This window comes from Streptomyces sp. NPDC028419, assembly GCF_055565515.1.
The window spans coordinates 280,369-334,690 of record NZ_JBVHUE010000004.1 but is presented as its reverse complement, the minus strand read 5'-3'; the positions used below and the strand labels follow the sequence as shown (position 1 = coordinate 334,690).

The window sequence follows — 54,322 nt, the reverse complement described above, 5'->3', positions numbered from 1 at the left end:
CGGGTCGACCGCGAAGGCCGGCGGGGCGTGCCCGGGGCCGGCGGCGGTGCCGGGAACGGCGACGGGGCCGGGCAGTCGCGGGCCGGGGACGGCCTGCTGTTCGGCCGTGGCCTGCGCGCCCGGTGCGGCGGGCGCCCGGTGCGCCTCCAGGGCCGCCGGTCCCGCCTCGGGGTCCGTGACCGCGACCGGGACGCTGACCGGGGGCAGCAGCGCGGGCTCGATGCCCGCGGCCGCCAGGCCCTCGGGGACGGTCTGGGACAGCGGGACGCCTATGCGGGCCAGGCGCAGCGGCATGAGGGCCTCGACGGGCGCCTTGCGGCGCCAGGCGCGCCCGTAGCGGGCCTGGAGGCGGGCCTGGTAGATGAGCCGGTCCTGTTCCATGCCGACCGCCTGCTCGTAGGAGCGCAGCTCCCACAGCTTCATCCGGCGCCACAGCTTGAAGGTGGGGATCGGCGAGAGCAGCCAGCGGGTGATCCGCACGCCCTCCATGTGCCGGTCCGCGGTGATGTCGGCGATCCGCCCCACCGCGTGCCGGGCCGCCTCGACGGTCACCACGAAGAGGATCGGGATGACGGCGTGCATGCCGACGCCCAGCGGGTCCGGCCAGGCTGCCGCGCCGTTGAAGGCGATCGTGGCGGCGGTCAGCAGCCACGCGGTCTGGCGCAGCAGCGGGAAGGGGATGCGGATCCACGTCAGCAGCAGGTCGAGCGCGAGCAGCACGCAGATGCCCATGTCGATGCCGATCGGGAACACCAGCGAGAAGCTGCCGAACCCCTTCTGCAGCGCCAGCGCGCGCACCGCTGCGTAGGAACCGGCGAAGCCGATCCCCGCGATGACGACGGCGCCGGCGACGACGACGCCGATGAGTATGCGGTGCGTACGAGTCAGCTGCATCGCGGCCACCCGCGATCCCCTCCCACTATCGAGCTACGGCAGGCACAGCGTACGGGTGACGCGATGTCCCCTGCTCCGCACCCCCGTTCGCCCCTTCGGCCAGGTCAGGAGGCGGCGGCCGAAGCGGACGCCGAGGAGGACGGGGAGGCCGACTCGGAGGGCGCGTCCGAGGACGCCGGCTTCTCGCCGGCGGCGGAGACCGAGTTCACGGCTTCGCGGATCGCGGCGATCGCGCTCTCCAGCAGCTTCGCCTGGTCGGGAGCGGCGGCGCCCTCGTAGGCGGCGCCGTTGTAGTCGAGGGAGACGACGACGTTCTGCGTGCGCACGATGACCGTGGTGTTGAAGAAGTCGGCGCCGTCCTTCTTCGTGGCGTAGGTGACCGAGGTGCCCTGGTCGCCGACGCCGCCCACCGGGTCGTTCTTCACGTTCTGGGCGCCTTCGACGGCCTTCGCCGTCTGGAGCTGCTTGTTGTACTGCTCCTCGGCGCGCTTGTTGCCGCTGCCCAGGGACTCGTGCGAGTCGTAGCGGACCAGGGAGACCGCGAGCCAGCGGTAGTCCGAGCCCTTGAGGCCGTTCTCGTCCAGGCCGTTCCAGGAGCAGCTGGCGCGGCTGGTCAGGTCGTTCGACTTGGTGGCGTTGCCGTTCTTGTCCTTGGCCTTCGGGACGAGCGCCTCGATGGTCTTGCCCTGGATCGTCTTGCACGGGTCGGGCAGCGTGGCGTACGCGGCCTTCTCGGGGGCGGACGACGGCTTCGTGCTCGGCGACTTGGACGAAGCGGACGAGTCGGACTTCTTGCCCGTGTCTGCGCTCTTGCCCGAGTCGGACGAGCAGCCGGAGACGGCGAGGATCACCGGGACGGCTGCGCAGGCGATGACGCGGGTGAGGCGCGAGGCTGATCGGTGCATGATTCCTTCGTACGTTTGTGTGTCTATGGGCGCGGGGAACCGGGCAACGGTAGCCCGATCGGGGTCCGCCCTGCTGTGCTCACGGTCACGCCGGGGGCCGGCGAGCGCGTCCCGGAGGTCTCCGGGAGCCCTCCGCGGGCCCTGCGGTCAGCCGCCGATCGGCGGCTGACCAGGCACGCAGCCGTTCGCCGGGTGGCGGGTCAGTCGTTGAAGCGCTCCACCAGCGCCTCGGCCAACTGATGTGCTTCGTCCTGCGTTTCCGCGCTGGAGGGGACCCCGCCGGGCAGCGCGGGCTGCACGCTGTACTCGACGGTGACGATGACGTTCGCGGTGCGGAAGACGATGCGCACGGTCCGCGACTGGGCCGCGGACCCCGCCGCGCTGAGCCGGTCCTCGACGAAGGCGGCGTCCCCGAGCCCCTCCAGGACGCGGGAGCCCAGCTCGGGGGGAGTGGGCGTGGCGGAGGGGGCGGGCGTACCGGCGGGCGTACCGGCGGCAGGCGAACCGGCGGGGGCGCCCGCGGGCGGGGCCGACGGTGCGGTGGAGGGGGCGGTGGAGGGGGCGGTGGACCCCGCCGCCGCGGCGCCGGGGTCCGGGCCGGGGGCGGGTGTCGTGCCCGGGGCGGGGCTCGTGGTCGCGCCGGGGGTCGGGTTGGTCGACGGTACGGGGGCCGGCAGGTGGGCGTCGGTCAGGCGGCGGTCGTACACCTGCTTCGCCTTGTCGTCGTCGCTGCTGGCGGCGCGGTCGTAGGAGACCACCCGCTCGAAGCCGACGGACAGCAGCCGGGTCTCCTCGGGGGTCTGCGCCTTCCAGCGGCAGCCGACGCGCCGGTCGCCGTCGTAGGAGGTGTCCGCGCTCCCGGCGTAGAGCTGGTCGCGCTGCTCCGAGGTGAGCGTGGCGGCGGCCGGGAGCATGGCCTTGAGCCGCTTCACGTCGACCGCCTTGCAGGGCGAGGGCAGGCTGCGGTACTTCCCGGGCGGTGCGGCGGCGGGCGTGGCGCCGCCCGCTTTGGAGTCGCTGGTGGCCCCGGCCCCGGTGCCGCCGGAGCAGCCGGCCATCAGCGCGGTGAGCATCAGGATGCCCGGAAGGACTTGCCGTACCGCTTTGCGCTGCACGTCGTCTGACTCCGTTCGACAGGCTTTCGACAGGCTCTGGGTGGGCCCTCGGTCAGGAAATTGCGTTGCCGCTGCTGGGCCGCGCGTGGACACAATGTCTATCGCACACGCTGGTGCTGACGCCGGTCCCATGTCGTCTTTGGGCCCTGTTGCGAGGCTTTTTGCGTATTGAGACTTTTCAGTGGTTAACGGGGTGTTGAGGACGTTATGTCGTATGTAGAGGTGCCCGGGGCGAAGGTCCCGATCCGGATGTGGACCGATCCGTCCACGGTCGAGGACAGCGCGATGCGACAGCTGCACAACGTCGCGACCCTGCCCTGGATCAAGGGCCTGGCCGTCATGCCGGACGTCCACTACGGCAAGGGCGCCACCGTCGGTTCGGTGATCGCCATGAAGGACGCGGTCTGCCCGGCGGCGGTGGGCGTGGACATCGGCTGCGGCATGTCGGCGGTCCGCACCTCGCTGACGGCCAACGACCTGCCCGGTGACCTGTCACGGCTGCGGTCGAAGATCGAGCAGGCGATCCCGGTCGGGGCGGGCCTGCACAAGGAGGCGGTGGATCCGGCGCGGCTGTACGGCTTCGCGGCCGACGGCTTCGACGACCTCTGGTCGCGCTTCGACTACATCGCGGACGAGGTCAAGTTCCGGCGCGAGCGCGCCGCGAAGCAGCTCGGCACGCTCGGCGGCGGCAACCACTTCATCGAGTTCTGCCTCGACGAGACGGGCGCGGTCTGGCTGATGCTGCACTCCGGTTCCCGGAACATCGGCAACGAGCTGGCCGAACACCACATGGGCGTGGCCCGCGGGCTCGCGCACAACCAGGACCTGGTGGACCGCGACCTCGCGGTGTTCCTGGCGGCGACCCCGCAGATGCAGGACTACCGCAACGACCTCTTCTGGGCGCAGGAGTACGCGAAGTACAACCGCGCCGTGATGATGAGCCTGTTCAAGGAGGTCGTCCGCAAGGAGTTCCGCAAGGCGAAGGTCTCCTTCGACCACGAGATCAGCTGTCACCACAACTACGTGTCCGAAGAGCGCTACGACGGCATGGACCTGCTGGTCACGCGCAAGGGCGCGATCCGCGCGGGCAGCGGCGACTTCGGGATCATCCCCGGTTCGATGGGCACCGGCTCGTACATCGTGAAGGGCCTCGGCAACGAGAAGTCCTTCAACTCGGCCTCGCACGGCGCGGGCCGGAAGATGAGCCGGACCGCGGCGAAGAAGAAGTTCTCGGCGCGCGACCTGGCGGACCAGACCAAGGGCGTGGAGTGCCGCAAGGACTCCGGGGTCGTGGACGAGATCCCGGGCGCCTACAAGTCGATCGAGCAGGTCATCGACCAGCAGACCGACCTCGTCGCGGTCGTGGCCAAGCTCAAGCAGGTCATCTGCGTCAAGGGCTGATCGTCGGCCGTTCGTCATGCTCGGGGGAGTGGAGGGGCCCGGACCGTTTCAAACGGTCCGGGTCCCTCCGTATGTGGGGGTCGATCGTGGCCAACTGTTGTCTGCCGCACGGGGGTTGACGGTCGGAGTTGGTCTAGACCAAGGTGTGCGCCATGTGGAGATCTCGCGTGGTTCTCGGTGTGTTCGCTTCGCTGTCGCTCACCTTCGGGGTGGCCGGATCCGCCGTGGCGGGGGCGGGGTCAGGGGATCCGGTCGCGGCCGGGGCCGCCGCGTCGACCGGTGCCGTGGGCGTGGGGCTGCCGCCCGTCGTCTCGCACGTACCGACCACCGACAAGGTCGTCTTCATCACCATCGACGACGGCTGGAACCACGACCCCGCCGCCGCGCGGACGCTGATCGACAAGCGGGTGCCGGTGTCCCTGTTCCTGTTGCCGGGGGCCACGTCCTACGACACCGGCTACTTCACGGACCTCATCGAGCAGGGCCGGGCCACGGTGGAGAACCACACCGTCAACCACCCGGACCTGACCACGCTCGACGCGGCCGGGAAGGACGCGGAGGTGTGCGGGGCGCGGGAGCGGCTGCGGGGGACCTTCGGGCGGGCACCGCAGCTGCTGCGACCGCCGTACGGAGCCGTCAACGACGACGTGCGGCTCGCGGCGAAGGCGTGCGGGGCGAAGGCGCTGATCACCTGGACCCACGACTTCACCACCTGGAGCCAGACCCCGCCGACCCCGCGGCTGCAGGCGGGGGACATCGTGCTGCTGCACTTCACGCCCACGCTGGAGGCCGACCTGGAGCGGGCGCTGGGCGCGGCGAAGGCCGCGGGCCTGAAGCCCGCGGCCCTCCTGCCCCAGCTCAAGGCCGCCGGGCTGGCGTAGCCGGGGGCCGGGAGCCGGGGTCGGGGTCGCGCGGAGCGCTGGTTACAGGTCGCGGTGGACCTTCGTGTTCGAGGCCTGGGCGCGCGGGCGGACCACCAGCAGGTCGATGTTGACGTGGCTGGGGCGGGTCACGGCCCAGGTGATGGTGTCGGCCACGTCGTCGGCGGTCAGCGGCTCGGCGACGCCCGCGTACACCTTGGCCGCCTTGTCCGCGTCACCGCGGAAGCGGGTCGTGGCGAACTCCTCCGTCTTGACCATGCCCGGCGCGATCTCGATCACGCGGACCGGCTGGCCGACGATCTCCAGGCGGAGGGTCTCGGCCAGGACGCGGGCGCCGTTCTTCGCGGCGACGTAGCCCGCGCCGCCCTCGTACGTCGAGTGCCCGGCGGTCGAGGACAGGACCACGACGGTGCCGTCGCCGGAGGCGGTCAGGGCCGGGAGCAGGGCCTGGGTGACATGGAGCGTGCCGATGACGTTGACCTCGTACATCGTGCGCCAGTCGGCCGGGTCGCCGGTGGCGACCGGCTCGGCGCCGATGGCCCCGCCCGCGTTGTTGACCAGCACGTCGACGGAGGGGAACTGCTCCAGGAACGCGGCGAAGGCGTCGACGGCGGCGCGGTCGGTCACGTCCAGGGCGTGGGCGGTGGCGAGCTGCCCGGCCGCGGTGATCTCGGCGGCGAGCTGCTCGATGCGGTCCTTGCGGCGGGCGGTCAGCACGACGTGGTAGCCCGCGCCGGCGAGCTGCCGTGCGGTGGCCGCGCCGATTCCGCTGCTCGCCCCGGTGACGACTGCGATGCGGGGGGTCATGGGAGCGCTCCTCGTTCGGGTGATCGATACCCGGCCAGCATAGGCATGCGGACGGGACCCCGGGGGTGCTCAGCGGCCGCGCGGGGCGTACATGATCAGGGCCATCCCGGCCAGGCAGACCAGGGCTCCGGCGAGGTCCCAGCGGTCGGGGCGGTAGCCGTCGGCGACCCTGCCCCAGGCGAGGGATCCGGCCACGAAGACCCCGCCGTACGCGGCCAGTACCCGGGCGAAGTCGCCCTCGGGCTGGAGCGTGGCGACGAAGCCGTAGAGGCCGAGGGCGATGACCCCGGCGCCGATCCAGACCCAGCCCTTGTGGTCGCGCACGCCCTGCCAGACGAGCCAGGCGCCACCGATCTCCAGGACGGCGGCGAGGGCGAACAGGGACGCGGAGCGGACGATCAGCATGGGGGCAACCTTGGCACGCGACCGGCGTGGGGCGGTGCGTGCGGGCTGTGGTGTGTGGGGGTTGTGGTGCGTGTGGGTTGTGGTGCGGGCGGGCTGTGTCGCGTACTCGGGGGCCTCGCAGATGGCGGTGGGCGCGCCCTCGTTCGTGTGATGGTCCGACCGGTGGGGGGTGGGGGTCGTTAGCCTCCGCGCGTGGAGGTGGTGACGGTGGCGGTGTGCCGTGGCGTCGTACGAATCGTGGTGGCCCTCGGGCTGGTCCTGGCCGGGGCCGCGGCCCAGACGGGAGCCGCGCGGGCCGGGGTGGCACCGGCCCGGGTGGCACCGACTGCCGGGGTGGGGGCCGAGCGGGTCGGCGCGGTGCGGGTGCCCGAGGCCGACGTGTCCTACCGCGGGCGGGTGAAGCTGTCCGCCGGGCGGCTCGCGGTCTGGGTGGTCCCGGAGAACGAGGGTCCCGCCCCGCTCGCGAACACCACCCTGCGGCTGCGGTTGTCCGCGGACCTCGCCGACGGCCAGGAGCTGGCGGAGGGCTGCGCCCGGGCCGGGCAGCGCGAGGTGATGTGCGAGACGGGGGCCCTGCCCGCGCACGGGCAGGGCCGCCACATCGGGCTGCGGCTGTGGTTGAAGGAGCGGCCGTCGGAAGTGGTGGTGCGCGTGGACACCTGGTGGAACGGCGGCGCGAACGACCGCAACCACGCCAACGACGAGCACACGGTGCTCGCCCTCGACACCGGTGACTCCTACTCCTTCTGAGGCCGCTACTCCTTCATGGACCGCTACTCCTTCTGGGATCGCTACTCCTTCAGGGGTCGCAGGATCCAGCGCGCGACGGCCCGGTCGACCTCGGCGGGAGTGGGCGCGGGGGCGGACCAGGCGACGTAACCGTCGGGGCGCACGAGCACGCAGGCGGTGCGTCCGGCGGTGCGCCAGGAGGCGTGGGTGAGCCCCGGCTCCGCCGCGGGTCGGGGAGTTCCGGGCGGGGTGATCAGGACGAAGGTGTCGGCGCGCAGCAGCTCGTACAGCCTGCCCTCGCGCAGGACCGCGTCGGGCGCGCGACGGCCCGCCGGGCGGGCGCCGCCGGGCGGCGGCGGGTAGGAGATGCCGATCCCGGAGACCATGCGCACCGCGCGGTCGCGCGCGGGCCGGATCCGTCCCAGCAGTGCGGCGCCGACGTCGCGGGCCGTGCGGCGCACCGGGGTGGTGGCCATCGTGATCCGGGTCAGGGCGCCGCTGCCGCGCAGTACGAGGCGGCCGACGGGGTGCCGCTCGCCCTCGTAGCTGTCGAGCAGGGCCTCGGGGTCGGGGGCGCGTCCGAGGAGGACGGCCGTGAGCTTCCAGGAGAGGTTGGCGGCGTCCTGGAGGCCGGTGTTCATGCCCTGGCCGCCGGCGGGGGAGTGGACGTGGGCGGCGTCGCCGGCGAGGAAGACGCGACCCACGCGGTAGTGCGGGACCTGGCGTTCGTCGGCGTGGAAGCGGGAGATCCAGCGGGGGTCGTGCATGCCGTGGTCGGTGCCGAGGGCGGCGCGCGTGATGGTGCGCAGCTCGTCGAAGTCGACGGGGTCGCCGTCCTGGGCCCGGCCGTCGCGGTGCCAGGCGATGGCCCGGTACCAGCCGTCGCCGAAGGGGACGAGGAAGGCGAAGGCCCGGCCGCTGCTGTTGACGGCGAGCTGGTCCGGGGGTTCCTCGGTCAGGCGTACGTCGGCCAGCACCATCGAGCTGACCACGGCGTGGCCGGGGAAGGGCAGGCCGAGTTCGCGGCGGACGGTGGAACGGACGCCGTCGGCGCCGACGACGTGGCGGGCGTGCAGGGTGAGCGGGGTGCCTGGGGTGCCCGGGGTGTTCGTGGGGGTGAGGAGGTCGAGGGTGACGGTGTCCTGACCCTCGGCCTGATGCAGTGCGATCAGCTCATGGTCGTACCGGATGTCCACACCTGTGGACAACGCGCGACGCTCCAGCAGGTGTTCGGTCTCAAATTGAGGGGTGATGAGGACGAACGGGAAGCGGGTGGGGAGCGTGTCCAAGGAAAGGGTGAGTCCGCCGAAGAGGCGGAGCTGCCGGATCGGGCGGCCGGTGGCGACGAGATCGTCGGCGAGTCCGCGCGCGTCGAGGAGTTCGAGGGTGCGGGCGTGGACGGCGAAGGCGCGCGTGAGGTTGGCGGCGGTCTGCGGGCGCCGCTCGATCAGAGTGACGGTCAGTCCGGCGGCGGCGAGATCTCCGGCGATCAGTAGACCGGTCGGACCGGCGCCGATCACCGCGACGTCCACGACGTCCACGACGTCCGGGGCGGCCATGACGTCCGGGGCGGCCACGATGTGCGCGGCGTGCACGACGTCCACGACGTGCGCGGCCTCCAAGGCGTCCGCTACGGGCGCGGATTCGGGTGCGGGATCGGGTGCCGGATCGGGCGTTGGGGCTGGGGCGGGGGATGTCATGGTGGAAGATCCTGCCCACCCCCGCCGGGCCCTACGCGGTGACGCCGCCGCCGAATTCGGCCAACGCCTCGCTGACGATCAGCTCCAGGCGGGCGTGGTGCGCGCCCCGCCAGTACACGCGCTCGCAGTCGGCGCATTGGGCGAAGACGTCGTAGGAGCGCTGCGTGCCGCCTTCCAGCAGGTCGCCGACGCTGTCCTTGTCGGCCGCGCGCAGCGTGCCGTTGCAGGCGGTGCAGCGGGTCCAGGGGGTCAGCTCCGGCGCGAACCGGCCGAGGATGTCGCGCAATTGCTCGTCGGGGTTGTCGCTGTAGACGTAGGCACCCGCCCAGATCTCGCGGCGCCGCAGCAGGCCGCGGTCACGGGAGAGCAGGACGCGCCGCTCGGCGGCGGAGCGGGTGGCGAGGGCGGGGTCGCCGATGTCCTCGTTCTCGTAGGCCGTGTCGATGCCGAGCAGGCGCATCCGGCGGGCGAGCGTGCCGAGGTGGACGTCGAGGAGGAAGCGCAGCGGGGCGCCGGGGACCTCCTGCGGGCGGGGCGGGCCGGAGACCTCGACGGCCTCGCCGCCTCGGGGCACGTAGGAGACGGGCGCCTCGCGGCCGTCGACGAGCAGGCGGCCGACCTCGGTGAGCGGGACGCCGACGGATTCGACGACGTGGCCCAGGCTGGAGGTTCCGTCGACCGTGGTGGGTACGCGCTCGCCGCGCCGGTTGGGCGCGGTGAAGACGCGCAGCTCGGGGGCGAGGGTGAGGGTGATGTCCGGTCCGTTCACGGGGCCCAGCATGCCAGTTCGGGGCGGGGCGGCGAAGGTCAATTACGCGTGGGCGGCGGCCTCCTGGTCGTAGACCTCGCGGTGGGCGCTGACCTGGTCGAAGTGCTGCTCGGCCCAGTGCTTCACAGAGGTGAGGAGGCCGCCGAGGCTGTGGCCGAGGGGGGTGAGGCGGTAGTCGACGCGGACGGGCACGGAGGCGGTGACGGTGCGGCTGACGAGGCCGTCGCGTTCGAGGGCGCGCAGGGTCTGGGTGAGCATCTTCTGGCTGACCCCGGGGATCCGGCGGCCGAGGTCGCTGTAGCGCATGACCTCCGCCTCGTTGAGGGCGCTCAGGACGAGGCCGACCCACTTGTCGCTGATGCGGTCCAGGAGCTGGCTGGTCGGGCACTCCTTGAGGAAGGCGTCGTAGGCGTGGCGGGCCTCCTGGCGGCGGGTCTCGGCAGTGCGGGTGGCCATGGCGGGCTCACTTTCGGGTCGGGTACGCACCTTGGAGTGCGTACTTACGAAACGAAAGTACCTCTCCCTAAGTTAGTGCGCATCGGAACGAACGAAATCGAGCGCAAGGGACGAGACCCATGAGCCAGAACCAGCACCAGACGCAGGACCAGAAGCTGATCAACGCCGCGGTCGTCACCGCCTTCGGCGGCCCGGAGCAGGTCGTGACCGCGCAGGTGCCGCTGCCGGTTCCGGGGGCCGGGCAGGTGCGGGTCCGGGTGCGGGCCGCGGGGCTCAATCCGGTGGACGCCCTGGTCCGCCTCGGGGTCTTCGGGGGCGAGGGGGAGCGGCTCGGCTTCGGATGGGACGTGGCCGGTGAGGTCGACGCGGTCGGCGCCGGGGTGACCGACTGGAGCGCCGGTCAGCGGGTCGTCGGACTGCACTACGGCGCGGTCAAGGAGCTCGGGACGCATGCGGAGTACGTCGTCCTCGACGAGGGCGCCCTCGCCGCCGCCCCCGAGTCCGTGGACGCGACGGCCGCCGCGGTGCTGCCGCTCAGCGGGCTCACGGCGGCCCGGGCACTGGGCCAGTTGGGGCTGGCGGGAGGGGAGTCGGTGCTGGTCACCGGGGCGGCCGGGGTGGTCGGCGGGCTGGCGGTCCAGCTCGCGGTGCACGCCGGGCTGAAGGTGACCGCGCTGGCGGCCCCGGCGGACGAGGAGCTGGTCCGGTCGCTGGGCGCCACCGACTTCGTGGCCCGGGGCACGGCCGGGGCGGATGCGGGGGTGCGGGTGGACGGGGTGTTGGACGCCGCGGTGCTGGGGGAGGCGGCGCTGGACTTCGTCCGTGACGGCGGCGTCTACGTCGGGCTGCGGCCGGGCGGGGCTCCCGCTCCGGTGCGTGGGATCCGGGTCCTGGAGCAGGAGGTCGCGGCGGACGGGGCGCACCTGGCGCGGCTGGTGTCCTTGGTGGACGAGGGCGCGCTGACCCTGCGGGTGGGCGGGACCTACGCCCTGGCCGACGCGGCCGGGGCGCACGCCCGCCTCGCGGAGGGCGGCGCCCGGGGCCGGCTGGTCCTGACCGTGGCCTGAGCCCGCCCCGCCGGTCCGCCGGTCGTGCCGGGCGGGCGGGCGAGCGGGCCGCGCAGGTCGGGCGGGCGGTGCGGGTCGGGTCAGACGGGCACGGTGTAGCGCCAGTCGTGGCTCGGGTGGAACACGCCGGGCGGGTATTCGAAGTTGACGTCACCGAGCGACTCGAAGCCCGCCCGACGGCACACGGAGTTGGACGCGGCGTGGTCCGTGCTGGGGAAGGCGTGCACGAGACGGCGGGAGCCGTGTTCGGCGACGTACGCGAGCAGTTCGCCGATCGCCGCCACCGCGAGGCCGCGGCCCTGGTACTCGGGGAAGATCGCCCAGCCGCTCTCGTACACCTCTTCGTCGCGCCACTCGCGGGGCCAGAAGCCCACGGAACCGACGGTCTCGCCCGTCTCCGCCAGGCTGACCCGGAACATCCGTCCGGCAGCGGGTTCCCGGTCGCTCAGGGCGACGTACCGGCGCTGGCGGTCGGCCAGCTTCTCCTCGGACTCGGGTCCCCCCAAGTACTTGGTCATCTCGGGCTCATTGGCCCTCAGCAGTAACCCGAGGTCCTCATGGGACCAGGGGGTCAGACGCAGCGATATTTCCATGTTGAGGAGGGTACGAGGAACTCCTCCCCGCTGTCCGGGACTCGGCCCCATGTCGTGGCCGGAACCGGAAGGAAGGGGACCGACCCCCGTCCGCCCGGGGCGGAAAGGGCCGTCAGGGCCAGACCAGGCAGTACGGCTGGTGGCCGGCCTCGTGCAGGCGGTGGGAGAAGTCCTGCCACTCGTGCAGCAGCTGGTAGACGTTGAAGGCGTCGCGCGGGCCGCCGCGGTCGGGGACCGTGGACCAGATGAAGGCGGCCGCGCCGACGGACTCCTCGCCGATGCCGCGCAGCGGGTCGACCACCGTCATCGGGAGCTTGACCACCGCGTAGTCGGGGTGCAGGACCACGAGCTCCAGCGGCGGGACCTTGTGCAGGGGTATGCCTTCGATGCCGGTGAGGACCATCGCGGCCACCGTCTCCGGTTTGATCTTGCTGAACAGGCCGCCCATGCCGAGCTCGTCGCCGCCGAGCTCTTCCGGTCGCATCGAGATCGGGACGCGCGCCGCCGTGGCCCCGTCGGGGGCGCCGAAGTACTTGTAGGTCACTCCCATGCCCCGACCCCCCGGGACCGCGCTCGCGGGTACCGGTACGCCGTCCACCGCGTCCGCGCCCCGTCGGCGGTGCTTGCCGCGGCGCCGGGCCTCTCGGGATGCGTCGCGGGCCTCGCGCGCACGCTCGGGCCCGAGGCCGTCCGTACCCTCGCCCGGTCCGCCACCGCGTTGCATATCTCCACCCGACTGGTCTTGCCTGCCCCGGCCCCGTGACCCCCGCCACGCGGCCTGATCATCATGGCAGTGACCTCCCCCGCGGCGGCGCGGTGAAACGCCCGTCCGCAAGTCTGTCGCGGCCTCTGAGACCATGGCTGGTGTGAGCTACCCGTATCCGTATGAAGCCCCAGTCTCGCAGAACCTGTTTGACCGCGCGTCCCTCGTGACCCCCGGCGGCGTGAACTCTCCGGTGCGTGCATTCCGCGCCGTGGGGGGAACGCCCCGGTTCATGGTGTCCGGTACCGGTCCGTACCTCACCGATGCCGATGGCCGCGAGTACGTCGACCTGGTCTGCTCGTGGGGGCCGATGATCCTCGGCCATTCCCACCCCGCCGTGATCGAGGCCGTGCAGGCCGCGGTCGCCCGCGGCACGTCCTTCGGCACCCCCGGCGAGGGCGAGGTCGCGCTCGCCGAGGAGATCGTCGCGCGGATCGCGCCCGTCGAGCAGGTGCGCCTGGTGTCCTCCGGTACGGAGGCCACCATGTCCGCGATCCGGCTGGCCCGCGGTTTCACCGGCCGGGCCAAGGTCGTGAAGTTCGCGGGCTGCTACCACGGCCACGTGGACGCGCTGCTCGCCGCCGCCGGATCGGGCCTCGCGACCTTCGCGCTGCCCGACACCCCCGGTGTGACGGGTGCGCAGGCCGGCGACACGATCGTCCTCCCCTACAACGACCTCGAAGCGGTCCGTGCCGCCTTCGCCGCGCACCCCGGTGAGATCGCCTGTGTGATCACCGAGGCCGCGCCCGGCAACATGGGCGTGGTGACCCCGGGCGAGGGGTTCAACCAGGGCCTGGCCGACCTGTGCCGCGCGAACGGCGCGCTGTACATCTCCGACGAGGTCATGACGGGCTTCCGCACCTCCCGCGCCGGCTGGTTCGGCGTGGACGGGGTCGCGCCCGACCTGATGACCTTCGGCAAGGTCATGGGCGGCGGCTTCCCGGCCGCGGCCTTCGGCGGCCGCGCCGACGTGATGGGGCACCTGGCCCCCGTCGGCCCCGTCTACCAGGCGGGCACCCTCTCCGGGAACCCGATCGCCACCGCCGCTGGCCTCGCGCAGCTGCGGCTGCTCGACGACGCGGCGTACGCGAAGGTCGACGCCGTATCGGCCGAGATCCAGGGCCTGGTGACGGACGCGCTCCGCAAGGAGGGCGTGGCGCACCGGCTGCAGACCGCGTCCAACATGTTCTCCGTCTTCTTCACCGAGGACGAGGTCAGGAACTACGACGACGCCAAGAAGCAGGAGAGCTTCCGCTTCACCGGCTTCTTCCACTCGATGCTGGCCCAGGGCGTCTACCTGCCGCCCTCGTCCTTCGAGTCCTGGTTCGTCTCCACCGCCCACGACGAGCGGGCGATCGAGCGCATCGCGGCCGCGCTGCCCGCCGCCGCCCGCGCCGCCGCCGAGGCCACCCCGGAGGCCACCGCATGAGCAGCAGCGACATCACCGTCGTCCACCTGATGCGCCACGGAGAGGTGCACAACCCGGACGGGGTCCTCTACGGCCGCCGACCCGGCTACCACCTCTCCGAGCTGGGCCGGAAGATGGCCGAGCGGGTCGCCGAGCACCTGGAGAACCGCGACATCACCCACGTCGTGTCCTCCCCGCTGGAGCGCGCGCAGGAGACGGCGGCCCCGATCGCCAAGGCGCACAGCCTGGACCTGGCGACCGACGGGCGGCTGATCGAGGCGGGCAACGTCTTCGAGGGCAAGACCTTCGGCGTCGGCGACGGCGCCCTGCGCAAGCCCGCCAACTGGAAGCACCTGACGAACCCGTTCCAGCCGTCCTGGGGCGAGCCGTACATCGAGCAGGTGGTCCGGATGATGGGCGCGCTGGACGCGGCGCGCGACGCGGCCCGCGGGCACGAGGCGGTGTGCGTGAGCCACCAGCTGCCGATCTGGATCGTGCGCAGCTTCGCCGAGAAGCGCAGGCTGTGGCACGACCCGCGGCGCCGGCAGTGCACGTTGGCCTCGCTGACGTCGTTCACGTACCAGGGCGACAAGATCGTTTCGGTGGGCTACAGCGAGCCGGCCCGGGACCTGGTCCCGGCGCACCTGCTCGCGGGCGCGAAGCCGGTGAAGGGCAAGTCGAAGGCCTTCGGCGCCTGAGGCCGTGACCTCGCCTGAGGCCGTGACGTCGCCTGAGCCATGACGTCGCCTGAGTCGTGACGTCAGGTGGGAGTCGTGACGTCAGGTCGGAGTCCCCGCTTCCGATCGTCAAGATTCGACATGTCCAGACCTAATTTCATACAAGTCGCCACGCCGCTGCCGATCTGACACTCAGCCTGCGTTGGAATGTCCGTTTATACGACATTCCGTCAGCGAGGTGAGCGACATGCGTGAGGTCAGCCGGAGGGGCGTGCTCGGACTCGGACTCGGCGCCGTGGCCGCGATGGGGATCGCGGGTTGCGGCGGCGGGTCCGGCTCCGGGGGCGCGCGCATGGGCGCGGGTTCCGGCCAGGCCGGCCCCGCCCCGAGCGGCGGGGCCGCCCGTCCGGTCAGGCCCATCGGGGACGGTTCCACCGCGGACACGGGCCCCCAGCCCCACCAGCCCGCGAAGCCCGTCCCCCTCCAGCCCGGGGAGACCCCGCCGCAGTTCGTCGTCTTCAGCTGGGACGGCGCGGGCGAGATCGGCAACGGTCTCTTCCCGCGCTTCCTCAAGCTCGCCAAGGACCACCACGCGGGCATGACCTTCTTCCTCTCCGGGCTCTACCTGCTCCCCGAGTCGAAGCGCGAGCTCTACCGCCCGCCCAACAACCCGGTGGGCGCCTCCGACATCGGGTTCCTGAAGGACGAGAACGTCCGCAACACCCTGAAGTGCGTGCGCGAGGCCTGGCTCGACGGCCACGAGATCGGCACCCACTTCAACGGGCACTTCTGCGGCGGATCCGGCTCGGTCGCCCACTGGAGCGCGCAGGACTGGCACAGCGAGATCGAGCAGGCCGTGTCCTTCGTCACCAACTGGCGCACCAACACCGGCTTCACCGACCTCGAACCGCTGCCCTTCGACTACGCCAAGGAGCTGGTCGGGGCCCGTACGCCGTGCCTGCTCGGCCAGGACCAGCTGCTGCCCACCGCCGAGAAGCTCGGCTGGCGCTACGACGCCAGCTCGCCCGGCGGCCTCCAGCAGTGGCCGGAGAAGAAGGGGAACGTGTGGGACCTGCCGCTGCAGTCGATGCCCTTCCCCGGCCACTCCTTCGAGGTGCTCTCGATGGACTACAACATCCTCGCCAACCAGTCGCAGAACACCACCCGGGGCGTTCCCTCCAACTACCCGGGCTGGCGCAGCCAGGCCACGGCCGCCTACCAGGGCGGCTTCCGGCGGGCGTACGAGACGAACCGCGCGCCGCTCTTCATCGGCAACCACTTCGAGGACTGGAACGGCGGCATCTACATGGACGCCGTCGAGGAAGCGCTCAAGTCGATGGCGGACAAAAGCGACGTACGGCTCGTATCGTTCCGGCAGTTCGCCGACTGGCTCGACGTCCAGGACCCCAAGGTGCTGGCCAAACTGCGGACCCTGGCCCCCGGTCAGCCGCCGACCGGCGGCTGGAAGACCTTCCTGACCGCGGCCTGACCGCGGCCTGACCCCGGCCGATCGCCCCCGGCCGGGGGGCGCGCAAGATCCACAATTCGCCCATGCGAAACTTTTCACATGAGCCTTAGCCGCGCCCCCCGACGCCGCCGCTCGACCAGCGGCCGCGCCGTCCTGCTGACCGCGGTGGCCGTCGCAGGCGCCCTCACCCTCACCTCCTGCGGAGATTCGGCCGGTGGCGCCAAGTCCTCCGGCTCCGCGGGCGGCAACTACGTGACGGGCCCGGGCGGCATCTCCACCGTCGCCAAGGGCCAGCGCGACGACGCCCCCAAGCTCGACGGCGACACCGTCGACGGCAAGACGCTCGACACGACCGCCCTCAAGGGGAAGGTCGTCGTCCTGAACGTCTGGGGCTCCTGGTGCCCGCCGTGCCGCGCCGAGGCCCCCTACTTCGCCAAGGTCTCCAAGGAGATGGCCGACGCGGGCAAGGACGTCGCCTTCGTCGGGATCAACACCCGCGACAACAGCAAGCAGAACGCGGTCTCCTTCGAGGAGAACTTCGGGATCACCTACCCGAGCCTCTACGACCCCGACGGCAAGCTGATGCTCCGTTTCCCCAAGGGCACGCTCAACGCGCAGTCGATCCCCTCCACGATCGTCCTCGACAAGGAGGGCAAGATCGCCGCCCGCACCCTGGTCGCGGTCAATGAGGAGCAGCTGCGCAAGATGATCGACCCGCTCCTCGCGGAGAAGTGACCGGCGTGAACGAGACCGTTCTCGGCGGAGCCCTGCTGCTCGCCCTGCCCATCGCCGTGCTCGCCGGACTCGTCTCCTTCTTCTCCCCGTGCGTGCTGCCGCTCGTCCCCGGCTACCTCTCCTACGTGACCGGCGTCACCGGCGCCGACATGGCCGAGGCCCGGCGCGGGCGGATGCTGGCCGGGGCGAGCCTGTTCGTCCTCGGCTTCACCGCCGTCTTCGTCTCCACCGGCGCGCTCTTCGGGTTCTTCGGCGACGTCCTCCAGGACAACCGGGCGCTGATCTCCCGGGTGCTCGGCGGCGTGGTCATCCTCATGGGGCTCTTCTTCATGGGACTGATCCCGGGCCTGACGATGCGGGAGTTCCGCTTCCACAAGAAGCCCACCGGGGGCCTGATCGGCGCGCCCGTCCTCGGAGTCCTCTTCGGCATCGGATGGACCCCCTGCATGGGCCCGACGCTCGCCGCCGTGAACACGCTCTCCCTGAACGAGGCGAGCGCCGGCCGCGGAGCGCTGCTGACCACGGCGTACTGTCTGGGCCTCGGCCTGCCCTTCATCCTCGCCGCGATCGCCTTCCGCAAGGCGCTCGGCGCCTTCGGCTGGGTGAAGAAGCACTACGCGTGGGTGATGCGGATCGGGGGCGGCATGCTGGTCCTGACCGGTCTGCTGCTCGTCACAGGTTGGTGGGACACGATCGTCAGCGACATGCAGAGCTGGACACAGGGCTTCACGGTGGGGATCTGAGGACTAAGAGCACATGAGTACGAGCGACAAGGCGCCCATCGCGGCGTCGGACCCCGAACACGACGCGGCCGCCACCGCGGCCGACACGCCCGCCGCCCCGGACGCCACCGAAGCGGCCGCGGCCGCCACCGACGCCGCCGCCGCGGCCCAGCTGTCCACCGCCCCGCTGGAGGACCCGCCGGCCGGTGGTCCGGCCGTCGGCATCGGCGTGCTCGGCTGGGCCCGCTGGTTCTGGCGCCAGCTCACCTCGATGCGGGTGGCGCTGATCCTGCTCTTCCTGCTGTCCCTCGGCTCGATCCCCGGCTCGCTGATCCCGCAGAACCGGGTCGACCCGATGAAGGTGTCGATCTGGAAGGGCAAGCACGAGTTCTGGGTGCCGGTCGCCGAGAAGCTCCAGCTCTTCGACGTCTACAGCTCGGTGTGGTTCTCCGCGATCTACATCCTGCTGTTCGTGTCGCTGATCGGCTGCATCGTCCCGCGCACCTGGCAGTTCGTCGGCCAGCTCCGCGGCCGCCCGCCGGGCGCCCCGCGGCGCCTGGACCGGCTCCCCGCCTACACCACCTGGCGCACCGAAACGGCCCCGGACGAGGTCCTCTCGTACGCGAAGGAGGTGCTCGGCGGGCGCCGCTTCCGTACCGACGCCGACCCGGCCGGGAACGCGGTCGCCGCCGAGAAGGGCTATCTGCGCGAGGCCGGGAACCTGATGTTCCACATCGCGCTGATCGTGATGCTGGTGGCCTTCGCCACCGGCCAGCTCCTCAAGTCCGAGGGCGGCAAGCTCGTCCTGCGCGGCAAGGGCTTCTCGAACACGCTCACCCAGTACGACGACTTCAAGTCCGGCAGCCTCTTCAGCTCGGACGACCTGCCGCCCTTCAGCTTCACCCTGGACAAGTTCGACGCGGAGTACGAGAAGAGCGGCCCGCAGAAGGGCACCCCGCGCGAGTTCAAGGCGTACGTCACCTACAGCAAGGGCGCGCACGGCACCCCGACGAAGACCGAGATCGAGGTCAACAAGCCGCTCGACGTCGAGGGCTCCAAGGTCTACCTGCTGGGCCACGGCTACGCGCCGATCCTCTCGGTGACCGACCCCTCCGGCAAGGTGATCTTCAAGGACGCCGTGCCGATGCTGCCGCAGGACGCGAACCTGACCTCCGCCGGAGCCGTCAAGGTCACCGACGGCTACCAGGACAAGAACGGCAAGAAGGAGCAGCTGGGCTTCAACGCCCGCTTCGTGCCGACCTTCGCGGGCAAGGGCCAGGGCACGATGCTCTCGCAGTTCCCCGCCGCGGACTTCCCGGTCCTGGCGCTCAACGCCTGGCACGGCAGCCTGGGCGTGGACTCGGGCCTGCCGCAGAACGTCTACCAGCTCGACACCGCCAAGATGCAGCAGTTCAAGAAGGAGAACGGCGACCCGTTCTCCCAGCTGATGCTCCCCGGCGAGACGATGACGCTCCCCGACGGCGCGGGCACCGTGAAGTTCGAGGGCATCGAGCGCTGGGCCACCTTCCAGATCTCCCAGGAGCCCGGCACCGGCTACGCCCTGGCCGGCGCGGTGGCGGCCATCCTGGGCCTGGCCGCGTCCCTCTTCATCCAGCGCCGCCGGATCTGGGTCCGCGCGGTGACGGGCCAGGACGGCGTGACCGTCGTCGAGATGGCGGGCCTCGGCCGCAGCGAGTCCGCCAAGCTCCCCGAGGAACTCGCCGACCTGGCCGTCCGGCTGAACGAGCGGGCGCCGACCGCGCCCGAGGCCGTCCCCGGCAACAACCCTGTCGAAGCAACCGTTGAAGGAGGACGCGGATGACCCTGCTCGCAGCCGCCGCGACCAACACGAGCCTGGCCCACGCCAGCAACGTGCTGATCTATTCGTCGATGGCGGTCTACATGCTCGCCTTCTTCGCCCACATCGCCGAGTGGACCTTCGGCAGCCGCAGCAAGGTGGCCCGCACGGCCAACGCGCTGACGGCCGGCGCGGGCGCCGCGAAGGCCCCCGCCGTCCAGGTCCGCACGAAGGCGGGGGGCACCGCGGTCCTCGACAAGCCGCAGGTCGTCACCCGCTCCGCCACCGGCACGCGCGACGTCCCGGACGGCCCCGGCGCGGCCGGCGGCACGGTCAAGGGCGACCTGTACGGCCGGATCGCGATCTCGCTGACCGCCCTCGGCTTCCTGCTCGCGGCCGGCGGCGTGGTCAGCCGCGCCCTGTCGGTGCAGCGGGCGCCCTGGGGCAACATGTACGAGTTCTCGATCACCTTCGCCACGGTGGCCGCGGGCGCGTACCTGCTGCTGCTGGCCCTGGGCAAGAACGTCCGCTGGATCGGCCTGATCCTGGTCACCACGGTCCTGCTGGACCTGGGCGTGGCCACGACCTGGCTCTACACCGACAGCGCGGCGCTGGTCCCGGCCCTGCACTCGTACTGGCTGTGGATCCACGTCTCCACCGCGATCATCTGCGGCGCGGTCTTCTACATCGGTGCGGCGGGCACGGTCCTCTACCTCTTCCGCGACGGCTACGAGGCCAACCTCGCCGAGGGTCGCAGGCCCGGCGCGTTCCGCACCTCGGTGATGGAGCGGCTGCCCTCGGCGTCCTCGCTCGACAAGTTCTCGTACCGGATCAACGCGGCCGTCTTCCCGCTGTGGACCTTCACGATCATCGCGGGCGCGATCTGGGCGAACGACGCCTGGGGCCGGTACTGGGGCTGGGACCCCAAGGAGGTCTGGTCCTTCATCACCTGGGTCGCCTACGCCTGCTACCTGCACGCGCGCGCCACGGCCGGCTGGAAGGGCCGCAAGGCCGCCTACCTGGCGCTCTTCGCCTTCGCGTGCTGGATCTGGAACTACTACGGCGTGAACATCCTGCTCAACGGCAAGCACTCCTACGGCGGGGTGTAGTCGAGCGGCACGCCGAACGGCGAAGGGCCCGGACCCCCTCGGGGGGTCCGGGCCCTTCGCCGTTCACCGCGTCGGCTACCCCTTGTCGGGGTCGTTGCGGTCCTTCCCGTCCTGCTTGCCCTGGCCGTCCTGTCGCTCCTGCTCCTCGCGCAGCGACTTCAAGAACTCCGGGTTGTCGTCCGGCGCGACCCACTGGGTCCGGCGCGCCCGGCCGCCGCCGAAGCCGCCGCCGACCGCGGCGCGCTTCTTCCCGGCGAACAGCCACACGACGGGGCCGACGATCGAGAACAGCAGGATGATGATCACCCAGACCACCTTCGGGAGGTGCTTGACCTCTTCCTCGGGCGTGTTCAGGCAGTCGATGAAGGCGTAGATGGTCAGCGCGATGATCAGCAGGAACGGCAGATAGCGCAGCACGGTGAGAGCCAGACCCCCAAGATGGTGGCGGGGCCGCGTCGGGCCCCGGTGACTCCCCCAGGGTAGTCCGTGGCCGATACTGGGTCGCATGGCTTACGACGATCTCCGCTCGCTGCTCCGGGCTCTGGAGCGGGAGGGCGACCTCAAGCGCATCAAGGCCGAAGTGGACCCGTACCTGGAGGTCGGGGAGATCGTCGACAGAGTGAACAAGGCGGGCGGGCCCGCGCTGCTCTTCGAGAACGTCAAGGGCTCGGCGATGCCGCTGGCCATGAACGTCTTCGGCACCGACCGCCGCCTGCTCAAGGCGCTGGGCCTGAAGTCCTACGCCGAGATCAGCGAGAAGATCGGCGGCCTGCTCAAGCCCGAGCTGCCGCAGGGCTTCATCGGGGTCCGCGAGGCCTTCGGCAAGCTCGGCTCGATGGTGCACGTACCGCCGAGGAAGGTGAAGGGCGACTCCGCGCCCGTCCAGGAGGTCGTCCTCACCGGGGACGACGTGGACCTGGACCGGCTGCCGGCCCTCTTCACCTGGCCCAAGGACGGCGGCTCCTTCTTCAACCTGGGCCTGACCCACACCAAGCACCCCGAGACCGGCGTGCGCAACCTCGGGCTCTACCGCCTCCAGCGCCACGACAAGCGCACCATCGGCATGCACTGGCAGATCCACAAGGACAGCCGCAACCACTACGCCGTCGCGGCCAAACGGGGCGAGCGGCTGCCGGTCGCGATCGCCTTCGGCTGCCCGCCGGCCGTGACGTACGCGTCCACCGCGCCGCTGCCGGGCGACATCGACGAGTACCTCTTCGCCGGGTTCGTCGCGGGCAAGCGGATCGAGATGGTGGACTGCAAGACCGTCCCGCTCCAGGTCCCGGCCCATGCCGAGGTCGTCATCGAGGGCTGGCTGGAGCCGGGGGAGACGCTCCCCGAGGGCCCCTTCGGCGACCACACCGGTTTCTACACCCCGCAGGAACCCTTCCCGGCCCTGAAGATCGACTGCGTGACGATGCGCAAGCGTCCGCTGATCCAGTCGATCGTCGTCGGCCGCCCGCCGACCGAGGACGGGCCGCTGGGCCGCGCCACCGAGCGGTTCTTCCTGCCCCTGCTCAAGATCATCGTGCCGGACATCGTGGACTACCACCTGCCGGAATCGGGCGGCTTCCACAACTGCGCGATCGTCTCGATCGACAAGAAGTACCCCAAGCACGCGCAGAAGGTCATGCACGCCATCTGGGGCGCGCACATGATGTCGCTGACCAAGCTGATCATCGTGGTGGACTCCGACTGCGACGTGCACGACCTGCACGAGGTCTCCTGGCGGGCGCTGGGCAACACGGACTACGCCCGCGACCTCACCGTCGTCGAAGGCCCCGTGGACCACCTGGACCACGCCTCCTACCAGCAGTTCTGGGGCGGCAAGGCGGGCATCGACGCCACGAAGAAACTGCCCGAAGAGGGCTACACCCGCGACGGCGGCTGGCCGGACATGGTCGAGTCCGACCCCGCGACCGCGGCCCTGGTCGACCGTCGTTGGAAGGAATACGGACTGTGAGCCCCATCGGAGTGAGCGGCCCGGAGCTGTTCATCGGCACCGACGCCGCCTACGTGGCCCTCGTCCGGCCGCAGATCGACCCGACGCTGGCGGAGGTCAAGCTCGCGGCCGCGGAGGCCGGGGTGACGCCCGAGGAGTTCGCGGGCCCCGGCAACATCTGGGCGCTGATGCTCGACGTGGACGGCGAGGGCGACGGCTTCGAGCTGCCCGGCGCGCGCGACGTGGAGGCGGACGACTTCGCGGAGCAGCTCCAGCGGTCCCTGGCGGCGGCCGAGGCCTTCACCGTGGAGGCGGGCGGCTTCCTGTCCCTCGACGCGCGCCCGGCCGGCGGTGAGGGCTGGCGGCTGACCGTCCGGGTCACCCCGCCCGAGGGACACGACCAGGGTCCCCGGACCCTGGAGCTCGGCCCGCTCCCCACCGCGGAGCTCCTGGCCGACCTCGAAGACTTCCGGAGCAGCCTCGCATGATGACGACCGCCGACGGAGTGGTCGGCCCCGGCCCCGCGCCGCAGCCCACCGGCAAGGTGAAGGCGTTCCTGCGGCTGGTGATGATCGAGCACTCGGTCTTCGCGCTGCCCTTCGCCTACATCGCGGCCCTCACCGCGATGTTCCAGCTGGACCGCGAGGTCCACTGGATCAAGCTGCTGCTGGTCACCGTCGCCATGGTGGGCCTGCGCACCTTCGCGATGGCCGCCAACCGGATCATCGACCGCGAGATCGACGCCCGTAACCCGCGCACCGCGGGCCGCGAGCTGGTGACCGGCGCGGTCTCGGTGCGCTCCGCCTGGACCGGTGCGGGCATCGCGCTCGCGGTGTTCCTCGGGGCGGCGGCGCTGCTGAACCCGCTGTGCCTGGCGCTCGCGCCCATCGCGGTGATCCCGATGGTGGTGTACCCGTACGGCAAGCGCTTCACGAACTTCCCGCACGCGATCCTGGGCCTGGCGCAGGCGATGGGTCCGGTCGGGGCCTGGCTGGCGATCACCGGCGAGTGGTCCTGGGACGCGGTCGTCCTCGGGCTCGCGGTCGGCGTGTGGATCGGCGGCTTCGACCTGATCTTCGGTTGCCAGGACGTGATGGCCGACCGTGCGGAGGGCGTCAAGTCCGTCCCCGCCCGCTTCGGTGTTCCGGCGGCGCTATGGGGGGCGAGAGTCTGTCATGTCGTGACCACCGGACTGCTGGTCTGGTACGCGCTCGCCACCGATGCGGGGGCCTTCTTCTGGACCGGGATGATCGTCGTGGTGGCCGCCTTCGGCTACGAGCACTCGATCGTGACGCCCAAGGACCTGTCCCGGCTGAACCGGGCCTTCTTCACCGTCAACGGCTTCATCGGCATCGCGCTCTTCGTCTGCGCGCTGGGGGACCTGATGGTGCGGGGGCTGACGCTGTAAGTCCCGGATAGGCTCGGACGCATGAGTGAGGGCAAGCGCACCCCCTGGGTGGTCGGGGTTTCGGGGGCGTCCGGGACGCCGTACGCGGCGTCCGTGCTGCGGGGGTTGCTCGCGGCGGGGGAGAGCGTGGACCTGGTGGTCAGCCGGTCCGCGCGGCTCACGCTGCTCGACGAGACGGGGATCGCCTTCCGGGACGCGCACTGGCGCGCGGACCTGGAGCAGTGGCTGGAGCGGGGGGCCGACGGGAAACCGGGCACCTTCGCGGGCTTCGACCTGGACGCGGTGCGCTACTGGAACGCCGGGGACCTGGCGGCCGGGCCGTCGTCCGGCTCGTACCCGGTCAAGGGGATGCTGATCGTGCCCGCGTCCACGGCGTGCGTGGCGGGGGTGGCGCTGGGGCTGTCGAAGGACCTGCTCCAGCGGGTGGCGAGCGTCACGCTCAAGGAGCGGCGCCGGCTGGTGGTCGTGGTGCGCGAGACGCCGCTGAGCGGTCAGACGCTCAAGGCGCTGGTGACGCTGGACGAGGCGGGCGCAGTGGTGCTGCCCGCCTCTCCGGCGTTCTACGCGGGTGCGACGCACATCCAGGATCTGGCTGACTTCGTCGCGGGGCGGGTGCTGGACGCGGCAGAGGTGCCGCACCGGCTGTACCGCCGTTGGGACGGGGAGCTGGGCGCGGCCCGTGCTCCCGGTGCTGGTGAGGACTAGCCGGGGTGAACCGGTACTAGCGCTTCTTGGCGCCGAACGACTTGCGGGTCTTGTCGACACGCACGGCGGCGGCGGGCTGGTGGGCACGGGATCGGTTGGCCAGCTCCTGGAGCTGTCGCATGTGTGCGTAGGCCATCTCGATCGTGTACACGGTGAACCACTCCTGAAGATCGTCAGATCATCGTTGATCTGTTGAAAGATTCACAGGGCGTCGACCCTGTGTGCCTTAGATTCTATACGTAAACTTGCGGGATCGCCGAATAATGGAAGGCTCCAGGTATATGGACACCGTGGACAGGCAGCTCATCCAGGCCCTCAGGGAGAACGGCCGTGCTTCCTACGCGGAGCTGGGTCGACTCGTGGGCCTCTCCGGCCCCAGCGTCACCGACCGGATCAACCGGCTGGAGACGGCCGGTGTGATCACCGGCTACCGCGCGACCGTGGACGCGGCCTCGCTCGGCCTCGGCGTCACCGCGCTGATCGGCATCTCCCTCTCCGACGCCGCGGACCACGAGGACGTGGCCCGGCGACTGCGCGACCTCGCGGAGATCGAGGACTGCTGGTTCATCGCGGGCGACGACTCCTTCATGCTCAAGGTGCGCGCGAGCGACGTGGACGGCCTGGAGAAGATCATCCGGCGGCTGTCCGGCACCAAGGGCGTCTCCCGGACCCGCACCACCATCGTGCTCTCCACCAAGTGGGAGAACCGGGTCGGGGATCTGCCGGAAGAGCACTGAGAGTACGGTGGGGCGGGGTTCCGCAGGACAGGTACGCACGTACGCAGGACAGACACAGGAGGCGACCGGCACATGGACGCTGGGCTCAAGCGCGAGCTGGAGGAGAAGGTCCGCTCCGGCGAGCGGCTGACGCGTGAGGACGGCATCGCCCTCTACGAGTCGGACGATCTGGCCTGGCTCGGTGGCCTCGCCCACGAGGTGCGCACCCGCAAGAACGGTGACGTCGTCCACTTCAACGTCAACCGTCACCTCAACATGACCAACGTGTGCACCGCCTCCTGCGCGTACTGCTCGTTCCAGCGCAAGCCGGGCGAGAAGGACGCGTACACGATGCGCATCGAGGAAGCCGTTCGCCTGGCCAAGACCATGGAGAACGAGAACCTCACCGAGCTGCACATCGTCAACGGCCTGCACCCCAATCTGCCGTGGCGCTACTACCCGCGCTCGCTGAGCGAGCTGAAGAAGGCGCTGCCGAACGTCTCGCTGAAGGCGTTCACGGCGACGGAGATCCACCACTTCGAGACGATCTCTGGTCTCTCGGCGTCCGAGATCCTGGACGAGCTGATCGAGGCCGGCCTGGAGTCGCTCACCGGCGGCGGCGCGGAGATCTTCGACTGGGAGGTCCGTCAGCACATCGTCGACCACCGCACCCACTGGGAGGACTGGTCGCGCATCCACCGCCTCGCGCACGAGAAGGGTCTCAAGACCCCGTGCACGATGCTGTACGGGCACATCGAGGAGCCGCGCCACCGCGTGGACCACGTGCTCCGGCTGCGCGAGCTGCAGGACGAGACCGGTGGCTTCCAGGTCTTCATCCCGCTGCGCTACCAGCACGACTTCGTGGACATGCAGGACGGCAAGGTCCGCAACAAGCTCCAGGCGCGGACCACGATGGCGACCGGCGCCGAGGCGCTGAAGACCTTCGCGGTCTCGCGACTGCTCTTCGACAACGTCCCGCACGTGAAGGTCTTCTGGGTGATGCACGGCGTGCAGACCGCCCAGCTGGCGCTCCAGCACGGTGCGGACGACATGGACGGCTCGGTCGTCGAGTACAAGATCACGCACGACGCGGACAACTACGGCACGCCGAACAAGCTGGGCCGTGACGACCTGCTGGAGCTGATCCGGGACGCGGGCTTCCGTCCGGTCGAGCGCAACACGCGCTACGAGATCATCCGGGAGTACCCGGGTCCGGACGCGGGTCTGCGCGACGAGCCGCAGGCGATGCGCCTCTGAGGTTCCTTCCGACGAGGAAGCCCCGACCCCTCTTGGGGGCCGGGGCTTCCTCGTTGCCGAATGCCACAGGTAATGGTTACTCTGCGCATATGACCATTACGGCCCCCCTTCCGCTCCCGCTCACCTTCAGCGTCGACCCGGTCGTCGACCCGGCCCTGCACGCGCAGGTCCTCGACCTGTGGGTCGAGGTCAGCAACGCCGGTGGCGCCGTCGGCTTCGTGCCGCCCGTCAGCCAGGAGGTCGTCCGCCCCGAGCTGCTCAAGCACCTCGTCGCGATGGCCGAGGGGCGGACCCGGCTGGTCGTCGGGCGCGACGGGGGCGGCCGGGTCGTGGCGACCGCCTTCCTCGCCGCCAATGCGCACGGGCTCATGAAGCACTGGCTCTGGGCCTACACGGTGATGGTCGCGCCCGGCCTCCAGGGGCGGGGCGTCGGGCGCGCCCTGATGGCTGCCGTCGCCGACGCGGCCCGCGCCATCGAGGGCATCGACGCGATCCGGCTGGGCTGTCGAGGCGGCCTCGGCCTGGAGCGCTTCTACGCCTCCTGCGGATATCACGAGGTGGGGCGCGTGCCCGGGGCGATCCGGGTCGCCCCGGGCGACGACCGCGACGACGTCACCATGCTGCTGCGACTGCGCTGAGTCGGGAACGGGCGCCGGGCGACGCCGCTCGGGTGGGGCCCCGGCGGGCGGCACGGGGGGCCCGGCATGCTTCACTGGTCGGGCACTTCCGGGCGTACCCGACGCCCACAGCCGACGAAGACAGAGAGAAGGGGTCACCGTGTCCCTCAAGCCGAACGCAACGATCCGCTACACCGCGATGCGGCTGGCCATCTTCGTGGGCTGCTTCGTCGTCGTCCTGGGCCTGGTCAAGGCCGGTCTCGTACCGTCCTCCCTCGGCGACGCCAACCTCGCCTGGGTCGTGCTGCTCGCGCTGGTGCTGTCCGCCCCGCTCTCCTTCGTGCTGCTGCGCAAGCAGCGCGACGTGATGTCCGAGCAGATCTCCGGACGCATCGCGGGCGCGAAGGGTCGGCTCGCCGACAACCAGGCGCAGGAGGACGCGGCGGACGACGCCGCCCGCGCGCACTGACCTCGACGCACGTCCGAAGCGCCCCCGCGGCGGGATCCCTCCCGCCGCGGGGGCGTTCGGCGTTTTCGGGGTCGGACGGGATCGGTGCTCAAAGCAGTTCTTTGAGATTCTCAAAGGAAAAGTGTTAGCGTGTTCAACATGTTGACGTCAGCTGCGCCCTTCGAAGCCATGAGCACCCTGCTCGTGGCGCGCCTGCACGTCGACCTCTGCCGCCGCGCGTCCGCGGCCTGTTGCTGCTGTCGCTGATCCAGCCCAGGCAACGCACGCAGCAGCGGTCCCGGCCGGCCACCTCCGGCTGCCGTACCGCATCACCACCACCTTCCGGAGAGTGTTCGTGTCCGCGACCCCCGAGGCCCCCGCCAAGGCCTCTTTCAAGTTCCCCTTCTGGGCCCAGATCGTCACCGGTCTCGTGCTCGGCGTGCTGTTCGGCTGGCTCTCGCGCAGCCAGGACATCAGCTGGCTGGCCACCACCCTGGAGAAGGTCGGCGACATATTCGTCCAGCTCCTGAAGCTGGCCGTCGCCCCGCTGGTCTTCTTCGCGATCCTGGTGTCCGTCACCAACCTGCGGAAGGTGAACAACGCCGCCCGCCTCGCCTCGCGCACGCTGCTCTGGTTCATGATCACGTCGCTGATCGCGGTCGGCATCGGCCTCGCGATCGGCCTGCTGACCAACCCGGGCTCGGGCACCGGCCTCACCGCCGCCGACGGCAAGGAGCCCAAGCGGCACGGCTCGTGGATCGACTTCCTGACCGGCATCGTGCCGAACGACATCGTCACGCCGTTCACCGAGCTGAACGTCCTCCAGATCGTCTTCCTGGCCGCCGTCGCCGGCATCGCCGCCCTCCAGCTCGGCTCGAAGGCGCAGCCCGTGCTGACGCTCGCCGAGTCCGTCCTGGAGCTGCTGCAGAAGGCCCTGTGGTGGGTCATCCGGCTCGCCCCGATCGGTACGGTCGGCCTCATCGGCACCGCCATCGCCAGCTACGGCTGGGACCTGATCGGCAAGTACGCCGTCTTCACCGCCGACGTGTACATCGGCTGCGCGCTCGTGCTCTTCGGCGTCTACCCGCTGCTGCTGGCGACCGTCGCCAAGGTCAACCCGATCCAGTTCTTCAAGGGCGCCTGGCCCGCGATCCAGCTGGCCTTCGTCTCGCGCTCCTCGGTCGGCACCATGCCGGTCACCCAGAAGGTCACCGAGCGCCTCGGCGTCCCGAAGAACTACGCGAGCTTCGCCGTTCCCTTCGGCGCCACCACGAAGATGGACGGCTGCGCCGCCATCTACCCGGCGCTCGCCGCGATCTTCATCGCGCAGATCTTCGACGTGCAGCTCGGCGTCGGTGACTACCTGCTCATCGCCTTCGTCTCCGTGGTCGGCTCCGCCGCCACCGCCGGCCTGACCGGCGCGACCGTGATGCTGACGCTGACCCTGTCCACGCTGGGCCTGCCGCTGGCCGGTGTCGGTCTGCTGATGGCGATCGACCCGATCCTCGACATGATGCGGACCGCCACCAACGTGGCCGGCCAGGCCCTGGTCCCCGTCATCGTCGCCGCCCGCGAGGGCATCTTGGACCGCACGGCCTACGCCGCCGCCTCGTCCTCCCCGCTGGACGAGCTCCCGGCCGAGGCCGCTGGGTCCGCCGAGGCCGACGAGGTCGCCGCCGAGGAGAAGGTCCCGGTCGCCGTCTGACCGTACGGCCCCGAGCGACCCCGCGTCGCACGCACGCTCATCGCAGCCTCCGCCCCCGTCCGGGCGGGGGCTGCGGTGCGTTCAGCGGCCGGAGGCGTGCGCCACGAAGTCCGCCCAGGTGCGGGGGGCGAAGGCGAGGTGGGGGATGTCGGTGTCCTTGGAGTCGCGGACGTGCACGGTGGCGGGGCTGGTGGCCACCTCGACACAGGAGTCACCTTCGCTGCCGCTGCTGTGACTGCTCTTGAACCAGTCGAGCTCGGGATTTTCGATCATGTTTCTCCCAACAGTTCCTCGATGAAGTCCCGCGACTCCCGCGGCGGGAGAGCCTCGGCCCGGATGGTGCCATAGCGCAGCTCAAGGACCCGGAGCTGCTTCGGGTCCGACACCGGGCGTCCGTTAAACGCCCCCTCCGAGCGTCCCACGGCGGTGCCGTCCCCGAACTTCAGGATTTCGATGCCGCCGTCCATGCCGGCGTGTGCCTCGCGGCTGTTCGGCATGACCTGGAGGGACACGTTGCGCAATTGGCCTACCTCCAGGAGCCGTTGGAGCTGTCGGCGCCACACCATTGTGCCCCCGATAGGGCGGCGCAACGCGGACGCTTCGTGGACGAAGCTGATCGCCGGGGCGGGGGTGCGGTCGAAGATGGCCTGTCGGGCCATGCGTGCTGCGGTGAACCGCTCCACCTCGTCCTGTGCGTAGGCGGGCTGGCGCATCTCGAAGAGGGCCCGCGCGTGATCCGGTGTCTGCACCAGTCCGTGTACGACATGCGTGCTGTAGACGCACACCTCCACCGCCCGGCTCTCCAGCTTCGCGAGGTCGCGCACCTTCTTGGGGTAGCGGACCTGCTCCATGTCCGCCTTCATCGCGGAGATCTTCCCGCCCGCCCGCAGTGTCTCGTCCGTCCTGTCCAAGTACTCCGGGCGCGGGATGCGCTTGCCGGCCTCGACCTTGCGGACCAGGTCCTCGCCGTACCCGATGGCGGTGCCGAGGTCGGCGGCCCGGAGGCCCGCTTCCTCGCGCCAGGCCCTGAGCTGGCGGCCCAGTGCGGCCAGTACCGCCACTCCTTGTTCGTCCTCGGGATCCACGTCCCAGCCCGCGTCCCGCGTACCGTCACTGTCCACGCTCATGCGCGCCCGCCTCCGACGTACCGATGTCCTCGACGCCCTCTGCCCAGCGGCCGGACAGGACAGCCAGGACAGCCCCGGACAAGGGCCGGACAAACGCGGGACGTAAGGGAGTTGCCGCTTCTCACGGTATGCCGACATCGACACGCTGAGTGACGTGATGAATCAAATCTGCGACCCCGCACGTCATTTCGTCGCCCAACTCTCCGCCACTCCCCACGGCGCCCGCAGGGCCCGCTTGCTCGCCGTCGAGCGGATCGCCTCCTGGGGGCTCGCGACGGAGGGGCCCGGTCTCGTCGTGGCCGAGCTGGCGGCCAACGCGGTGACCCACGGTCGCGTGCCGGGGCGGAGGTTCCGGCTGCTGCTCACGCTGTACGGCGGTGTGCTGCGCATCGAGGTGGTCGATACCCGGGGTGACCGGGTCCCCGGTCTCCGCGACCCGGGTGAGGACGGGGAGGCCGGTAGGGGCTTGGTGTTGGTGGCTGCGATCGCGGACCGCTGGGGGGTGGATCCGGGGCCCCCGCCCTGCAAGGTGGTGTGGGCCGAGCTGGATGTGGCCGGACGGCTGGCCCGCCGGGACGTGGAGGGCCGAGACCCGGTGCGGGTGGACGTCAAAAGCTAAAGGACCAGGGAAAACCAACCAACCGCACCCCTCCAGCTCCCCACGGCTCCCCATGGCTGATCCCGGAGGCGCGGGGATCGCGGGCTCACGGGGTGGGCGGCGTCCAGTCGGCGGGGAGGCCGGACTGGGCGAGGACGGCGTTGAGGCTGTAGAAGTCCTGGTCGTGGGCGATCCGCGGGCCGTCGAGGTCGAGCAGGGTCGCCAGCGGCACGGCGAAGGGCTTGGGCGCGCCCTTGAGGTGCCCGGAGTAGACGGCCTCGATGGTGATGTGGTCGCCGTCCCGGTGCGCGGCGTGCACGGTGACGCGGACGTTGTCGATCAGGGCGTCGGTGCGGGCCTTCCAGCCGGATATCTCCTGACGGCCCGTGAAAGAGACGCCTATCGCCTGGTCGGTGTAGCTCCCGCTGGAGGTGAACAGGGCGCCGAGGGCGCCGGGCTCCGTGCCGTTCCAGGCGGTCTGCCAGGCGGCGACGACCTTCGGCAGGTGCCGGTCGCCGGGCGGCGAGGCGTAGGAGGCGGTGCCGAGCGCGACCGTGGCGGCCGCGGCGCAGGCGAAGGCGGTCAGGGTGTGGGCGGGGCGGATGGAGCGGGGCTTCATGGCGTTCGTCCTTCGTCGAGGTCTTCGGGTGGTGGGGGCCAGGGGGTCAGGGGGTGAGGACGACCTTGCCGGTGACGGTGCCGGACTCCGCCAGGGCGAGGGCCTCGGCGGCTCTGGCGAGCGGGAGTTGGGCGGCGATCCGGGCGGTGATCTCGCCGCGCTGGAGGGCGGCGAAGACCTCGGTGAGGTCGCTGCGCAGCCGGGCGCGGAAGCGGTCCTGGTTCAGCGCGCGGCCGGCCCAGATGTTGTAGAAGTGCGCGCGGCGGCCGTTGGGCAGGGCGTTCCAGAGCCAGGTGCGGGCGAGGATCTTCAGCACGGGCAGCTGCTTGGAGCCGCTGTCGTCGCGGGTGGAGGCGCTGCCGTAGGAGACGAGGGTGCCGCCGGGGGCGAGCAGCTGCCAGGAGTCGACGACGCTGCGGCCGCCGACGTGGTCGAAGACGGCGTCCACCCCGCCGGGGGCCAGCTCCCGGGTCCTGGCCGCGACATTCCCGACGCGGTAGTCGATCGGGGTGACGCCCAGCTCGCGCAGTGCTTCGTGGTGGCGGGCGGAGGCCGTGCCGATCACCTTCACGCCGGCCGCGCGGGCCAGCTGGACCAGGACGGAGCCCACTCCGCCGCTGGCGCCGTGCACCAGGATCGTCTGCCCGGCGCGGACGCGGGCCGTGCGGTGGAGCATCTGCCAGGCGGTGATGCCGTTGACCACGACCGTCTCGGCCTGCGCCGCGCTCAGGCCCTCCGGCACCTCGACCGCGTCCTTCGCGTCGACGAGCACGTGGCTGGCCCAGCCGCCGACCTTGACCAGCGCGGCCACCCTCCGGCCAGCCAGGTCCGGGGCGACTCCCGGGCCGGTCGACACCACGCGGCCCACCAGGTCGTAGCCCGGCACGAAGGGGAACGGCGGCTGGTCGTAGTACCGCCCGCGGCGCATCTGCTGCTCGGCGAAGGAGACGCCGGTCGCCTCCATGGCGATCACCAGCTGGCCCGGGCCGGGCTCCGGGACGGCGGTGCGCATGACCTGCAGGCCCTCCGGGGCCACGACGCCCGGCAGGACGACCTGGGTGGCCTGGGTGGCCTGGAGGGGCTGGAAGGTCTGGGTGAGGTGGTCGGTGGTCATGTCGCTCACTCGTTTCGTCGGAGATTTCGGAGTGGGTTTCTCGTTCGTTAGAAGTTGTAACCCTTTCGGGTCGCGATAGTCAAGAGCTTTCGTGATACCTTCTAACCAACAGGCTGGCGAGAGACGAGAGAGTGGAGGCAGGCCATGAGCGAGTCGGATGTGAGGACTCCCCGGGAGCGGTACCGCACCCAGGTGCGGGAGGAGGTCAAGCAGCACGCGTGGGAGCAGATCGCCACGGCCGGGGCCTCCGCGCTGTCCCTGAACGCCATCGCCAAGCAGATCGGCATGAGCGGGCCGGCCCTGTACCGGTACTTCGCCAACCGCGACGAGCTGATCAGCGAGCTCATCAGGGACGCCTACCGCAGCCTCGCCGACGCCTTCCGCGCCCGCGCCGAAGCCGGCACCGACCTCGGCGACCTCGCGGACACCCTGCGCGCGTGGGCCCTGGCCGACCCCCAGCGGTACCTGCTCGTCTACGGCACCCCCATCCCCGGCTACGAGGCGCCCGAGGACACCACCCGGATCACCGGCGAGATCATGGCCGTCCTCCTCGACGCCAGCGCCGCCGAGGAGCCCGCCGCCAGACCCCCGTCACCGCTGGAGGCGCATCTGGAGGCGCACCTGGCGGAGCACCGGATATGGGCCGCCGAGCATCCGGGCCCGCCGTCGACGCTGCACCGCGCGCTCACCTTCTGGACCCGGCTGCACGGCACGCTCTCGCTCGAACTCTCCGGCCACTTCACCGGCATGGGATTCGATCCGGCGCTGCTCTACACCGCGGAGGCGGAGGCGCTCACCGGCCGGTGAGGGCGGCCGCGCGCCGCCGCGTCACACCGGAAGGGGCTTGGTAACTCGCATGGGTGAACTGTTCCAACTCGGCTGGATTTCCGGGGGGTTGCCGGGCATATGCTCGCCGCACACCATCCAGACGTGAGACGGCCCCCGCCGGGACTGGCATCCCGAACGAGGGCCTGACCAACTAGGAAGTAGTCGCTTCCCAATGGCTCCTGAGCACCCTAGCGCGACCTTGCGCGCACCGTCCCGCCTTCCCGCCGGGACCCCCCGATCCGGTCTCCTCCACGTCAACGTGCGGCACACCTCGCGGTTCGTCGTCGTGGGCAACCACCTCGCCCAGCACTGCGCCTTGTCGCTGGTCGCGATCGGTCTCGCCACCCACATCCAGTCGCTGCCCGCCGGTACGCGCGTCGGCATCAAGCGGCTCGCCGAGCGGTTCCCCGAGGGGGAGGTGCGGATCGCCTCGGCCATGCGGGAGTTGGAGACGTACGGGTACCTGAAGCGGGTGCGTGTGCGGTTGGCGACGGGGCAGGTCATCACCCGAACGGTGTCCTACAACCAGCCGGGCGCGGCGTACCTCGAAGCGGCGACGGATCAGGTGCCGCTTCCGGCCCGGGATGACGATCCCGCGCCGGAGCCGGAGCCGGAGTTGCAGGGGTCCGCGCCGGAGTCGGAGCTGGAGCCCGGGCCGGCCGCCGAGCCGGAACCCGAGCTGGTGGCCGCGCTGAACGCCGATCCGGAGCCGGAGCCGGCACCCGTGCCGGACGCCGATCCGGAGCTTGAGCTGGCGGCCGTGCCGGATCCCGACCCCGATCCGGACCCGGACTCCGACCCCGAGACGGATCCCGAGCCGCAGGGGCCCGGGCCGGGGCCGGGGGCTCGGCCGGTGTCCCGGGGGTCGTCGCTGGGGCCGTTGTTCGGGCCCGGGCCCGCGGTCGCGCCCGGGCGCGGGCGCGGGTGTGGTGCCGCCGGTGCGGCGGGCGCGGGCGCTCCCGCCGGTGCGTTGGGGGTGGGCGGTGCTCCCGCCGGGCGGGTCCGGCAGGAGGCGTTCGACCTGCTCGTGGAGCTGCGGCTGCGTGACCCCCGGTTGCTGCTGCCGGCCCGGGCGGTGCGGCAGTTGGCGCCGGAGGTGTCGGGGTGGCTCGACCTCGGCGTCGAGCCCGAGGCCGTGGCGCACCTGCTCGCCGGGAACCTGCCCGCGGAGCTCGGCAATCCGGCGGCCCTGATCGCGTACCGGTTGAGGGCACAGGTCCCGCCGCGGCTCCCGGCGCCCCGGGCCGCCCCGCCGACCGCGCGGCCGGACCCGTTCCAGACGTGCGACGGGTGCGAACGGGCCTTCCGGGCGCCGGCCCCGGGCGGGTACTGCCGCGACTGCGGGCCGGCGGGGCAGCGGGCCGCCTGATCGCCCCCGGTCAGGCGGCGGCGGACCCGTCGTCGTGGTGCTTTCCGCGCCGGAAGCGCACGAGGAGGGCGCCGCCCGCGACGAAGGCGACCCCGGCGCCGCCGAGGGTCCAGGCGGTGGCCGCGTCCGCGCCGGTGCTGGCGAGCGGGCCGGAGCCCGACGGGGCGGGGTCCTGCGGGGTCGGGTGGTTCGGTCCTGTCGCTCCTCCTGCCTCCGAGTCGCTGCCGTCCCCTGCCCCCGGGCCCTGGCCGTTGCCGGCTCCCGGGTCGGGCGTGGGCCGGGGCGTGGGCTCAGGGTCCGGGGTCGGCTCCGGGTCCGGGGTCGGCTCGGGATCCGGGGTCGGCTCGGGATCCGGATCGGGGTCCGGGTCCGGGTCCGGGTCCGGGTCCGGGTCCGGGTCCGGCGTGGGGTCGCCGCCCCCGGCGGGCGGGGCCACGACCTCGGACGCGACCACGCTCGGATCGACTTCGTCAGGGTCGGTGTTCATGCCCAGTGTGAGGGCGAACGTCTGCAGTGTGGCCTCCTTTTGGAACCGCATCCGCAAGTCCACCTCGGTCCGGCCCGCGGGATAGACGCGCTCGGAGGAGAGCAGGACGTGCATGGCGCCCCAGTCATCCGAGAATTCCACCTCGGTGTCCCGCCAGACACCTCCGTCGAACACCTGGAAGAGGTAGTCGTCAGCCTTGAGGGTCGCGTTGGCTCCGGCCGTGACGTCCATGGCGAGTTTCCGCTGCTCGGCAGGCTCGTCACCCTTGACGTCTACGACGGCGGTGAAGGTCCGCCAGTCCCCGCCCGCGACGAACTCCCGCGGCACGGACGCCAAGCTGAGCGAGATGTCCTTTCCCGCAGCAGCCCGGGTCCCGATCGGGGTGGCGGTGGTGGTCGGCCCAGGGGCGTCAGGTGGGGTCGCCCGGGCCGGGACGGCGATGAGGAGGGTCGGTGCGACGAGGGCTATGACGAGGGAGGTGCGGGGGAGCTGCACGGGGGGTTCCGTCCTGTGTCGAGGGTCTCCCTTTCGATCTTGATGTCATGGGATCGGCGCCAGTACCCGCGTCGGTTCGATGCACCCATAAGCCCCCTTTGGGGCCCCCTGGCTGCTCCCGCGGCCGGAAAAAGGGGGGTCGGGGGCTGGTCGGTGCTGTTACCGCTGGGTAGATTACCGGCGGTAACATCCGGGCCGGGTCGAGGAGCGTGCACCGTGGAAGCCGAGCAGCAGCAGCCCCCGCAGCTGGTGGAGCCCGTCAAGACCGTGATCGACGGGGTGGTCCGGCAGGTGGAGGTCCCCGCGCTCGTCGGCCCCTCGGCCCACGGGACCCTCGGGGACATCCCCTTCGACAACGCCCGGCAGGCGCCGCACGAGCCCGTCCTCGCCCGCAAGGACCGCGACGGGGTCTGGCACGACGTGAGCGCCGCCGCCTTCGCCGCCGAGGTGCTCGCCGTGGCCAAGGGTCTGATCGCCGAGGGCCTGCGGCCCGGCGACCGGCTCGCCATCATGGCCCGCACCACCTACGAGTGGACCCTGCTCGACTTCGCCGGCTGGGCGGCCGGGCTGGTCACCGTACCCATCTACCCCACCTCCTCCGCCCACCAGGCCCGCTGGATCATCGAGGACTCCGGCGCCGTCGCCTGCGCCGTCGAGGACACCGCGCAGGCCCGCGTGATCAGCGGCGAACGCGTCGCCCTGCCCGGCCTCGCGCACCTGTGGGAGTTCGACACCGGCGCCCTCGCCCGGCTGGTCAAGGCGGGGGAGCGGATCCCGGACGCGCTCGTGCACGAGCGGCGCGAGCGTTGCGCGCCCGACTCCGTCGCCACCCTCATCTACACCTCGGGCACCACCGGCCGCCCCAAGGGCTGCGTCCTGACCCACGGCAACTTCCTCGCCGAGGCGGACAATTCGGTCGCCCTGCTGCACCCCGTCTTCCGGTCCGTCAGCAAGGACCCCGCCTCGACGCTGCTCTTCCTCCCGCTCTCCCACGTCTTCGGCCGGACCGTGGCCATCGGCTGCCTGCGCGCCCGCGTCAAGCTCGGCCACGCCCCGAGCATCCAGACCGACGACCTGCTCGCCGACCTGGCCGGATTCCGCCCGACCTTCCTCCTCGCCATCCCCTACGTGCTGGAGAAGGTCTACAACACGGCACGCGCCACCGCCGAGAAGATGGGCCGCGCCGCCTCCTTCGACCGGGCCGCGCGCATCGCCCGCAGCTACGGCGAGTTGGTCGAGGGCAAGTCCCCGGGACTCGGCCTGCGCGCCGCCCGGGCGCTCTACGACCCGCTGGTCTACCGGCGGATCCGGGCCGCCCTCGGCGGTCGGGTGCGCTACGTGCTGAGCGGCGGCTCCCCGCTCGGCCGCCGCCTCGCCGCCTTCTACACGGGCGCCGGCATCGAGGTCTTCGAGGGGTACGGGCTCACGGAGACGACCGGGGCCAGCACGGTCACGCCCCCGCTGCGGCCCCGCCTCGGCACGGTCGGCTGGCCGCTGCCCGGTACCGCCGTGCGGATCGCGGACGACGGCGAGGTGCTGCTGCGCGGCCGGCACGTCTTCGCCGGGTACTGGAACAGCGGCGCGGGCCTGCCCCAGGGCAGCTGGTTCGCCACCGGGGACATCGGCGAGCTCGACGCCGACGGGTACCTGAGCATCACCGGCCGCAAGAAGGACATCATCATCACCTCGGGCGGCAAGAACGTGGCCCCCGCGCCGCTGGAGGACTGGCTGCGCGCCCACCCGCTCGTCGGCCAGTGCATGGTCGTGGGCGACAACCGCCCGTACGTCACGGCGCTGATCACCCTGGAGCCCGAGGGGTTGGCGCACTGGCGGCAGATGCACAAGAAGCAGCGGATGCCGCTCACGGAGCTGGTGCACGACGACGAGCTGCGCACGGAGTTGCAGAAGGCGGTGGACGAGGCGAACAAGCTCGTCTCGCGCGCCGAATCGATCCGCCGCTTCGCGGTGCTGCCCGCCGACTTCACGGAGGAGCGCGGCCACCTCACCCCCTCGATGAAGCTCAAGCGCTCGGCGGTCGCCCGTGACCACCAGCGGGAGATCGAGGAGCTCTACCGACGCTGAGCCGGGGCGGCACCGGGGCGGCACCGGGGCGGCACCGGGGCCGTTCCGGGGCCGTCCCGCGTGGGCGGGCGGGAGGCGGGCGGCCCGCTTATGGTGGTCCGGGGGCAGCCGCCGAGGAGGGCGCCGTGCACCGGTTCCGTTCCCGCCGTACCGCCGTCGCGTGCGCCGCCGCCGTGGTGGCGCTGACCTCGCTCGGCGCGCGTCCGGCCGCCGATCCCGCCGCCTCCGATCCCGCCTCCCCCGTTCCCGCCTCCCTCGCCCGGTTCTACGGGCAGCACGTGCGCTGGGGCGGCTGTCCGGACCAGAGCGGCGCGCCCGCCGCCATGCGCTGCGGCACCCTCACCGTGCCCCTCGACCACGCCGACCCCGCCAAGGGCACGATCGAGCTGGCCCTGGCCAAGATCCCGGCCAATGGCCGCAAGCGGCTCGGCTCGCTGCTGCTGAACTTCGGCGGGCCCGGCGCCCCCGGCATCGAGGCGCTGGCCGCCGACCCCACGGGCTTCGCCGACCTCGGCGAGTCCTACGACCTGGTCGCCTTCGACCCGCGCGGGGTCGGCCACAGCGCGCCGGTCACCTGTGGCGGCGCCCTCGACGCGGACGACGGGGCCGGCGACGAGGACCCCGCCGCGCAGCTCGCCGCCCTGCGCGCGGTGGCCGAGCGCTGCGCCGAGCGTTCCGGGCCCGTGCTGCCGTACATCGGCACCGTCCACGCGGCGCGGGACCTGGACGTGGTGCGCCAGGTGCTCGGCGACCCGAAGCTGAACTACCTCGGCTTCTCCTACGGCACCCGGCTGGGCGCCGCCTACGCCGCCCTGTTCCCGCACCGCGTCGGGCGGATGGTCCTCGACGGGGTGGACACGCTCACCGAACCGCTGGACCAGCAGGCGCTCGTATCGGCCCAGGGCCAGCAGCAGGCGCTGGAGAACTTCCTGCGCTGGTGCACCCGGCAGAGCGGCTGCGTCCTCGGGACCAACACCCGCAGCGCCAAGGCGAACCTGACCGATCTCGTCGCGCACCTCGACCGGCATCCGCTGATCGGCGAGGACGGCTCGCGGTTCACCGGGCAGGACGTCGTCCAGGCCATCGGCGGCGCGCTCTACTCCGAGAAGAGCTGGCCCGGGCTGGCCGAGGGCCTGGCGATGGCCGACCGGGAGGGCGATGCCACCGGGCTGCTGCAACTGGGCGGACCGACCGGCCCGCCGCCCCCGCAGGAGAGCCCGGCACCCGGGGCGACACCGGTGCCCGCGGACAACATGCGGGCCGCCCTGATCGCGGTGAACTGCGCCGACGACCCCGACCGGGGCGACGCGAAGGCCGCTCCGGCCGTGATCGAGAAGGAGATCGACGCCCGGGCGGCCGAGTTCCGCGCCGCCTCGCCGCTCTTCGGGCCGCACCAGCTGATGACGGTCCTGTCCTGCTACGGGCGCCCCGCCGGCAGCGACTTCCTGCGCCGCATCGACCGGCCGGGCGCCCCGCCGATGCTGCTGGTCGGCACGCGCGGCGACCCGGCGACCCCCTACCGCTGGACCGAGGAGACCGCGGCGCGGCTCGGCTCGGCGGTGGTGCTGGACTACAAGGGCGACGGGCACGCCGCCTACATCCACTCCGGATGCGTGCGCGAGCGGGTCGACGCCTTCCTCGTCGAGGGGAAGCTGGCCGCGGGGACGCGCGCGTGCCCCGCCGGTGAATGACCGGCGGGGCCGCTGGCGCAACGCCTGGCGCAACTCCTGGCGCGCGCTCAGCAGTTGCTGGCCGCCGGACGCCCGGCGAAGCGGTCCGCGAGCCAGTTGCCGGCCGCGAGGGACTGGCTGATCGCGCCGGTGACGTGACCGCCGACCCAGATCGTGTTCCAGTCGACGTCCGCGCCCTTGGCGCACCAGTCGGCGCGCAGCTGCTTGCCGACGGCGTACGGGATGAGCTCGTCGCCGAGCGCGTGGTACTGGTACACCGGCGCGGCCGGTGCGCTCCCGCCGAGCTTGGACTGGTTCAGGCGGGCCTGCCAGTCGGGTTGGGACAGCGGGTTCGTCGTGGTCATGTCGGCGATCCGCTTGAAGGACCCGGTGACCGACCCGGCGGCCACGCAGGTGGTCTTGAGCTGGTCGACCAGGGCCTTGCCGGCCGGGTTGAGGTAGGAGTCCAGCGCCAGCTCCGGGAAGGCCGCGTCCTGGCCCGCCGCGGCCATGAAGACGAGGCCCGAGCCGTAGGAACCGTCGTTGGCGGCCGCGACCTTGAGCAGGTCCGCCGGCACCCCGCCCGTCGCGGTCCCCTTCACCTGGAGCTCGGGGGCGTAGGAGCCCTGTAGCTCGGCGGCCCAGCTGGAGGCCTGGCCGCCCTGCGAGTACCCCATGATGCCGACCGGGCCGGAGGTCGACAGGCCGGCCTCCGGCAGCCGTTGGGCCGCGCGCGCCGCGTCGAGGACGGCGTGGCCGGCCGAGCGGCCGACGGTGTAGGTGTGCAGGCCGGGGGTGCCGAGGCCCTCGTAGTCGGTGACGACCACCGCCCAGCCGCGCTGGGTGAACTGCTGGATGAGGTTGGCCTCCGCGCTGGTGCCCTTGGGGAGGTTGTTGCTGGGGGCGCAGGAGTCGTCGAGGCCGACCGTGCCGACGGCGTAGGTGATCAGGGGGCGGGGGCCGCTGCGGCCGTCCTGCGGGACGATCACGGTGCCGGAGACGATGTTCGGGGCGCCGTCGGCGGTGGTCGAGCGGTAATGGACCTTCCAGGCCCGGGTGTTGGTCGGCTGCTCCGGCAGCGGGTGGAAGGCCGAGGGGGCGACGGCGACCAGGTCGCCGGGCCGGCCGGTGGACTCGGCGGTGGCGGGGGCGGGCGCGGCGGTGGCGTGCGCGGTGGTGGCGGGGATCGCGCCGGCCAGGGCCAGGGCGGCGACGGCGGCGAGCGCGGTGCTTCGGATGCGCATGGGGCGGCTCTCCCGAGGGGTCCGGTGGGGGGTGTGGTGAGGAGACCGTAGTGACCGGCCGGTAGGAAGGTCGCTGACCGGGCAGCTCACCTTTGCTGACCCGAGCCCTCACGCCCCCCCGCCGCCGGCGCGCGGCCCGGCGTTCGCGCAGTTGCCGTCCGAGGGGCGGCCGGCGAAGCGGTCGGCGAGCCAATCGGCCGCCGCGGGTGCGCCGTTGACCCCTCCGGTGATGTGGCCGCGGTTCGAGATCGCGCGCCAGCGGACGTCCGCGCCCTTGGCGCACCAGTCGGCGCGCAGCTGCTGGGCCACGGCGTACGGGATGAGCTCGTCGCTGATCGCGTGGTACTGGTACACCGGCGCGGCGGGCGCGCTCCCGCCGAGCTCGGACTGGTTCAGGCGGGCCTGCCAGTCGGCCCGGGTCAGCGGGTCCGTCGTGGTCAGGTCGGCCATCCGCTTGAAGGAGCCGACGGCGGTGTCGATCGCGGCGCAGTGGGTCCGGAGGTGGTCGACCAGGTCCTTGCCGGCCGGCTTGAGGTAGGAGTCCAGCTGCAGCTCCGGGAAGGCCGCGTCCTGGCCCGCGGCGAGCATGAGGACGACGCCGGAGCCGGCCCGGCCGTCGTTGGCGGCGGCGACCTTGCGCAGCTCCGCGGGGATCCCGCCGGCCGCCACCCCCTTGAGCTGGAGTTCGGGGGCGTACGCGCGCTGCTGCTCGGCCGCCCAACCGGTGGCCTGGCCGCCCTGCGAGTACCCGAGGAGGCCGACCGGGCCGGAGGTCGACAGGCCGGCCTCCGGCAGCTGTTGGGCGGCGCGCGCCGCGTCGAGGACGGCGTGGCCCTCCGAGGGGCCGACGGCGTAGGTGTGCGGGCCCGGCGTCCCGAGGCCCTCGTAGTCGGTGACGGCCACCGCCCAACCGCGCTGGAGCAGCCGCTGGATGATGCCGCCCTCCGCGGAGGTGCCCTTGGGGAGGTGGGCGCTGGGGGCGCAGGAGTCGTCGAGGCCGACCGTGCCGACGGCGTAGCCGATCAGGGGGCGGGGGCCGGCGCGGCCGTCCTGCGGGACGATCACGGTGCCGGAGAGGACGTTCGGGGCTCCGGTGGCGGTGGTCGAGCGGTAACTGATCTTCCAGGCGCGGGTGTTGGTGGATTGGGTCGGTGTGGGGCGGAAGGCCGAGGGGGCGGCGGAGAGCAGGTCGCCGGGCCGGGCGGCGCGGTCGCCCGCCCCGGCCGGGGCGTGGGCGGCGCGCGCGGGGGGCGAGGCGGCGACGGGCAGGGCCAGCGCCAGAGCCATGGCCAGGGTGGTCGCGGTGGCGAGTGCGGTGCTGCGGATGCGCATGGGCGGTTCTCCCGAGGGGCCGGGTGGGGCGTGCGGGGGGCCGTCGCGACCGACCCGTGGGAGGTCACTGACCGGGTGACCCACCCTTGCCCACCCGACCCCCCGATCCCGGCCCAGCCGGTGGCGGGCACGCCGGCAACTTCACCCGAAAGAGGGACCGGGTGGCTCGCCCATCGAGACCACGGGGGTCACGGGGGTCACGGGGGCCGCGGGGGGCGCCTGGGGCGCCGGCCGCGCGCGGTAGGCGCCCGGGGTGGTGCCCGTCCAGCGGCGGAACGCCCGGTGGAAGGCGGTGTCCTCGGAGAACCCCAGCCGCGCCGCCAACTCCGCGATCGGCTCCCCGCCCTCGGCCAGCCCGGCGATCGCCGCGTCCCGCCGTACGTGGTCCTTGAGCTGCTGGAACGAGGTCCCCTCCGCATGCAGCCGGCGCCGCAGCGTCGCCGGTGACACCGCGAGCCGCCCCGCCACCTCCGCGACCTCCGGCAGGCGCGGGGACACCCGCAGCTGCCGGGCCAGCGCCCGGCGCACCTGCTCGGCGACCGTGGTCCCGTACTCCGGGCGCGACAGCAGGTCGAAGGGGGCGCGGCGCAGCATCGCGTCCAGCGCGGCCTCGTCCCGTACGAGCGGTGCGCCGAGCCAGCGCGCGTCGAAGGCGGCCCCGGTGCGGGGCTGCCCGAAGCGCACCGGGCAGTCGAAGAGCAGCGCGTACTCGTCCTCGTGGGGCGGCGCGGGATAGCCGAAGGAGGCGTGGGCGAGCGGGATGCGCCGCCCGATCAGCCAGCTGCACAGCCGGTGGAAGATCGCGAGCAGGCACTCGGTGAGGAAGCGGTCCTCGTCCCGCCCGAAGTCGTTGTGGACCCCGAACCAGGCGAGCCCGTCCGGGGCTCGGCCCTCAGCTCCGTCCGTGGCTTCGAGGGTCAGTTCCGGGCCGCCGGGGAAGAGCCGGTAGAAGGCGGCCCCGCGCTCGATCGCCGCGCCCAGGTCCCGGCAGCCCAGCGAGGCGTGGCACATCATGGCGAAGGTGCCGGGGCGGCTCGGGGCCGTGCCGAGGCCGAGGAACTCGTCCTGGGTGACCCGGTACAGGGCGCGGAAGAGCCGGGCGAACTGCGCGGGCGTGACCCGCGCCCGGTCGTCCCCCAGCAGCAGCGGTGGAATCTGCGCCTCCTGGAGCAGCGGCACGACGTCGACTCCGGTGGCGCGCGCGCCCGCGAGCACGGCGCGCACCTGGTGCACGGTGACCGTCCGCCTCCCCATGCCCGCGACGGTAGCCGCAATGAGCGCTGGGGTCAGCCGGGGTGACGTTTCCGGTCATGTCCCCGGGGACGATCGGCTGCCTAGCGTCGTCCGTACGTACCCCCGTACCCGCTGGTAGCCCTGGAGGCGATACCGATGGACGCTGTGCGACCCGACACGCTGGCGGTGTTCACCCGCTGGACCGCACGGCGGTACGGGCCGGAGCCGGCCCAGCGCTTCCGGCGCGGGGGGAGTTGGCGGACCCGGACGTACGCCGAACTGGACGCCCTGGTCGGGGAGGCGGGCCGGGCGCTGCTGGCCCTCGGGGTGGCGCCGGGCGAGCGGGTCGCCGTACTCGCCGAGACGCGGCCGGAGTGGACCTGCACCCACTTCGGGGTGCTCGCGGCGGGGGCGGTCATCGTGCCGGTGTATCCGACGGCGGGCGCGCAGGAGTTGGCCTGGGTGCTCTCCGACTCCGGTTCGGTGGTCGTCGTCTGCGACGACGAGGCGCAGGCGGCGCGGGTGACGGCCCTGCGGGACCGGCTGCCGGCCCTGCGCGAGGTGGTCCTGATGGACCCGGGGGACTCGGCGGATCCGGCGGATCCGCCGTCGCCGGGGCGCACCCCGTTGCTGTCCTCCTTCGCACCCGGGGGCGGGGCCACGGGGGAGCTCGACGCCCGCGCGGCGGCGGTCGGCGCGGACGACGACGCCTCCATCGTCTACACCTCGGGCACCACCGGCCTGCCCAAGGGCTGCCGCCTCACCCACGGCAACCTCGGCGCGATCCAGGACGCCACCCTCCCGCTGATCAAGGGCGGCCCGGGCGACTCGACGTACCTCTACCTGCCGCTCGCCCACCTGCTGGCGCAGCTGATCCAGTTCACCACCCTGCTGGAGGGCGGGGAGCTGGCGTACTTCGGGGGCCGGATCGAGGACGTCATCTCGGAGCTGGCCGAGGTCCGGCCGACGCATCTCCCGTCCGTGCCGCGGCTGTTCGAGAAGCTGCACTCGGTGGTGCTCTCGCTCGCCGAAGCGCAGGAGGGCGGCCGGGAGCGCTTCGAGGAGGCGGTCCGCCTCGGGGTGTCGGCGGCGAGCGGTGAGCTGCCGGCCGCCTCGCGGGACGCGTACGAGGCGGCCGAGAAGTCCCTCTACTCCCTGGTGCGGGGAGCACTCGGCGGGCGGTTGCAGTGGGCGCTGACGGGCGGCGCGCCCATCGCGCCCGCGACCCTGGACTTCCTGCGGGCCTGCGGGATCGCGGTCTTCGAGGGGTACGGGATGACCGAGTCCGCCGGGGTGATCAGCCTCAACCATCCGGCGGCCGTGCGGTACGGGACGGTCGGGCGGCCCATAGCGGGCTGCGAGGTGCGGATCGCGGACGACGGGGAGGTGCTGGCCCGGGGCCCCATGGTCTTCCCCGGCTACCACGCGGACCCCGCTGCCACGGCCGCGGCCGTGGACGGCGACGGTTGGCTCCACACGGGCGACACGGGACGTCTGGACGAGGACGGCTTCCTGCGGATCACCGGCCGGAAGAAGGAGCTGATCATCACCTCGTCGGGCAAGAACATCACCCCGACGGAGGTGGAGTTCGCCATCCAGCGCTCCCGCTTCGTCTCGCGCGCGGTGATGGTCGGCGACCGCCGCCCCCACCCGGTGGCCCTGATCGCCCTGGACACGGAGGAGGTCACGGCCTGGGCCGCCCGCGAGGGCCTCGACCTGGCCGGTGCGCCGTCCGCGCACCCGGCGGTCCGCGCGCTGGTGGAGGACGCGGTGAGCGAGGCCAACGCGTCGGTCTCGCGGCCCGCCCGGATCCGTGCGTTCCACGTCCTGGAGGGGGAGTTCACGGTGGAGTCGGGCGACCTGACCCCGACGCTGAAGCTGCGCCGCAAGGCGGTGACCGAGCGCTACGCGGCCGAGATCGACGCCTTGTACGGGGGCTGACCTGGTCCGCCGGGAAGGGACCTCCTTAGGGTGTGTACATGACGAACCAACTCCCTGAGATGCGTGCCTCCGATGCCGAACGCGAAGAGGTGACCGAGACGCTCCGGCAGGCGGTGGCGGAGGGCCGCCTCGACATGGAGGAGTTCGACGAACGCCTGGGCGCGGCGCTGAAGGCGCGCACCCGCGGCGAGCTGGCCCGCTTGACCGGAGACCTCCCGGTGCAGGGCGGGTCCTCCGCCTCGTCCTCCGCCTCCGCCACGTCCGTCGTCGCGGCGGAGAGCGGCTGGGGCGAGCGCATCGGGGGGCGGGCGACCTCGTCCGGCGCCTTCGCGATCTGGGGCGGCTTCCAGCGGCGGGGGCACTGGACGCTGGGGCGGACCTTCACCGCCTTCACCCTCTGGGGCGGCGGCGTCATCGACCTGCGCGAGGCGCACTTCGAGGGGTCCGAGGCGAGCATCCGCTGCTTCGCGCTCTTCGGCGGCATGTCCGTGGTCGTCCCCCCGGACCTGGAGTGCGAGGTCAAGGGCATCGGCATCCTGGGCGGCTTCGGCGACCGCGCGAGCGGCCCCGGCACGGCCGGCTCCCCCCGCGTCACCGTCACGGGCCTGGCCCTCTTCGGCGGCATCGGCGCCGAACGCAAGGAGCGCAAGGCGGTCAAGGCCGCCGCGAAGGCCGCCCGCAAGTCCCTGACGTAGCACCCAGGACGGGGGGTGGCGGGCGCGGCGCAGCCGCGCACCCACCCCTCAAGCCGTCAGGTCCGCCGCCACCAGGCTCAGCCAGGCGCCGTAGGAGAAGGGTTCCGGGACGCCGACCTCCATGCCCAGTTCGGCCACGGCCACGGCGTAGTCGCTCTCCTCCAGCGGGAGCGCGACCAGCTCGTTCAGTTCGCCGACCAGGCGGGCCACCAGGTGGGGGTGGGTGGTCGCGGCGTAGTCCGCGATGGCCGCGTCGTGGTCGTCGAACTGGTCCACGATGTCCTGGGAGAACCAGCCGCCCAGCAGCTGCCCCGTCTCCGGGAAGCGGGCGTGCCACTCCCAGTGGGTCCGCGGCGTCGCGGGCGCCGGCACCTCGCCGTTCTCGACGCTCGCCTTGAGGTGGTCGGCGAGGACGAGCAGCCACGCGCCCACGGCGGACTCCGGCATGCCGGTGTCGGGGACCGCGTAGTACTCCCCGAGGCTCAGGCGCAGCCGCCCCGGGGGCGTACGGGCGTACTCGCGCAGCTGGCGTTCCGCCTCGGCGATCGCCCAGGGGCGGGTGTGCCAGGTGTGGCGGAGGTAGGCGTCGAGGGCGGTGCTGCGCCGTTCGGGCGTGTCATCGGCGCTCTGGCCGAGGTAGGCGCGCATGACCTGGTCCAGCTCGCCGTAGCGCCGGTCGTGTGCGAGGGGCTTCATGGACACGGGGGCGGGCCTCTACAGGTAGATCGGGACGGTGGTCTGTACGACGAACCCGTGCGGGCTGGCCGGCTCGCGCCGCAGCACGATGCGGGCCGCGCGGACGTCGACCGGGTCGCGCCCGGCGAGCAGCATCGCTTCGAGCAGCACCCGCCCGACGGGCTCCTCCCGCGAGGGCCAGGCGGCCTCGATGGTGAGCCGCTGCCGGGTGCCCTGGGCCAGCCAGCGGTGGATGGCCTGCTCGTTGGCGGTCACGACGCGCTGGGTGGCCCACTGGGCGGTTTCCCGGTCGGGGTAGCTGGCGGATCTGGTGAGCATGGGGTCATTGTCTCCCGATGGCGGATTCCGGGCGGTTCACTGCGCGTTGAAGGACCAGAAGACGCCCACCTCGGACGCGGTCACCACGACCAGGCCGAGCTCTTCGAGGTAGTCGGTCCAGCGGGCCCCGCCACCGGCCAGGCGCTCCCGGAGGAAGTCGGGGGTGGCGTCCGTACGGGCCAACGGCGAGGTGGTCCAGTACGACGGGCCCCCGAGCCCGGAGTCGAAGCGGTTCAGCAGGGTGCGGGCGTCGGCCAGGACCGCTTCCCGTGCCGCGGGCGTGCGTCCGTACAGCGGGGCCGTCTCGAAGGTCCACTCCTGCGTGAACGAGGCGAGCAGGTCCGTCGCGGCGGCGCGCTCCAGCGGGTACAGCGTCGCGGGCAGGGCGGCTGCCGTGAGGTCCGCGCGGAAGGGGAAGGAGGGGCCGGCCGCGGCCCGCTCCTCGCCGTCCCGGTCCCAGTCGAGGCCGATCCAGCCCCGCGGGTCGGCGTGCTCGCGGCGCAGCACGCCGAGGACGTCCTCGGCCCAGTCGGGGCGCAGCCGCGGTCCGACCGAGGCGAAGACGTACGGGTCGTCGAGCAGCCGCAGCGCGGCCCCCTCCCACGCCCGCGCGCCGTCGTCCGTGGACGAGGACGTGCTTCCGGGTGCGTTCATCTCGGGTCCAAGGGGTTCGGGTCCGGTCACAGGTCCGGTCACAGATCCGGTCACGGCGCGGGCATCGAGGTATAGATGATGTACGGCGGATCGAGGCGGGAGTCGTATCTGAGCACCGTTTTGACGTTCTTCACGTCGACTGCCTTGGCGTTCAGGCCGTTGTCCTTGTAACCGGACCCCGGGTGGGCGGGGTCGGGCTGCTTGGAGACGTAGCGGCCGCTGTTCTCACCATTCGGCGCGGCGCTGGTGAAGTCCTTGTTGGTGCCGTCGGCGGGCGGCGGCGGCCCGGTGAGCCACGCCTGGATCTCGGAGCGGCGGTTCTTGAGGTTGTACTCCGTCAGCGACTGGGCGTGGGCGTAGTCGCTGAAGGTCGAGGAGCCGCCGATCTTCGGCTTGTTGTGCGGCCAGGCGGCGGTCGGCGGGTCGGACTGGTCGCGCAGGCGCTGGGCGAGCTGCTCGTCGGTCTTGCCGACGTGCTTGTCGAGGGTGTGGCCGCCGCCCAGGTACTCGTTGCTGGCCAGGTCGAAGACCTGGTTGCCGTCCTTGTCCTGGACCATCCACTTCTGCTCGTGCTTGAACTCGTTGAGCGCGCGCGCACCGAAGCCGTGCGCGCGGGCGACGCCCGCTTCGAACTTGGGCGCGCTGAGGTAGGCCTCGTCCAGGGCGGGCAGCTTGTTGTCCACGCGGGTGGTGAGCCCGCCCAGGGTGTGCGTGTAGGTGTCGACGATCCGGTTGATGGCGGCCGTGTCCAGCTTGAGGACGAGCTGGACGTCGAAGTCCAGCAGCATCTTGCCGGCCTTGCCCAGGCCCTTGGCCAGGCCCTTGATGTCCTTCATGCCGAAGCCGTCCTTGAGGTCCACGTCCTCCAGGACCTCCTTGGCCGCCTGCTTCGCGGCCTTCACGAACTCTTCCCAGATCTCGTGGTTGAGCTTGACGGCCGCCTCCGCGTACTCGCGCAGGATGTTGCTGATCTCCATGGCGGTGTCGAAGAGGACGGTCATCACGGGCTGGCTGCCGGTCGGCGCGGCGCTCGGGCCGTGACCGGAGCTGTGGGCCCACTGGTAGCCGGCGGTGGTCTTGCCCCAGGCGGAGGTGCCCCACACCGCGCTGCAGAACGTCTTCATGGCGTTCTCCCAGTCCGCCTGCTGCGGATTGGTGATGGTGGACACCTCGGCCGTCAGCGTGCCGGAGACCTGGCCCAGGCACATCGTGGTGTTCGACCAGGTCTGGGAGAGCGAGTTGAGGTAGTGCTGCTGCGGCTCGGGGAAGACGTCGGCGAGGCGGCCGATGCGCAGGGCCTTCTTCAGCACCGGCTGGAGGATGCTCCGTACGGCTTCGGGGATCATCTCCAGCACGCTGCGGATGAAGTCGTCGCCGCCGTCGTGGTCCCCCCACTTGAGGTCGGGGACCTTGCCGTAGTCCGGGGTCTTGTCCGTGACGGCGGGCACCGGTCGCGTCTCGGCGGCCTGGCCGGGCTTGGGGTGGGCGGCGGCGTCGGCCTGGGAGTAGGCGTTCGCGGTCTCGGTGAAGCCGACGGCGGCGCCGCCGATGCTCAGGACGCCCTTGCCCCAGACCTCCAGCCAGCGGTTGCCGGTCTTCATGTACGCCTGGGAGAAGCGGGCCGCGTCCGTGCCCGCGCCGCCCGCGTCCGGGTACTTCTGCAGGCCCGTGATCAGGTTCTTGGCCCCGGTGTGCATCACGCCCTGCTGCTGGGCGATGTGGCCCGACACCCGCCACAGGTCGCTGGGCTTGACGTCGATGGAGCCCGCGCCGCCCGGCGGCTGCGCGGGACCGGCCGGGGAGCCGGGGGTGCCCGGTCCGGCCATCAGGCGCCACCGCCCCAGCCGCGGAGCACGGAGCGGTTGGCCGCGTCGTAGTTGAGGTGCCCCTTGACGACCACCTCGTGCAGCCAGGCCTGGGCCGCGACGAGGTCCTGTGCGGAGCGGTCCCACTTGTCCAGCTCGTCCACGAAGGCGTCGCGGGCCTCGCCGTCCCAGCTCAGCACCACCTTGGTGGTGCGCTCGTACAGGCCGTCGAGCTTCTCGTTGAGCGTCTTGAGGATGCTTTCGAGTTCGCCCGACAGCCTGCGCAGCGTCGCGAAGTCGACGGTGATGCGGTCGTCGTCCGTCATGGTTGCTGATCCCCCGTGGTTCACATGTCCAGGATCCGGCTCTGCGGACGCGCGGGCGGCGCGACCGGGGCCGGGTCGGGCGACTCCAGGGCGCGGGCCGCCGCGGGGACGTCCTCGGTGTCCTGCATCTTCTTGAGCCGCGACAGGGTCTCCAGCTCCTGCTCGGTGAAGCCGTCCCGGCTGGCCCGGGTGGCCGCTTCGAGCAGGACGAGGACCTGGCGGATGCGGACGGCGTCCTCCGCGAGGCCCCGGTGAAGACTGCGGTAGGCGGTGGCGGTGGGGCCCTGCCAGCCCGCCGCGATGCTGTCGACGACCGCGTCCATGCGGCGCGTCTGCTCTTCCAGGTACGACTGCATCGCGTCGAGGTCGTCGGCGAGCCGACCGAGGTCGTCCTGAGACACGTCGAGATCGGAGTTCTGCATTCCGGCCCGGCCCCCGTCCGTCGCGTGTGCGGGCCGTTTCCCGCCCGTGGCTGATTTCAGTCGGGAAGTCTAGGTGTGCGGGTCAAGAGGGCCGGGGCCGGGGGTCGTTCAGAGGTACGGGGCGAACTCGTCCAGGGTCCGCAGGACCTCGCCCTCGTCCGCCGACGGCAGTTGCAGGACGACCTCGTCGAGGCCGAGGTCGGCGTAGTGGGCCAGCTTCCCGGGAGTGGGCCGGACGGCGTACGGAACCACCTGGAGGGACTTCGGGTCGCGCCCCGCGGCCTCCCACACCGCGCGCAGCGCGGGCAGGGACTCGGTCAGCCCGCCGCCGCCGATGGGCATCCACCCGTCGGCGTGGTCGGCGATCGCGGCGAAGAGCTTGGGCCCGGCCTGGCCGCCGATCAGGGTGCGGGGGCCGTGCAGCGGGACGCCGGGGGCGAGCTCGCGGGCGGCCTGCGCCGGCTTGGGGAAGGCCGAGCTGGCCTGGACGCTGGAGAACTGGCCGACGTACGCCGTGGGTTCGGGGGCCCACAGGGCGCGCATCAGGGCCATCCGGTCCCGCACCAGCTCGCGCCGCTCCCGCCACCGCACCCCGTGGTCGGCGGCCTCCTCGACGTTCCAGCCGTAGCCGAGGCCGAGGGTGAAGCGGCCGCCGCAGAGGTGGTCGAGGGTGGCGATCTGCTTGGCCAGCACGATCGGGTCGTGCTGGGCGACCAGGGTGATCCCGGTGCCGAGGTGCAGCCGCTCGGTGACGGCGGAGGCCTGGCCGAGGGCCACGAACGGGTCGACGGTGCGCCCGTACTCCTCGGGCAGCGCGCCGCCCATCGGGGCCGGGGTGTCGCGGCTGACGGGGATGTGGGTGTGCTCGGGCAGGTAGAGCCCGGCGAACCCCCGCTCCTCCAGGGCGCGGGCGAGCGGCACCGGCGCGATGGTCCGGTCGGTGAGGAAGATGGTGGTGGCGATCCGCAGGTTCGGTGTGCTCGGCATGTGGACGGAGACCTCCGGTGACGTGGGTGGGGTCACGGTACGGGCTCACGTGCGAGGTGGGCAGGGCGCCGCGACGTCCAAGTCCGAGAGGTAGCGGTCGTGTTCGGCCTTGCCCAGCGGATCGGCCACAACCCCGCAGAGGATCCGGCGCCAGGCCGCGACGTCGATGGTGTGCCGGACGAGCGAGCCGTCGCTGCCGAGGGTCAGGATCTGGCCGGCGGGGTCGTTGAGGACGGAGCGACCTCCGTCCGTCGCCAGAGTCTGGCCGTCGAGCGCCCAGGTGCCGCGGGCCTCGCCGGTCTCGGAGTCCCAGAACTGCAGGGAAGACTCCTTGCCCTTCGAGACCACCTGGACGAGCAGCCGGCCGTCGGGGGCGAACGCGCTATCGCCCCCCCGGGCGACGGTGGTGCTCTCGGCGACGCGGCCCGAAGCGACGTCGAGGAGGTGGATGCGTTCGTCCGCGTCCGTGGCGGTGGCCTTTGCGCCGTCGTGGCTGAGCACCACGGAGCTCATCCGGGAGGCGACCAACTCGCTCGGCTGTTTGACCAGCTTCCCCTTCGACCAGCGCCAGATGGTCGCGGTGTCGCCGTCGGGCACGCCGACGGTGGTGCGGTCGCCGCTGAAGCCGATGCGTGTGTTCGAATCCGCGCCGTGACGGATGCGCTGGACGCTGTCCCAACTCCGGGTGTCGACCAGCGACAGCTCCTTCTCCCACTGGACCAGGGCGTGGACGTCGTCCGGGAGGAAGGACAGGAACCGGGGCGATTCTTCGAAGAAGGTCGGCGCCTCGGCGCCGATCCGCTTGCCGGTGCGCAGGTCCCACAGGGACCTCTTCGCCGCCTGGGAGACCGCGGCTCTGGTGCCGTCGGCGGTGACGACCACGGAATCCGTGGAGCCGGGCTTGCGACTGATGGCGACGGGCAGGTGCCCCAGCCGCTGGAGGGCGTTCGGGGCCGCGACGGAGACCCGCCAGACGTCCGTGCCCCCGTCGACGTCGCGCAGCGCGAGTCCGCGGTCATCGGTGAACTCCTCGCGCTTCAGCTGCTGTGGGTTCGCGAGGGGGGTGCCCGTCTGGCTCCCCGTGGTGGAGAAGACCGTGAGCGCGCCGTCGTCCGCGATGGCGGCCACCCAGCGGCCGTCGCCCGAGGTGCTTATGTCCATCACGGGCCAGCCGAATGAGCCGATGGCTCGTTGGCGTTTGAGGGCGGTGTCGTAGAGGGACACGATCTCTCCGTCCACGCCCAGGGCCATGTCCTTGCCGTCGGTCGGTATGACGAGCCTGCTGGGGCCCTGGGCGACGGAGGCGGTGCGCCGTCCGCTGCTGAGGTCCCACAGCTCGTCGTTGCCCTTGCCGACGACGTAGGCCCAGGACGCGTTTCCGGGGACGACGGCGTGGTGCTCCTTGTCCAGGGTCATTCCGTCGATGGTGCGGGTGGGGGCCCAGGTGTTGGTGTCCAGGCGCAGGGTGTTCACCCGCGCCTGCTGGGCGTCCCGGACCTGGAGTTCCCCCGGTCGAACGAAGGACACGTTGCTCAGCGAGTCCTGCACCTCGCCGGTGGAGAGGCGGGTGCCAGACCGAGCGTTCCAGACACCGTAGTAGACCTTTTCGTGGGAGTCCGGCATGTAATAGGTGACCGCCACGTGCTGCCCGTCGTCGGAGAGAGCCATGCTCTGGAAGTGCATGGAGGCGGTGTCGAGATCCCGGCTGTTGGGGTCGGTCACGATGGTCCGCATCAACCGTTGCCCAGGTACGTCCCAGATCTCAATCTCGTTGGGGTAGATCTCCACGGCGAGGATCTTGCCGTCCGCGCTCAGCCGCAGCCCTCCTCCGCCCAGCGGCCAGCCCTTGCCTCTGAGGGCGGGCAGCGGCGTGCGGGTCTGGAGGTCGTAGAGGTTCACGTGTCGATCACTGATGTCGTCGGCCGTGACGTCGTAGTCCGAGTAGTAGGCGAGTAGCCGACCGTCCCGGCTGATCGTGACGCGGTTGGAAGTCGTTTTCGAGGGACCGTGCCACAAGGCGGTCTGCTCCCGACCGCCCTGCACGTGCCAGACCACCGGCCCGTTCGCCGCCACCGCCCGCCCCAGGGCCTGGGCCGACTCGCCCGTCTGCTGGACCCGGTCGGCGTAGAGGGCGAACTGGGCGGCCTTGCGGGGGTCGGAGCCCGCCATCTCCAGGGAGCGGGCGGCCAGGGCCTGGGAGGCGGAGGTGCGGGCGCGGGCCAGGGCGGTGTTGCGCTGCTGCCAGGCGAAGACGCCGGCGATCAGGGAGGTCACCAGGAGCAGGGCGAGGGTGACGACGGCGGTGCGCAGGATGCGGGTCGCGAGGCGGTGCTGGCGCAGGTCCTCGCCGTCGAGCGCGTCCTTGGAACGGCCGTGCAGGGGGGCGGCGAGGGTGGCGATGGCGTCGCGGAACTCGGCCTGGCGCAGGGAGAACTCGCCGCCCTCGCGGACGGCGGTCAGGTCCACCCACAGGGGTTCGGTGGCGAACCTGCCGCGCAGTACCGGCGGGAGGACGGTGGTCCGGTTCCAGTCGAAGTCCCCGGTCGCCGGGTCCCAGGCGATGTCGCCGTCGCTGACCGCTATGAGGAAGCGGTCCATGGGGCGGTGGGCGATCCAGAACTCGATCTCCTCGCGGACCCACCGGGACTCGGCCGCCGCGGGGGAGGCGAGGTAGATGAAGAAGCGGGAGTTCGCCAGCTCCTTCTTGATGGATCCCCCGAGGTCGCTGTTGGCGGCGAGGCTGGTCGTGTCGCGGAAGACGTTGACGACCTGACGGCGCGTCCAGGGTCGTGCGAGGTGCTGCAGGCCGCGTTGGAGTCCCTGCGCGAGTGCGGTGTCGAACTTGTGGCTGTACGAGATGAACGCGTCGCGTTCCATGGCTGCCCCCCGGAGCCCGGCACTTGTGTGATCCCAGGCAACTCGTAGGGTGACATGCAGAGTTCGCGATCCGGGAGGGGTTCGGCATGCGTCGTTGGCTCAGGCGGGGAAGCGCGCTGGCGGGCGGGGCGGCGAAGGCGCTCGCTCCGCAGCAGATCAGCGTCAAGTTAACGATCCCGTTCGTCGCGGAGATCAGCGGTACC

Annotated in this window: 57 protein-coding genes (2 of these 57 running past the window's edge); 29 read left to right on the top strand and 28 right to left on the bottom strand. The window is 72.0% G+C overall.

The features are described 5' to 3' along the window. The 3 genes from ACZ4UB_RS07685 to ACZ4UB_RS07675 all read right to left on the bottom strand — a co-directional run. Positions 1–903 carry the 5' portion of a DUF2637 domain-containing protein gene (locus ACZ4UB_RS07685; RefSeq protein WP_468068892.1) on the bottom strand. The gene continues 462 nt to the left of window position 1, outside the view, so 903 of the gene's 1,365 nt are visible here — the first part of the coding sequence; the start codon lies at positions 901–903; its stop codon lies off the left edge, out of view. A gap of 95 nt (positions 904–998) precedes the next feature. Beyond that, positions 999–1,799 carry a DUF3558 family protein gene (locus ACZ4UB_RS07680; RefSeq protein WP_354380367.1) on the bottom strand — a complete coding sequence of 267 codons (801 nt, stop codon included), beginning with the start codon at positions 1,797–1,799 and terminating at the stop codon, positions 999–1,001. Positions 1,800–1,999: 200 nt separating this feature from the next. Next, entirely contained in the window at positions 2,000–2,914 is a 915-nt protein-coding gene (locus ACZ4UB_RS07675; RefSeq protein WP_468068891.1) for a DUF3558 domain-containing protein, read from the bottom strand. Positions 2,915–3,121: 207 nt separating this feature from the next. Here ACZ4UB_RS07675 and ACZ4UB_RS07670 point away from each other — a divergent pair, with 207 nt between their 5' ends. Both ACZ4UB_RS07670 and ACZ4UB_RS07665 read left to right on the top strand, forming a co-directional pair. Next, complete coding sequence (locus tag ACZ4UB_RS07670) at positions 3,122–4,315, top strand: RtcB family protein (RefSeq protein ID WP_467967284.1); 1,194 nt, start codon at positions 3,122–3,124, stop codon at positions 4,313–4,315. Positions 4,316–4,467: 152 nt separating this feature from the next. After that, a complete protein-coding gene (locus tag ACZ4UB_RS07665) occupies positions 4,468–5,196 on the top strand; it encodes a polysaccharide deacetylase family protein (RefSeq protein ID WP_468068890.1) in 729 nt (242 codons plus the stop codon). Positions 5,197–5,238: 42 nt separating this feature from the next. Here the strand turns inward: ACZ4UB_RS07665 and ACZ4UB_RS07660 are convergent, their stop codons facing one another. Continuing rightward, a complete protein-coding gene (locus ACZ4UB_RS07660; protein ID WP_467967280.1) occupies positions 5,239–6,003 on the bottom strand; it encodes an SDR family NAD(P)-dependent oxidoreductase in 765 nt (254 codons plus the stop codon). Positions 6,004–6,072: 69 nt separating this feature from the next. After that, positions 6,073–6,408 (bottom strand): YnfA family protein, encoded by a 336-nt coding sequence (locus ACZ4UB_RS07655; protein ID WP_468068889.1) that lies wholly within the window; start codon positions 6,406–6,408, stop codon positions 6,073–6,075. A 192-nt stretch (positions 6,409–6,600) separates the two neighbouring features. Here ACZ4UB_RS07655 and ACZ4UB_RS07650 point away from each other — a divergent pair, with 192 nt between their 5' ends. Beyond that, the gene (locus ACZ4UB_RS07650) at positions 6,601–7,158 is read left to right on the top strand and encodes a hypothetical protein (RefSeq protein ID WP_468068888.1); all 558 of its coding nucleotides are present in this window, start codon (positions 6,601–6,603) and stop codon (positions 7,156–7,158) included. A gap of 41 nt (positions 7,159–7,199) precedes the next feature. On the opposite strand, the gene ACZ4UB_RS07645 is transcribed toward ACZ4UB_RS07650, so the two are convergent. The 3 genes from ACZ4UB_RS07645 to ACZ4UB_RS07635 form a co-directional block, all read right to left on the bottom strand. Further along, the gene (locus ACZ4UB_RS07645; RefSeq protein ID WP_468068948.1) at positions 7,200–8,696 is read right to left on the bottom strand and encodes an FAD-dependent oxidoreductase; all 1,497 of its coding nucleotides are present in this window, start codon (positions 8,694–8,696) and stop codon (positions 7,200–7,202) included. A 172-nt stretch (positions 8,697–8,868) separates the two neighbouring features. After that, positions 8,869–9,606 carry a Mut7-C RNAse domain-containing protein gene (locus ACZ4UB_RS07640; protein WP_468068887.1) on the bottom strand — a complete coding sequence of 246 codons (738 nt, stop codon included), beginning with the start codon at positions 9,604–9,606 and terminating at the stop codon, positions 8,869–8,871. Between the two features lie 42 nt (positions 9,607–9,648). Further along, positions 9,649–10,062 (bottom strand): winged helix-turn-helix transcriptional regulator, encoded by a 414-nt coding sequence (locus ACZ4UB_RS07635; RefSeq protein WP_468068886.1) that lies wholly within the window; start codon positions 10,060–10,062, stop codon positions 9,649–9,651. Between the two features lie 158 nt (positions 10,063–10,220). Here ACZ4UB_RS07635 and ACZ4UB_RS07630 point away from each other — a divergent pair, with 158 nt between their 5' ends. Then, positions 10,221–11,129, top strand: a complete 909-nt coding sequence (locus ACZ4UB_RS07630; RefSeq protein WP_468068947.1) for an NADP-dependent oxidoreductase — start codon at positions 10,221–10,223, stop codon at positions 11,127–11,129. Between the two features lie 80 nt (positions 11,130–11,209). Here the strand turns inward: ACZ4UB_RS07630 and ACZ4UB_RS07625 are convergent, their stop codons facing one another. Together ACZ4UB_RS07625 and ACZ4UB_RS07620 are read right to left on the bottom strand one after the other, a co-directional pair. Further along, the gene (locus tag ACZ4UB_RS07625; RefSeq protein ID WP_468068885.1) at positions 11,210–11,722 is read right to left on the bottom strand and encodes a GNAT family N-acetyltransferase; all 513 of its coding nucleotides are present in this window, start codon (positions 11,720–11,722) and stop codon (positions 11,210–11,212) included. A 112-nt stretch (positions 11,723–11,834) separates the two neighbouring features. Continuing rightward, complete coding sequence (locus ACZ4UB_RS07620; RefSeq protein WP_467967268.1) at positions 11,835–12,272, bottom strand: hypothetical protein; 438 nt, start codon at positions 12,270–12,272, stop codon at positions 11,835–11,837. Between the two features lie 307 nt (positions 12,273–12,579). Between ACZ4UB_RS07620 and hemL the strand changes: the two genes are divergently transcribed. The 7 genes from hemL (at position 12,580) to ccsB (ending at position 20,402) form a co-directional block, all read left to right on the top strand. After that, on the top strand, positions 12,580–13,914 hold the full coding sequence (hemL, locus tag ACZ4UB_RS07615) for a glutamate-1-semialdehyde 2,1-aminomutase (RefSeq protein WP_354380378.1): 1,335 nt from the start codon (positions 12,580–12,582) through the stop codon (positions 13,912–13,914). Further along, the gene (locus ACZ4UB_RS07610; protein ID WP_354380379.1) at positions 13,911–14,591 is read left to right on the top strand and encodes a histidine phosphatase family protein; all 681 of its coding nucleotides are present in this window, start codon (positions 13,911–13,913) and stop codon (positions 14,589–14,591) included. The genes hemL and ACZ4UB_RS07610 overlap by 4 nt, the downstream gene beginning before the upstream one ends. A gap of 226 nt (positions 14,592–14,817) precedes the next feature. Further along, positions 14,818–16,059, top strand: a complete 1,242-nt coding sequence (locus ACZ4UB_RS07605; protein WP_468068884.1) for a polysaccharide deacetylase family protein — start codon at positions 14,818–14,820, stop codon at positions 16,057–16,059. 78 nt (positions 16,060–16,137) lie between these two features. Then, entirely contained in the window at positions 16,138–16,773 is a 636-nt protein-coding gene (locus ACZ4UB_RS07600; RefSeq protein ID WP_468068883.1) for a TlpA family protein disulfide reductase, read from the top strand. After that, the gene (locus tag ACZ4UB_RS07595; protein WP_354380381.1) at positions 16,770–17,516 is read left to right on the top strand and encodes a cytochrome c biogenesis CcdA family protein; all 747 of its coding nucleotides are present in this window, start codon (positions 16,770–16,772) and stop codon (positions 17,514–17,516) included. The genes ACZ4UB_RS07600 and ACZ4UB_RS07595 overlap by 4 nt, the downstream gene beginning before the upstream one ends. A gap of 13 nt (positions 17,517–17,529) precedes the next feature. Then, the gene (gene resB, locus ACZ4UB_RS07590) at positions 17,530–19,317 is read left to right on the top strand and encodes a cytochrome c biogenesis protein ResB (protein WP_468068882.1); all 1,788 of its coding nucleotides are present in this window, start codon (positions 17,530–17,532) and stop codon (positions 19,315–19,317) included. A gap of 2 nt (positions 19,318–19,319) precedes the next feature. Further along, positions 19,320–20,402, top strand: a complete 1,083-nt coding sequence (gene ccsB, locus ACZ4UB_RS07585; RefSeq protein ID WP_468068945.1) for a c-type cytochrome biogenesis protein CcsB — start codon at positions 19,320–19,322, stop codon at positions 20,400–20,402. Between the two features lie 75 nt (positions 20,403–20,477). Here the strand turns inward: ccsB and ACZ4UB_RS07580 are convergent, their stop codons facing one another. Next, the gene (locus ACZ4UB_RS07580) at positions 20,478–20,819 is read right to left on the bottom strand and encodes a PLD nuclease N-terminal domain-containing protein (protein ID WP_468068881.1); all 342 of its coding nucleotides are present in this window, start codon (positions 20,817–20,819) and stop codon (positions 20,478–20,480) included. 88 nt (positions 20,820–20,907) lie between these two features. On the opposite strand from ACZ4UB_RS07580, the gene ACZ4UB_RS07575 reads away from it, so the two are divergent. The 4 genes from ACZ4UB_RS07575 to ACZ4UB_RS07560 are packed head-to-tail and all read left to right on the top strand — an operon-like array spanning position 20,908 to position 24,457. Continuing rightward, on the top strand, positions 20,908–22,365 hold the full coding sequence (locus tag ACZ4UB_RS07575) for a menaquinone biosynthesis decarboxylase (RefSeq protein WP_468068880.1): 1,458 nt from the start codon (positions 20,908–20,910) through the stop codon (positions 22,363–22,365). Beyond that, positions 22,362–22,832: a hypothetical protein gene (locus tag ACZ4UB_RS07570; RefSeq protein ID WP_354380385.1), complete on the top strand. Its 471-nt coding sequence runs from the start codon at positions 22,362–22,364 to the stop codon at positions 22,830–22,832. The genes ACZ4UB_RS07575 and ACZ4UB_RS07570 overlap by 4 nt, the downstream gene beginning before the upstream one ends. Beyond that, positions 22,829–23,752 carry a menaquinone biosynthesis prenyltransferase MqnP gene (gene mqnP / locus ACZ4UB_RS07565; RefSeq protein WP_468068879.1) on the top strand — a complete coding sequence of 308 codons (924 nt, stop codon included), beginning with the start codon at positions 22,829–22,831 and terminating at the stop codon, positions 23,750–23,752. Before ACZ4UB_RS07570 ends, mqnP begins: the two co-directional genes overlap by 4 nt. A 21-nt stretch (positions 23,753–23,773) precedes the next feature. Continuing rightward, positions 23,774–24,457, top strand: coding sequence for a UbiX family flavin prenyltransferase (locus ACZ4UB_RS07560; RefSeq protein ID WP_354380386.1), 684 nt, complete (start codon positions 23,774–23,776; stop codon positions 24,455–24,457). A gap of 16 nt (positions 24,458–24,473) precedes the next feature. Here ACZ4UB_RS07560 and ACZ4UB_RS07555 read toward each other — a convergent pair whose 3' ends face one another. Further along, positions 24,474–24,608, bottom strand: coding sequence for a hypothetical protein (locus ACZ4UB_RS07555; protein WP_399264441.1), 135 nt, complete (start codon positions 24,606–24,608; stop codon positions 24,474–24,476). Between the two features lie 130 nt (positions 24,609–24,738). Between ACZ4UB_RS07555 and ACZ4UB_RS07550 the strand changes: the two genes are divergently transcribed. The 6 genes from ACZ4UB_RS07550 (at position 24,739) to ACZ4UB_RS07525 (ending at position 29,200) form a co-directional block, all read left to right on the top strand. Further along, positions 24,739–25,194 (top strand): Lrp/AsnC family transcriptional regulator, encoded by a 456-nt coding sequence (locus ACZ4UB_RS07550; protein WP_354380387.1) that lies wholly within the window; start codon positions 24,739–24,741, stop codon positions 25,192–25,194. 72 nt (positions 25,195–25,266) lie between these two features. Further along, the gene (gene mqnE, locus ACZ4UB_RS07545) at positions 25,267–26,430 is read left to right on the top strand and encodes an aminofutalosine synthase MqnE (RefSeq protein WP_354380388.1); all 1,164 of its coding nucleotides are present in this window, start codon (positions 25,267–25,269) and stop codon (positions 26,428–26,430) included. 89 nt (positions 26,431–26,519) lie between these two features. Next, positions 26,520–27,068: a GNAT family N-acetyltransferase gene (locus ACZ4UB_RS07540; protein WP_468068877.1), complete on the top strand. Its 549-nt coding sequence runs from the start codon at positions 26,520–26,522 to the stop codon at positions 27,066–27,068. Positions 27,069–27,207: 139 nt separating this feature from the next. Then, entirely contained in the window at positions 27,208–27,516 is a 309-nt protein-coding gene (locus ACZ4UB_RS07535; RefSeq protein ID WP_468068876.1) for a DUF4229 domain-containing protein, read from the top strand. A 168-nt stretch (positions 27,517–27,684) separates the two neighbouring features. Beyond that, complete coding sequence (locus ACZ4UB_RS07530; RefSeq protein WP_330335068.1) at positions 27,685–27,762, top strand: putative leader peptide; 78 nt, start codon at positions 27,685–27,687, stop codon at positions 27,760–27,762. Positions 27,763–27,844: 82 nt separating this feature from the next. After that, on the top strand, positions 27,845–29,200 hold the full coding sequence (locus ACZ4UB_RS07525; protein WP_468068874.1) for a dicarboxylate/amino acid:cation symporter: 1,356 nt from the start codon (positions 27,845–27,847) through the stop codon (positions 29,198–29,200). Positions 29,201–29,281: 81 nt separating this feature from the next. Here ACZ4UB_RS07525 and ACZ4UB_RS07520 read toward each other — a convergent pair whose 3' ends face one another. Beyond that, positions 29,282–29,473, bottom strand: a complete 192-nt coding sequence (locus tag ACZ4UB_RS07520) for a DUF397 domain-containing protein (RefSeq protein ID WP_468068873.1) — start codon at positions 29,471–29,473, stop codon at positions 29,282–29,284. Then, positions 29,470–30,327 (bottom strand): helix-turn-helix domain-containing protein, encoded by an 858-nt coding sequence (locus tag ACZ4UB_RS07515; RefSeq protein ID WP_468068872.1) that lies wholly within the window; start codon positions 30,325–30,327, stop codon positions 29,470–29,472. The genes ACZ4UB_RS07520 and ACZ4UB_RS07515 overlap by 4 nt, the downstream gene beginning before the upstream one ends. Before the next feature lie 157 nt (positions 30,328–30,484). Here ACZ4UB_RS07515 and ACZ4UB_RS07510 point away from each other — a divergent pair, with 157 nt between their 5' ends. Beyond that, a complete protein-coding gene (locus ACZ4UB_RS07510; RefSeq protein ID WP_468068943.1) occupies positions 30,485–30,946 on the top strand; it encodes an ATP-binding protein in 462 nt (153 codons plus the stop codon). A gap of 85 nt (positions 30,947–31,031) precedes the next feature. Here ACZ4UB_RS07510 and ACZ4UB_RS07505 read toward each other — a convergent pair whose 3' ends face one another. Both ACZ4UB_RS07505 and ACZ4UB_RS07500 read right to left on the bottom strand, forming a co-directional pair. Then, a complete protein-coding gene (locus tag ACZ4UB_RS07505; protein WP_468068871.1) occupies positions 31,032–31,544 on the bottom strand; it encodes a nuclear transport factor 2 family protein in 513 nt (170 codons plus the stop codon). A gap of 46 nt (positions 31,545–31,590) precedes the next feature. Continuing rightward, a complete protein-coding gene (locus ACZ4UB_RS07500) occupies positions 31,591–32,658 on the bottom strand; it encodes a medium chain dehydrogenase/reductase family protein (RefSeq protein WP_468068870.1) in 1,068 nt (355 codons plus the stop codon). A gap of 144 nt (positions 32,659–32,802) precedes the next feature. Here ACZ4UB_RS07500 and ACZ4UB_RS07495 point away from each other — a divergent pair, with 144 nt between their 5' ends. Both ACZ4UB_RS07495 and ACZ4UB_RS07490 read left to right on the top strand, forming a co-directional pair. Then, positions 32,803–33,465, top strand: coding sequence for a TetR/AcrR family transcriptional regulator (locus tag ACZ4UB_RS07495; RefSeq protein WP_354380395.1), 663 nt, complete (start codon positions 32,803–32,805; stop codon positions 33,463–33,465). Between the two features lie 280 nt (positions 33,466–33,745). After that, a complete protein-coding gene (locus ACZ4UB_RS07490; RefSeq protein ID WP_468068869.1) occupies positions 33,746–34,855 on the top strand; it encodes a helix-turn-helix domain-containing protein in 1,110 nt (369 codons plus the stop codon). A gap of 10 nt (positions 34,856–34,865) precedes the next feature. On the opposite strand, the gene ACZ4UB_RS07485 is transcribed toward ACZ4UB_RS07490, so the two are convergent. Next, entirely contained in the window at positions 34,866–35,837 is a 972-nt protein-coding gene (locus tag ACZ4UB_RS07485) for an LPXTG cell wall anchor domain-containing protein (protein WP_468068868.1), read from the bottom strand. A 216-nt stretch (positions 35,838–36,053) separates the two neighbouring features. On the opposite strand from ACZ4UB_RS07485, the gene ACZ4UB_RS07480 reads away from it, so the two are divergent. Beyond that, a complete protein-coding gene (locus ACZ4UB_RS07480) occupies positions 36,054–37,919 on the top strand; it encodes an AMP-dependent synthetase/ligase (RefSeq protein ID WP_468068867.1) in 1,866 nt (621 codons plus the stop codon). 125 nt (positions 37,920–38,044) lie between these two features. After that, positions 38,045–39,610 (top strand): alpha/beta hydrolase, encoded by a 1,566-nt coding sequence (locus ACZ4UB_RS07475; protein ID WP_468068866.1) that lies wholly within the window; start codon positions 38,045–38,047, stop codon positions 39,608–39,610. A 47-nt stretch (positions 39,611–39,657) separates the two neighbouring features. Here the strand turns inward: ACZ4UB_RS07475 and ACZ4UB_RS07470 are convergent, their stop codons facing one another. From ACZ4UB_RS07470 to ACZ4UB_RS07460, 3 genes are all read right to left on the bottom strand, one after another. Next, a complete protein-coding gene (locus ACZ4UB_RS07470; protein ID WP_468068865.1) occupies positions 39,658–40,833 on the bottom strand; it encodes a lipase family protein in 1,176 nt (391 codons plus the stop codon). Positions 40,834–40,941: 108 nt separating this feature from the next. Next, a complete protein-coding gene (locus ACZ4UB_RS07465) occupies positions 40,942–42,165 on the bottom strand; it encodes a lipase family protein (RefSeq protein WP_468068863.1) in 1,224 nt (407 codons plus the stop codon). A 141-nt stretch (positions 42,166–42,306) separates the two neighbouring features. After that, positions 42,307–43,419, bottom strand: a complete 1,113-nt coding sequence (locus tag ACZ4UB_RS07460; RefSeq protein ID WP_468068862.1) for an AraC family transcriptional regulator — start codon at positions 43,417–43,419, stop codon at positions 42,307–42,309. A 135-nt stretch (positions 43,420–43,554) separates the two neighbouring features. On the opposite strand from ACZ4UB_RS07460, the gene ACZ4UB_RS07455 reads away from it, so the two are divergent. Further along, positions 43,555–45,339 carry an AMP-dependent synthetase/ligase gene (locus ACZ4UB_RS07455; RefSeq protein ID WP_468068861.1) on the top strand — a complete coding sequence of 595 codons (1,785 nt, stop codon included), beginning with the start codon at positions 43,555–43,557 and terminating at the stop codon, positions 45,337–45,339. A 38-nt stretch (positions 45,340–45,377) separates the two neighbouring features. Beyond that, the gene (locus ACZ4UB_RS07450; RefSeq protein WP_468068860.1) at positions 45,378–46,034 is read left to right on the top strand and encodes a DUF1707 SHOCT-like domain-containing protein; all 657 of its coding nucleotides are present in this window, start codon (positions 45,378–45,380) and stop codon (positions 46,032–46,034) included. Between the two features lie 48 nt (positions 46,035–46,082). Here the strand turns inward: ACZ4UB_RS07450 and ACZ4UB_RS07445 are convergent, their stop codons facing one another. From ACZ4UB_RS07445 to ACZ4UB_RS07410, 8 genes are all read right to left on the bottom strand, one after another. Continuing rightward, positions 46,083–46,736, bottom strand: coding sequence for a contact-dependent growth inhibition system immunity protein (locus ACZ4UB_RS07445; RefSeq protein WP_468068859.1), 654 nt, complete (start codon positions 46,734–46,736; stop codon positions 46,083–46,085). Positions 46,737–46,748: 12 nt separating this feature from the next. Then, positions 46,749–47,048 carry an RNase A-like domain-containing protein gene (locus tag ACZ4UB_RS07440; RefSeq protein WP_354380406.1) on the bottom strand — a complete coding sequence of 100 codons (300 nt, stop codon included), beginning with the start codon at positions 47,046–47,048 and terminating at the stop codon, positions 46,749–46,751. 36 nt (positions 47,049–47,084) lie between these two features. Beyond that, positions 47,085–47,702: a hypothetical protein gene (locus tag ACZ4UB_RS07435; protein ID WP_468068858.1), complete on the bottom strand. Its 618-nt coding sequence runs from the start codon at positions 47,700–47,702 to the stop codon at positions 47,085–47,087. Between the two features lie 50 nt (positions 47,703–47,752). Continuing rightward, complete coding sequence (locus ACZ4UB_RS07430) at positions 47,753–49,528, bottom strand: RNase A-like domain-containing protein (protein WP_468068857.1); 1,776 nt, start codon at positions 49,526–49,528, stop codon at positions 47,753–47,755. Further along, positions 49,528–49,833 carry a WXG100 family type VII secretion target gene (locus ACZ4UB_RS07425; protein ID WP_385783015.1) on the bottom strand — a complete coding sequence of 102 codons (306 nt, stop codon included), beginning with the start codon at positions 49,831–49,833 and terminating at the stop codon, positions 49,528–49,530. Before ACZ4UB_RS07425 ends, ACZ4UB_RS07430 begins: the two co-directional genes overlap by 1 nt. Before the next feature lie 20 nt (positions 49,834–49,853). Further along, positions 49,854–50,234 (bottom strand): WXG100 family type VII secretion target, encoded by a 381-nt coding sequence (locus ACZ4UB_RS07420; protein WP_468068856.1) that lies wholly within the window; start codon positions 50,232–50,234, stop codon positions 49,854–49,856. Positions 50,235–50,363: 129 nt separating this feature from the next. Further along, a complete protein-coding gene (locus ACZ4UB_RS07415) occupies positions 50,364–51,224 on the bottom strand; it encodes a TIGR03619 family F420-dependent LLM class oxidoreductase (protein WP_468068940.1) in 861 nt (286 codons plus the stop codon). Between the two features lie 63 nt (positions 51,225–51,287). Continuing rightward, the gene (locus ACZ4UB_RS07410) at positions 51,288–54,119 is read right to left on the bottom strand and encodes a TIR domain-containing protein (RefSeq protein ID WP_468068855.1); all 2,832 of its coding nucleotides are present in this window, start codon (positions 54,117–54,119) and stop codon (positions 51,288–51,290) included. An 86-nt stretch (positions 54,120–54,205) separates the two neighbouring features. Between ACZ4UB_RS07410 and ACZ4UB_RS07405 the strand changes: the two genes are divergently transcribed. Then, a protein-coding gene (locus ACZ4UB_RS07405; protein ID WP_468068854.1) for a hypothetical protein crosses the window boundary here: on the top strand, positions 54,206–54,322 show its start. 507 nt of this gene lie beyond the right edge of the window; the window shows 117 of its 624 coding nt (coding positions 1–117); it begins with the start codon at positions 54,206–54,208; its stop codon lies off the right edge, out of view.

What these genes read in the sequence shown, in the direction of transcription:
- ACZ4UB_RS07680 (WP_354380367.1), bottom strand. Translation starts at nt 1,799, where the DNA reads ATGCACCGATCAGCCTCGCGCCTCACCCGCGTCATCGCCTGCGCAGCC.
- ACZ4UB_RS07670 (WP_467967284.1), top strand. Translation starts at nt 3,122, where the DNA reads ATGTCGTATGTAGAGGTGCCCGGGGCGAAGGTCCCGATCCGGATGTGG.
- ACZ4UB_RS07665 (WP_468068890.1), top strand. Translation starts at nt 4,468, where the DNA reads ATGTGGAGATCTCGCGTGGTTCTCGGTGTGTTCGCTTCGCTGTCGCTC.
- ACZ4UB_RS07660 (WP_467967280.1), bottom strand. Translation starts at nt 6,003, where the DNA reads ATGACCCCCCGCATCGCAGTCGTCACCGGGGCGAGCAGCGGAATCGGC.
- ACZ4UB_RS07655 (WP_468068889.1), bottom strand. Translation starts at nt 6,408, where the DNA reads ATGCTGATCGTCCGCTCCGCGTCCCTGTTCGCCCTCGCCGCCGTCCTG.
- ACZ4UB_RS07645 (WP_468068948.1), bottom strand. Translation starts at nt 8,696, where the DNA reads ATGGCCGCCCCGGACGTCGTGGACGTCGTGGACGTCGCGGTGATCGGC.
- ACZ4UB_RS07635 (WP_468068886.1), bottom strand. Translation starts at nt 10,062, where the DNA reads ATGGCCACCCGCACTGCCGAGACCCGCCGCCAGGAGGCCCGCCACGCC.
- ACZ4UB_RS07625 (WP_468068885.1), bottom strand. Translation starts at nt 11,722, where the DNA reads ATGGAAATATCGCTGCGTCTGACCCCCTGGTCCCATGAGGACCTCGGG.
- ACZ4UB_RS07620 (WP_467967268.1), bottom strand. Translation starts at nt 12,272, where the DNA reads ATGGGAGTGACCTACAAGTACTTCGGCGCCCCCGACGGGGCCACGGCG.
- hemL (WP_354380378.1), top strand. Translation starts at nt 12,580, where the DNA reads ATGGCTGGTGTGAGCTACCCGTATCCGTATGAAGCCCCAGTCTCGCAG.
- ACZ4UB_RS07610 (WP_354380379.1), top strand. Translation starts at nt 13,911, where the DNA reads ATGAGCAGCAGCGACATCACCGTCGTCCACCTGATGCGCCACGGAGAG.
- ACZ4UB_RS07605 (WP_468068884.1), top strand. Translation starts at nt 14,818, where the DNA reads ATGCGTGAGGTCAGCCGGAGGGGCGTGCTCGGACTCGGACTCGGCGCC.
- ACZ4UB_RS07600 (WP_468068883.1), top strand. Translation starts at nt 16,138, where the DNA reads ATGAGCCTTAGCCGCGCCCCCCGACGCCGCCGCTCGACCAGCGGCCGC.
- resB (WP_468068882.1), top strand. Translation starts at nt 17,530, where the DNA reads ATGAGTACGAGCGACAAGGCGCCCATCGCGGCGTCGGACCCCGAACAC.
- ACZ4UB_RS07575 (WP_468068880.1), top strand. Translation starts at nt 20,908, where the DNA reads ATGGCTTACGACGATCTCCGCTCGCTGCTCCGGGCTCTGGAGCGGGAG.
- mqnP (WP_468068879.1), top strand. Translation starts at nt 22,829, where the DNA reads ATGATGACGACCGCCGACGGAGTGGTCGGCCCCGGCCCCGCGCCGCAG.
- ACZ4UB_RS07560 (WP_354380386.1), top strand. Translation starts at nt 23,774, where the DNA reads ATGAGTGAGGGCAAGCGCACCCCCTGGGTGGTCGGGGTTTCGGGGGCG.
- ACZ4UB_RS07550 (WP_354380387.1), top strand. Translation starts at nt 24,739, where the DNA reads ATGGACACCGTGGACAGGCAGCTCATCCAGGCCCTCAGGGAGAACGGC.
- mqnE (WP_354380388.1), top strand. Translation starts at nt 25,267, where the DNA reads ATGGACGCTGGGCTCAAGCGCGAGCTGGAGGAGAAGGTCCGCTCCGGC.
- ACZ4UB_RS07540 (WP_468068877.1), top strand. Translation starts at nt 26,520, where the DNA reads ATGACCATTACGGCCCCCCTTCCGCTCCCGCTCACCTTCAGCGTCGAC.
- ACZ4UB_RS07530 (WP_330335068.1), top strand. Translation starts at nt 27,685, where the DNA reads ATGAGCACCCTGCTCGTGGCGCGCCTGCACGTCGACCTCTGCCGCCGC.
- ACZ4UB_RS07520 (WP_468068873.1), bottom strand. Translation starts at nt 29,473, where the DNA reads ATGATCGAAAATCCCGAGCTCGACTGGTTCAAGAGCAGTCACAGCAGC.
- ACZ4UB_RS07515 (WP_468068872.1), bottom strand. Translation starts at nt 30,327, where the DNA reads ATGAGCGTGGACAGTGACGGTACGCGGGACGCGGGCTGGGACGTGGAT.
- ACZ4UB_RS07510 (WP_468068943.1), top strand. Translation starts at nt 30,485, where the DNA reads ATGAATCAAATCTGCGACCCCGCACGTCATTTCGTCGCCCAACTCTCC.
- ACZ4UB_RS07505 (WP_468068871.1), bottom strand. Translation starts at nt 31,544, where the DNA reads ATGAAGCCCCGCTCCATCCGCCCCGCCCACACCCTGACCGCCTTCGCC.
- ACZ4UB_RS07500 (WP_468068870.1), bottom strand. Translation starts at nt 32,658, where the DNA reads ATGACCACCGACCACCTCACCCAGACCTTCCAGCCCCTCCAGGCCACC.
- ACZ4UB_RS07495 (WP_354380395.1), top strand. Translation starts at nt 32,803, where the DNA reads ATGAGCGAGTCGGATGTGAGGACTCCCCGGGAGCGGTACCGCACCCAG.
- ACZ4UB_RS07470 (WP_468068865.1), bottom strand. Translation starts at nt 40,833, where the DNA reads ATGCGCATCCGAAGCACCGCGCTCGCCGCCGTCGCCGCCCTGGCCCTG.
- ACZ4UB_RS07465 (WP_468068863.1), bottom strand. Translation starts at nt 42,165, where the DNA reads ATGCGCATCCGCAGCACCGCACTCGCCACCGCGACCACCCTGGCCATG.
- ACZ4UB_RS07460 (WP_468068862.1), bottom strand. Translation starts at nt 43,419, where the DNA reads ATGGGGAGGCGGACGGTCACCGTGCACCAGGTGCGCGCCGTGCTCGCG.
- ACZ4UB_RS07455 (WP_468068861.1), top strand. Translation starts at nt 43,555, where the DNA reads ATGGACGCTGTGCGACCCGACACGCTGGCGGTGTTCACCCGCTGGACC.
- ACZ4UB_RS07450 (WP_468068860.1), top strand. Translation starts at nt 45,378, where the DNA reads ATGACGAACCAACTCCCTGAGATGCGTGCCTCCGATGCCGAACGCGAA.
- ACZ4UB_RS07440 (WP_354380406.1), bottom strand. Translation starts at nt 47,048, where the DNA reads ATGCTCACCAGATCCGCCAGCTACCCCGACCGGGAAACCGCCCAGTGG.
- ACZ4UB_RS07435 (WP_468068858.1), bottom strand. Translation starts at nt 47,702, where the DNA reads ATGAACGCACCCGGAAGCACGTCCTCGTCCACGGACGACGGCGCGCGG.
- ACZ4UB_RS07430 (WP_468068857.1), bottom strand. Translation starts at nt 49,528, where the DNA reads ATGGCCGGACCGGGCACCCCCGGCTCCCCGGCCGGTCCCGCGCAGCCG.
- ACZ4UB_RS07425 (WP_385783015.1), bottom strand. Translation starts at nt 49,833, where the DNA reads ATGACGGACGACGACCGCATCACCGTCGACTTCGCGACGCTGCGCAGG.
- ACZ4UB_RS07410 (WP_468068855.1), bottom strand. Translation starts at nt 54,119, where the DNA reads ATGGAACGCGACGCGTTCATCTCGTACAGCCACAAGTTCGACACCGCA.